The sequence below is a fragment of the Buchananella sp. 14KM1171 genome, from assembly GCF_041380365.1.
Taxonomy (GTDB): Bacteria; Actinomycetota; Actinomycetes; order Actinomycetales; family Actinomycetaceae; genus Buchananella; species Buchananella felis.
Genome location: NZ_CP159981.1, coordinates 115,343 through 173,013, shown reverse-complemented (window position 1 = coordinate 173,013; position 57,671 = coordinate 115,343). Strand labels below are relative to the sequence as shown.

General features: G+C 66.6%; 42 protein-coding genes, 1 tRNA gene, 5 pseudogenes and 1 riboswitch (2 of these 49 running past the window's edge). Of the genes and pseudogenes, 23 read left to right on the top strand and 25 right to left on the bottom strand.

The genetic code is table 11. The features are described from left to right. A pseudogene (locus ABYF38_RS00695) lies at nucleotides 1–34 on the top strand (ISL3 family transposase) (it extends 1,269 nt beyond the left edge of the window). Between the two features lie 52 nt (nucleotides 35–86). On the opposite strand, the gene ABYF38_RS00690 reads toward ABYF38_RS00695, so the two are convergent. Continuing rightward, nucleotides 87–932: an alpha/beta fold hydrolase gene (locus ABYF38_RS00690; RefSeq protein ID WP_371152214.1), complete on the bottom strand. Its 846-nt coding sequence runs from the start codon at nucleotides 930–932 to the stop codon at nucleotides 87–89. Between the two features lie 249 nt (nucleotides 933–1,181). Between ABYF38_RS00690 and ABYF38_RS00685 the strand changes: the two genes are divergently transcribed. From ABYF38_RS00685 to ABYF38_RS00675, 3 genes and pseudogenes are all read left to right on the top strand, one after another. Then, the gene (locus tag ABYF38_RS00685; RefSeq protein WP_371152213.1) at nucleotides 1,182–3,287 is read left to right on the top strand and encodes a primosomal protein N'; all 2,106 of its coding nucleotides are present in this window, start codon (nucleotides 1,182–1,184) and stop codon (nucleotides 3,285–3,287) included. 27 nt (nucleotides 3,288–3,314) lie between these two features. After that, nucleotides 3,315–3,478, top strand: a pseudogene (locus ABYF38_RS00680) (transposase); the annotation flags it as partial. A gap of 182 nt (nucleotides 3,479–3,660) precedes the next feature. Continuing rightward, nucleotides 3,661–5,104, top strand: a pseudogene (locus ABYF38_RS00675) (IS1634 family transposase). A 215-nt stretch (nucleotides 5,105–5,319) separates the two neighbouring features. Here ABYF38_RS00675 and ABYF38_RS00670 read toward each other — a convergent pair. From ABYF38_RS00670 to ABYF38_RS00660, 3 genes and pseudogenes are all read right to left on the bottom strand, one after another. Then, nucleotides 5,320–7,458, bottom strand: coding sequence for a P-loop NTPase fold protein (locus tag ABYF38_RS00670; protein WP_371152212.1), 2,139 nt, complete (start codon nucleotides 7,456–7,458; stop codon nucleotides 5,320–5,322). A gap of 392 nt (nucleotides 7,459–7,850) precedes the next feature. After that, nucleotides 7,851–8,273, bottom strand: a pseudogene (locus ABYF38_RS00665) (transposase); the annotation flags it as partial. A 422-nt stretch (nucleotides 8,274–8,695) separates the two neighbouring features. Beyond that, nucleotides 8,696–9,856 carry an ion transporter gene (locus ABYF38_RS00660; protein ID WP_371152211.1) on the bottom strand — a complete coding sequence of 387 codons (1,161 nt, stop codon included), beginning with the start codon at nucleotides 9,854–9,856 and terminating at the stop codon, nucleotides 8,696–8,698. A gap of 293 nt (nucleotides 9,857–10,149) precedes the next feature. Here ABYF38_RS00660 and fmt point away from each other — a divergent pair, with 293 nt between their 5' ends. The 13 genes from fmt to ABYF38_RS00595 all read left to right on the top strand — a co-directional run bounded on the left by fmt (nucleotide 10,150) and on the right by ABYF38_RS00595 (nucleotide 25,987). Further along, complete coding sequence (gene fmt / locus ABYF38_RS00655) at nucleotides 10,150–11,091, top strand: methionyl-tRNA formyltransferase (protein ID WP_371152210.1); 942 nt, start codon at nucleotides 10,150–10,152, stop codon at nucleotides 11,089–11,091. A gap of 11 nt (nucleotides 11,092–11,102) precedes the next feature. Further along, entirely contained in the window at nucleotides 11,103–12,812 is a 1,710-nt protein-coding gene (locus ABYF38_RS00650; RefSeq protein WP_371152209.1) for an RsmB/NOP family class I SAM-dependent RNA methyltransferase, read from the top strand. Next, nucleotides 12,809–13,471 (top strand): ribulose-phosphate 3-epimerase, encoded by a 663-nt coding sequence (rpe, locus tag ABYF38_RS00645; RefSeq protein WP_371152208.1) that lies wholly within the window; start codon nucleotides 12,809–12,811, stop codon nucleotides 13,469–13,471. Before ABYF38_RS00650 ends, rpe begins: the two co-directional genes overlap by 4 nt. A gap of 88 nt (nucleotides 13,472–13,559) precedes the next feature. After that, a riboswitch (FMN riboswitch) is annotated at nucleotides 13,560–13,682 on the top strand. A 98-nt stretch (nucleotides 13,683–13,780) separates the two neighbouring features. Beyond that, nucleotides 13,781–14,542: an ABC transporter permease gene (locus tag ABYF38_RS00640; protein WP_371152207.1), complete on the top strand. Its 762-nt coding sequence runs from the start codon at nucleotides 13,781–13,783 to the stop codon at nucleotides 14,540–14,542. Next, a complete protein-coding gene (locus ABYF38_RS00635) occupies nucleotides 14,539–15,588 on the top strand; it encodes an ABC transporter substrate-binding protein (protein ID WP_371152206.1) in 1,050 nt (349 codons plus the stop codon). Before ABYF38_RS00640 ends, ABYF38_RS00635 begins: the two co-directional genes overlap by 4 nt. Nucleotides 15,589–15,730: 142 nt before the next feature. After that, on the top strand, nucleotides 15,731–16,120 hold the full coding sequence (locus ABYF38_RS00630) for a YccF domain-containing protein (protein WP_371152205.1): 390 nt from the start codon (nucleotides 15,731–15,733) through the stop codon (nucleotides 16,118–16,120). A 90-nt stretch (nucleotides 16,121–16,210) separates the two neighbouring features. Continuing rightward, entirely contained in the window at nucleotides 16,211–16,888 is a 678-nt protein-coding gene (locus ABYF38_RS00625) for a DUF421 domain-containing protein (RefSeq protein ID WP_371152204.1), read from the top strand. A gap of 212 nt (nucleotides 16,889–17,100) precedes the next feature. Beyond that, nucleotides 17,101–17,361 carry a phosphoribosyl-ATP diphosphatase gene (locus tag ABYF38_RS00620; protein WP_371152203.1) on the top strand — a complete coding sequence of 87 codons (261 nt, stop codon included), beginning with the start codon at nucleotides 17,101–17,103 and terminating at the stop codon, nucleotides 17,359–17,361. 3 nt (nucleotides 17,362–17,364) lie between these two features. After that, on the top strand, nucleotides 17,365–18,213 hold the full coding sequence (gene hisG, locus ABYF38_RS00615) for an ATP phosphoribosyltransferase (RefSeq protein WP_371152202.1): 849 nt from the start codon (nucleotides 17,365–17,367) through the stop codon (nucleotides 18,211–18,213). 167 nt (nucleotides 18,214–18,380) lie between these two features. Further along, on the top strand, nucleotides 18,381–20,519 hold the full coding sequence (locus ABYF38_RS00610) for a helix-turn-helix transcriptional regulator (RefSeq protein WP_371152201.1): 2,139 nt from the start codon (nucleotides 18,381–18,383) through the stop codon (nucleotides 20,517–20,519). Further along, a complete protein-coding gene (locus tag ABYF38_RS00605) occupies nucleotides 20,519–23,350 on the top strand; it encodes a DEAD/DEAH box helicase (RefSeq protein WP_371152200.1) in 2,832 nt (943 codons plus the stop codon). Before ABYF38_RS00610 ends, ABYF38_RS00605 begins: the two co-directional genes overlap by 1 nt. Continuing rightward, a complete protein-coding gene (gene lnt, locus ABYF38_RS00600; RefSeq protein WP_371152199.1) occupies nucleotides 23,332–25,215 on the top strand; it encodes an apolipoprotein N-acyltransferase in 1,884 nt (627 codons plus the stop codon). The genes ABYF38_RS00605 and lnt overlap by 19 nt, the downstream gene beginning before the upstream one ends. Nucleotides 25,216–25,240: 25 nt before the next feature. Next, nucleotides 25,241–25,987: a polyprenol monophosphomannose synthase gene (locus ABYF38_RS00595; protein ID WP_371152198.1), complete on the top strand. Its 747-nt coding sequence runs from the start codon at nucleotides 25,241–25,243 to the stop codon at nucleotides 25,985–25,987. 119 nt (nucleotides 25,988–26,106) lie between these two features. On the opposite strand, the gene ABYF38_RS00590 is transcribed toward ABYF38_RS00595, so the two are convergent. After that, a complete protein-coding gene (locus ABYF38_RS00590; RefSeq protein WP_371152197.1) occupies nucleotides 26,107–26,451 on the bottom strand; it encodes an RNA polymerase-binding protein RbpA in 345 nt (114 codons plus the stop codon). Between the two features lie 202 nt (nucleotides 26,452–26,653). Here ABYF38_RS00590 and ABYF38_RS00585 point away from each other — a divergent pair, with 202 nt between their 5' ends. From ABYF38_RS00585 to ABYF38_RS00575, 3 genes are all read left to right on the top strand, one after another. Further along, nucleotides 26,654–27,241: a biotin transporter BioY gene (locus ABYF38_RS00585; RefSeq protein WP_371152196.1), complete on the top strand. Its 588-nt coding sequence runs from the start codon at nucleotides 26,654–26,656 to the stop codon at nucleotides 27,239–27,241. 135 nt (nucleotides 27,242–27,376) lie between these two features. Next, nucleotides 27,377–28,162 (top strand): alpha/beta hydrolase, encoded by a 786-nt coding sequence (locus tag ABYF38_RS00580; protein WP_371152195.1) that lies wholly within the window; start codon nucleotides 27,377–27,379, stop codon nucleotides 28,160–28,162. Between the two features lie 348 nt (nucleotides 28,163–28,510). Next, complete coding sequence (locus ABYF38_RS00575) at nucleotides 28,511–30,775, top strand: cell wall-binding repeat-containing protein (RefSeq protein WP_371152194.1); 2,265 nt, start codon at nucleotides 28,511–28,513, stop codon at nucleotides 30,773–30,775. Nucleotides 30,776–30,923: 148 nt separating this feature from the next. On the opposite strand, the gene ABYF38_RS00570 is transcribed toward ABYF38_RS00575, so the two are convergent. From ABYF38_RS00570 to pepN, 7 genes are all read right to left on the bottom strand, one after another. Beyond that, the gene (locus ABYF38_RS00570; RefSeq protein ID WP_371152193.1) at nucleotides 30,924–31,490 is read right to left on the bottom strand and encodes a MerR family transcriptional regulator; all 567 of its coding nucleotides are present in this window, start codon (nucleotides 31,488–31,490) and stop codon (nucleotides 30,924–30,926) included. 134 nt (nucleotides 31,491–31,624) lie between these two features. Next, nucleotides 31,625–32,383 (bottom strand): MerR family transcriptional regulator, encoded by a 759-nt coding sequence (locus ABYF38_RS00565; RefSeq protein ID WP_371152192.1) that lies wholly within the window; start codon nucleotides 32,381–32,383, stop codon nucleotides 31,625–31,627. Beyond that, nucleotides 32,380–32,829, bottom strand: a complete 450-nt coding sequence (locus tag ABYF38_RS00560) for an FHA domain-containing protein (protein ID WP_371152191.1) — start codon at nucleotides 32,827–32,829, stop codon at nucleotides 32,380–32,382. Before ABYF38_RS00560 ends, ABYF38_RS00565 begins: the two co-directional genes overlap by 4 nt. A gap of 229 nt (nucleotides 32,830–33,058) precedes the next feature. Continuing rightward, a complete protein-coding gene (locus tag ABYF38_RS00555; RefSeq protein ID WP_371152190.1) occupies nucleotides 33,059–33,763 on the bottom strand; it encodes a DUF881 domain-containing protein in 705 nt (234 codons plus the stop codon). 5 nt (nucleotides 33,764–33,768) lie between these two features. Further along, nucleotides 33,769–34,101, bottom strand: a complete 333-nt coding sequence (locus ABYF38_RS00550) for a small basic family protein (protein WP_371152189.1) — start codon at nucleotides 34,099–34,101, stop codon at nucleotides 33,769–33,771. Continuing rightward, nucleotides 34,102–34,896: a DUF881 domain-containing protein gene (locus ABYF38_RS00545; protein ID WP_371152188.1), complete on the bottom strand. Its 795-nt coding sequence runs from the start codon at nucleotides 34,894–34,896 to the stop codon at nucleotides 34,102–34,104. Nucleotides 34,897–35,072: 176 nt separating this feature from the next. Beyond that, complete coding sequence (pepN, locus tag ABYF38_RS00540) at nucleotides 35,073–37,721, bottom strand: aminopeptidase N (RefSeq protein ID WP_371152187.1); 2,649 nt, start codon at nucleotides 37,719–37,721, stop codon at nucleotides 35,073–35,075. Between the two features lie 228 nt (nucleotides 37,722–37,949). Here pepN and ABYF38_RS00535 point away from each other — a divergent pair. Continuing rightward, nucleotides 37,950–38,023 (top strand) — tRNA-Pro (locus ABYF38_RS00535). 880 nt (nucleotides 38,024–38,903) lie between these two features. Here ABYF38_RS00535 and ABYF38_RS00530 read toward each other — a convergent pair. From ABYF38_RS00530 to ABYF38_RS00505, 6 genes are all read right to left on the bottom strand, one after another. Next, nucleotides 38,904–41,624 (bottom strand): fibronectin type III domain-containing protein, encoded by a 2,721-nt coding sequence (locus tag ABYF38_RS00530; RefSeq protein ID WP_371152186.1) that lies wholly within the window; start codon nucleotides 41,622–41,624, stop codon nucleotides 38,904–38,906. Between the two features lie 437 nt (nucleotides 41,625–42,061). Further along, complete coding sequence (locus tag ABYF38_RS00525; RefSeq protein ID WP_371153033.1) at nucleotides 42,062–42,955, bottom strand: MFS transporter; 894 nt, start codon at nucleotides 42,953–42,955, stop codon at nucleotides 42,062–42,064. Between the two features lie 15 nt (nucleotides 42,956–42,970). Continuing rightward, nucleotides 42,971–43,819 (bottom strand): MFS transporter, encoded by an 849-nt coding sequence (locus tag ABYF38_RS00520; protein WP_371152185.1) that lies wholly within the window; start codon nucleotides 43,817–43,819, stop codon nucleotides 42,971–42,973. A gap of 2 nt (nucleotides 43,820–43,821) precedes the next feature. Then, complete coding sequence (locus tag ABYF38_RS00515; RefSeq protein ID WP_371152184.1) at nucleotides 43,822–44,277, bottom strand: DUF2871 domain-containing protein; 456 nt, start codon at nucleotides 44,275–44,277, stop codon at nucleotides 43,822–43,824. Nucleotides 44,278–44,387: 110 nt separating this feature from the next. After that, nucleotides 44,388–45,008, bottom strand: coding sequence for a response regulator (locus ABYF38_RS00510; RefSeq protein WP_371152183.1), 621 nt, complete (start codon nucleotides 45,006–45,008; stop codon nucleotides 44,388–44,390). Further along, complete coding sequence (locus ABYF38_RS00505; RefSeq protein WP_371152182.1) at nucleotides 45,005–46,381, bottom strand: sensor histidine kinase; 1,377 nt, start codon at nucleotides 46,379–46,381, stop codon at nucleotides 45,005–45,007. Before ABYF38_RS00505 ends, ABYF38_RS00510 begins: the two co-directional genes overlap by 4 nt. A 139-nt stretch (nucleotides 46,382–46,520) precedes the next feature. Between ABYF38_RS00505 and ABYF38_RS00500 the strand changes: the two genes are divergently transcribed. Continuing rightward, nucleotides 46,521–47,033, top strand: coding sequence for a fluoride efflux transporter FluC (locus ABYF38_RS00500; protein ID WP_371152181.1), 513 nt, complete (start codon nucleotides 46,521–46,523; stop codon nucleotides 47,031–47,033). Beyond that, entirely contained in the window at nucleotides 47,030–47,518 is a 489-nt protein-coding gene (locus ABYF38_RS00495) for a FluC/FEX family fluoride channel (RefSeq protein WP_371152180.1), read from the top strand. Before ABYF38_RS00500 ends, ABYF38_RS00495 begins: the two co-directional genes overlap by 4 nt. Nucleotides 47,519–47,538: 20 nt before the next feature. Here the strand turns inward: ABYF38_RS00495 and ABYF38_RS00490 are convergent, their stop codons facing one another. From ABYF38_RS00490 to ABYF38_RS00460, 7 genes and pseudogenes are all read right to left on the bottom strand, one after another. Beyond that, entirely contained in the window at nucleotides 47,539–50,133 is a 2,595-nt protein-coding gene (locus ABYF38_RS00490) for a DEAD/DEAH box helicase (RefSeq protein ID WP_371152179.1), read from the bottom strand. Beyond that, nucleotides 50,133–52,127: a site-specific DNA-methyltransferase gene (locus ABYF38_RS00485; protein WP_371152178.1), complete on the bottom strand. Its 1,995-nt coding sequence runs from the start codon at nucleotides 52,125–52,127 to the stop codon at nucleotides 50,133–50,135. Before ABYF38_RS00485 ends, ABYF38_RS00490 begins: the two co-directional genes overlap by 1 nt. A 120-nt stretch (nucleotides 52,128–52,247) precedes the next feature. Then, nucleotides 52,248–53,315: a pentapeptide repeat-containing protein gene (locus tag ABYF38_RS00480; protein ID WP_371152177.1), complete on the bottom strand. Its 1,068-nt coding sequence runs from the start codon at nucleotides 53,313–53,315 to the stop codon at nucleotides 52,248–52,250. A 195-nt stretch (nucleotides 53,316–53,510) separates the two neighbouring features. Then, nucleotides 53,511–54,074, bottom strand: coding sequence for a hypothetical protein (locus ABYF38_RS00475; protein WP_371152176.1), 564 nt, complete (start codon nucleotides 54,072–54,074; stop codon nucleotides 53,511–53,513). A 163-nt stretch (nucleotides 54,075–54,237) separates the two neighbouring features. Further along, nucleotides 54,238–55,098, bottom strand: a complete 861-nt coding sequence (locus ABYF38_RS00470; protein WP_371152175.1) for a pentapeptide repeat-containing protein — start codon at nucleotides 55,096–55,098, stop codon at nucleotides 54,238–54,240. Between the two features lie 217 nt (nucleotides 55,099–55,315). Continuing rightward, nucleotides 55,316–56,460 (bottom strand): IS3 family transposase gene (locus tag ABYF38_RS00465; RefSeq protein WP_371152174.1). Its coding sequence is split into 2 segments (ribosomal slippage): nucleotides 55,316–56,175 and nucleotides 56,175–56,460, totalling 1,146 coding nucleotides; the frame shifts between segments, so codons are not numbered across the junction. 51 nt (nucleotides 56,461–56,511) lie between these two features. After that, nucleotides 56,512–57,671 (bottom strand): annotated as a pseudogene (locus tag ABYF38_RS00460) (IS1634 family transposase); it runs 287 nt beyond the window's last position.

Here is a 57,671-nt window from a genome sequence, read left to right as displayed (position 1 = left end):
AGCAGGCGGATTCAAACCCCAACTACACCCTTAAATGGGAAGAGCCGGTTTGGGGAGGCGGCCGACGCCCCGCCCGGCCTGGCGGTTTAACCAGCGATCTCGCGGATGGCGCCCGCCACCAGCTCCGGGCTAGAGATCGGCATGTTGTGGGTGGCGCCGGCCGCAGTGCGCAGCTCCGCATTGGGGTGTTTGAGCGCGGCCTCTAGGTGGGCGACGTTGATGGCGTCGCGGGTGTGGGCGGACTCGCCCTGCATAGTGGCGCCGGCGGTGATGAGGAGCGTGCGCACGTTCGGCTGCTCGGCCTGGTGGCGGGCCAGTTGCTCCAGGCCGTTGCGCAGGCTTCGCAGCTCGGCGGCAAATTCCCGGGCGGCGGCGAAAGTGGTAGAGGCACGCAGCGCCACAAACTGGTCCGCCGGGTTCAGGGCTTTGAGCAGCGGGCCGACAAGTAGGGGAAGTAGCCCCAGGTATCCCAGCACGCGGATGGCGACGCGCTGGAGCTTCAGGGCGGCGGGGCGGAAGAATTCGATGAGGTGCTCGTCAGTGGTATCCAGCAGCACCATCCCGCGCACGCGCTCCAGATTAGGGGCGTTGGCCTGGCACCAGTTGCGCACGATCGCCCCGCCCCAGCTGTGGCCCACCAGGGTGAGTGAGTCGTAGTCTTGCGCGGCAATGACGGCGGAGAGGTCGGCGCTTTGGCGGTCCAGGCTGCGCTCGGCGCTATCGGGTGTGGAGGAGCCGATGCCGGCGCGGTCGTAGGCAAGCACGCGGTACGTGGGGGAGAGCAGGCGCATCACGGGAGCCCAGTAGCGGGCGCTCATGCCCAGGCCGGCTTCTAGGACGATCAGCTGCCTGCCCTGGCCCAACGCAAGCGTGCCCAAATCACGGCCATCTGGTGTCTGGACGAATCCGGCTTCGGGTTCGAAAATCAGCACTGTTCTCAGCATCTCGGCTCGGGGAACAATATGCTGCAAAGTCTATGGGCCCGGTCAGGGTGGAAGCACTCCGGGTACCCAGATTGGGGCGCGGGCAACGACAAAGAGGGGCAGAAGCAGGGGAGGCGCAGGGCACACGGTCAAAGAGGGCCGAGCGATTAGATGTGGGTGCCCTTCGGTAGGCTGCTGGCAAGCAATCCCGCACCGAACGGACCGCAAGGTGACCTAGGCAGGAGAGGAGGTGGAGTCTTGACGTCAGATTCCCTCTTCGAGCTGCCGGAAGAACCGCCTGGGCCCGTGGCTTCGCGTCTGGCCCAGCCGGTGGCGCGTGTGCTGCTGCAGGTGCCGCTGCCGCACCTCAACCAGAGCCTGGATTACCTGGTGCCGGAGAAATGGGATACGCAGGCCCAGCCGGGGGTGCGCGTGGTGGTCACGCTGGCCGGGCGCAAAGTGGACGGTTACGTGATCGAGCGCGCCACGGAGTCCAAACACCACCGGTTGGCCGAGCTGGTCAAGGTGGTCTCCCCAGTGCCAGTTTTGACCCCGGAGGTGCTGGCGTTGGCGCAGGCGGTGGCGCTGCGAAACTCTGGTGCAGTGGACGACGTTCTGCGCCACGCCATCCCGCCCCGCCACGCCCGCGCGGAAAAGGCGGCACTAAAGGAGCACGCCGAGGAGCCTGCGGGTGGCGCGGAAGCTGCGGCGGGTGAGCTAGCCAGGGCGGGCGAAGCCGGGGCTGTGGTCGGCGAAGTAGCGACTGTGGAAGGCACGGCGGTCGACGAAGCGCAGGCGGAAGATGCGGTTGCGGTGCTTGAGGGTGGGCTGAGCGAGTACCCGGGCGGGGCGGCGTTCCTGCGCCACCTGGCCGCCGGGGAAGCTCCCCGGGCGGTGCACTGCACCCTGCCGCGCCCGGACTTAGAGGCCGGGTGGGTGCGGCCGCTGCTGGAGGCGGCCGCAGCAGCGCGCCGGGCGGGACGGGGCGTGATCCTTTGCCTGCCCACCACGCGGCTGCTGCAGGAGGCGGCGAGCGCGTGGGCGCAGCTGTATCGGGGCCTGGAGGAACCGGAGCTGTGGCAGGAAGGACCCTCCGAGCAGCGCTACGGCATGTTCATGCGAATCCTGCTGGGCAAGTCCCGGCTGGTGTTCGGGCTGCGCGGCGCGGTGTTCGCGCCGGTGCAAAACCTGGGCCTGCTGGCGCAGTGGGACGACGGCGATGACCACTACCAGGACCCTTCCGCCCCCTACTGGAACACGCGCACGGTGCTGGCGCAGCGGGCGGGCCTGGCGGGTTGCGCGGTGCTGCTGAGCGGGTATTCGCGCAGCGTGGAGGCACAGTCCCTGGTGGAGCAGGGCTGGGCGGTGAACCTGGAGGCGGACCGGCAGGAGCGGCGCGCCCGCACGGCCCGGGTGCGGGCGCTCGATGAGGTGGATCAGGCGCGTGACGGCAAGGCGGGCCACTCCCGCGTCCCGCCGCCTGCCCACGCGGTGGTGGCGCACGGCCTGCAAACGGGCCCGGTTCTGGTGGTGGCCAATCGGGCCGGGTACGTGGAGGCGTTGCTTTGCGACTCGTGTGAGGCGCCGGCGCGGTGTGGTAGGTGCGAGGGACCGCTGCGCCTGCCCGCAGGCGTGCCAGAGCCGCGCTGTGCCTGGTGCGATCAGCCGCAGCGCTTTACGTGCGCCAAGTGCGGGCACGTGCGGCTGCGCGCGGGGCGGATCGGCGTGAACCGGCTGGGGGAGGAGCTGGGGCGTGCTTTTCCGAACGTGCCGGTGCTGATCTCTGGTTCGCGCAGTGACGGTGGCGTGGTGGAGGCGGTGGATGCCCGGCCCCGGTTGGTGGTGGCCACGCCGGGGGCGGAGCCGCGCGCGGAGGGCGGATACCGGGCCGTGGTGTTGCTGGACCCGACCATGATCGCGGCGCGTCCGGAGCTGTGGGCGCCGGGGGAGGCGCTGCGGCGTTGGCTGGCGGCGGCGAGCCTGGCGGCTCCGGACGGGCAGGTGTTGCTCACGGCCGGGGCGCCGCAGAACTTGAACCAGGCGTTGGTGCGGTGGGACCCGGTGGGGTTCGCGTCCGCTCAGCTGGCTGAGCGGGTGGAGTTGGCCTACCCGCCGGCGGTGCGGATGGCGTTGCTGAGCGCGGAGGCGCGCGAGCTGCGTGGCGCGTTGGCCCAGCTCAAGCTGCCCGAGGGGGCCGAGCTGCTGGGGCCTTTCGATCACGAGGACGGCTGGGCGCGCGCGATAGTCCGCGCGCCGTTGGCGCGCGGGGGCGCGCTATCGCGCGCCCTGCTGGACCTGGCGGGCCTGCGCTCGGCCAAGCGCCAACCGCTCCAAATCCGCCTAGACCCGGCCGAGCTCTGGTAGCGACACTCAACACCGGGGCAGTCACATCTGGCCTATTTCAACCATCCTAGGACCAGCAACGGCCCCATCGAAGCACTCAACGGACGCTGGAACACCTACGCGGCTCAGCACTCTGCTTTCGTAACCTGACCAACTACATCACCCACAGCCTGCTTGAGACAGACGGATTCAAACCCCAACTACACCGTTAATTGGGAAAAGCCACCTGACTTGGACCTCTGGTGGTGTTTTTGGGGTGTGGGTGGGGTGTTTTTGTTGTGTTTCCGGGCGTCTTGGTGGGAGTGCGGGTTACTAGCGGCTGGGTAGAATCGCTGTGGTGAGCCCGTATGTTCGAAAGGTGAGGACGTCCTCGGGGGCTGTGGCCGTGCAGATCATGGCCAAGGAGCATGGCCGTCAGGTCGTCTTGGCACACCTGGGCTCGGCTCACAACGAGGCTGAACTGGCCGTGCTGGTCCGCCTGGCACACGAACGCATGCACGCCGGCCAAGCAGAACTCGATCTGGATGGTGTTTGTACCCCTGAGCGTCAGGGCACCTGGCTGGCAGCGCCGGTAGTTAAAGGCCAGGCCTCACGTTTGTTGTGGGGTGTATTGGAACAGGCGTGGTACCGCCTGGGATTTTCGGTGGTGGGCGACGAAGCATTTCGCCAGCTCGTGTTGGCCCGGCTGGTCGAGCCGGCCTCAAAGGTAGAAACGATCCGGATCCTGGAGGAGTTGGGGATTGGTGCCCCGCATCGCTCCACGATCAAACGTGCACTCAAGCGCTGTCAGGAACGTGATTACCGCGGCAAGATCGCCAAGGCCTGCTACCAGCACGCGTTGGCGCGCGGCACTCTGGCTCTGTGTTTGTATCACGTGACGACCTTGTATTTCGAGGCCCCGAAGGAAGACGAGCTACGCAAGGTCGGCTACTTGCAAGGAACGCCGCGTGGACCCGCAAGTCGTGGTCGGCTTGCTCGTTGACTCCACTGGGTTCCCGTTGCAGATTGGCTGTTTCGAGGGCAACAGGGCAAAAACCCGCACGCTCTTACCGGTCTTGCAGGAAATGCGTGCTCTGCACGGGGTCAAAGACCTTGTCGTGGTTGCCGATGCAGGCATGCTCTGCGCAGCCAACCTGGATGCCTTGGAAGAGGCGGGTTACGGCTTCATTGTTGGTTCCCGTATCGCCAAGGCTCCCCATGACCTGGCCGGCCACTTCCACAGCCACGGCACGTTCATGACCGACGGGCAGATCGTGGAGACAACGACACGAATGGGGAGCAAAACCCGCAGGGTGGTCTACCAGTACTCGCGCAAACGGTTTGTGCGTGATAACACCACAATCACCGCCCAGGAGAACCGTGCCAGGGCGATTCTGGCTGGCCAGACCCGCCCGAAAACAGCCCGATTCCTGAAGAAGACGGGCACCCAGACACGCCTGGATGAGGCCGCTATTCAAAAAGCGCGAGACCTGGCCGGCCTCAAGGGCTACGTCACCAACATCCCAACCACCGTGCTGGACGGCGCGGGCGTGATCAACCAGTACCACCAGTTGTGGCACGTGGAACAGTCCTTCCGTATGGCCAAGACCGACCTATCTGCCCGGCCCATGTTCCACCACGTCCGCGAGTCAATCGAGGCCCACCTCACCATCGTCTACACCGCGTTAGCCATCGCCCGTCACCTCCAGGCAGTAACCGGCGTGTCAATCAAGAAGATCGTGCGCACACTACGCCCCCTGCGGGAGGTCACCATCGAAATCGCCGGACACGAAGTCACCGCACAACCCGACCCGGGCCCAGACGCCCACGCCATCCTCAACCACCTACCTGGTTACTAAAGAGGTCCAAGTCAGGACCTACGCGGCTCAGCACTCTGCTTTCGTAACCTGACCAACTACATCACCCACAGCCTGCTTGAGACAGACGGATTCAAACCCCAACTACACCGTTAATTGGGAAAAGCCACCAAAGTTACTGGTAGTTATCCCTTGCCTGGTTCTCCTTCAAGACCTACATGACGGGGCTGTCCCTACGTGTTATCTGCGACCAACCATTAAAGAAATTTGCGGCGGAGTTGCTCGTGGAGGACAAGAAACTTTACATTAGCGCGAAATTCTGCAGAGTCGACTTCCTTCAGCCACGCTGAATAGGTTTGAGACTTGCAGTAGGTCGTGAAAGTGGAGTGGAGGAATGCGGCATAAGCATTCAAGTCTAGTCCAAGCACTTCGTTAAACTCTGGATTGCTCTTAAGCTCGTCGAGAACGGTAAAAAGCTGTTGGTCGGAGGCGGTTGAATGTATCAACACATTCTTCAATGTCTGGTGGCAAGCTGGCCAACTGCCGGCTGCCCGGCTGAAACTGGAACGGAGGACAGATTGAAGTTCCTTGTATATTACGGTGCGAGCAATGGTTTTGATCGTGTCCAACTCCTTTTCGTCGGAGGAAAACAATTTTGGATTGTCGTCGGGCTTGTTTCGGGAGGCCTGCATTTCGCCAATTGCGCTCACGCAAGCCCTGGCGTTTCTCAGGAGGTCGCGAGAATTTCCGCAAGAGAGCATGTGACAGAGTGAAACTAGGGGCAATGGAAATCCTGAAGTTCTACCAAGGAGAACCAGCTCGGATTCGGCAAGAGTTAAAGGATGGAGCTCGAAAATTGTGTCGAGCGAACTATCGAAGACAGTCCTCGCGTCGATGCCGCGCAATGAGAACTCCGCTAAGGCGTCGTCTGAAACCGAGACTATGAAATGGCAGTTAGGTATATGCATCAAGTCTTTGAGGTCGCCTAATAGCAACTTGACACTTTCTGGGCCTTCCAGCTTATCGAGCTCGTCCAAGCAAATGAGCAAGCCCTCTGTGAGGCCTAGCTCTAGATAGCGGGTAATAGACTCTCGAAAAGAAACGAGTGCACTTAGGGTATCCCATGGTCGCTCTGTTAGACGTCGCTTGGTCGACCCCTCGAACTGAAGCATCTGAGCGAAAACAGGAGAAAATTTCAGTCCCGAGCCTGTCTCCCTTTCCGATGTGAACTGGAGCATCTCTTCAGCTCGTAACAGGGCAGAGCGGAAAGCTAGCGTTTGGTTTATATCCTTTCGCCTCTTGCTGCGTGATTGTCGCCTTTTCGCAAGTTGTGAAAAGAAGATCCATAAAAGTGTAGCTACGCCAAATGCTAGAGAGAAGAAGAAAGGTATTTGATTCTGTACCCCAAGTGCGTTTATTTGCACCTCGATCGCAGAAGGTGGGATGAAGCTAGTGAATCCAAAGAAGTATGTTGCCCACATCAGAAGTAGTAAGATTCTTGTTCTGGTTAATCCTTTGGAGTGATTCGAGGGAATGTGAGTCAAGGCGGACTTAATGAACTCTCTATAAGTAGTTGCGATAATCTGCAGCGGCTCATAGCGTACCGGAAGTGGAATGGTCAAAACCGTCCAGCCTTTTTGGGTGAAAGACTTGGTCAGGTATCGGATTGCCGTGGTCTTCCCGCTGCCTCTCCTGCCTGCAATTCCGACGCTTGCAGTTCTATGCGCTTCTACGAAGTGAGTAATGTTTTTTATGGTGTCCGTTTCTACGATTCCTTGCTCGACAAAATCTACTAAATGTAGCGATTTCGCCGAAACTGGGATTCTGCCGACATGCTTGCTGGCTTCGGCGATCTTCAAATTTGCTATGGCTTTGATCTCGGATGCTGCATCCTCTTGTACCTCCTTCCTCATTGTAACCAAGCGGTCTGCCAGCTCGCGCCTTTCGCTTTTGTAGTGCGAGATGGGGGCGGATATGAGAACGGGAATCGAGATGAGTTGTATAAATGTCGCAGCCTCGATTGCTTTAGTTGTCGGGCCTGCAAAACCGTCTAGCCAGTAAATGCCTATCACTCCTCCAACGATGTTTCCGAGTGTGAAGGATAGGTAGACGCGCAAACTTGCGAGGATTTTTCGCAATAGGCGTGTCTTGGAACTCGAAATGGCTGACTTCATGAGCTGTTCGAAATGCGCTACCTGTCTTTTGCACACTTCATCAAACGGTTCAGGGTTTGTTTCGTATAGGCTCTTTACAAAGTCGTCGTATGGAGCCTGCTCGCTATTATCGTCACCAAGTGTTGCGAGTGTTGTCTTGGTAAATTCTATGGCAGTCGCATAGTCGAATGTCCAGCGCTCGTCGATGGTAGGCAAAATGGCTTGAGTGAGCCTAGTCGTCACATTTGTGATGATTCTTTCCCAAAGCATGGCGGTATTCCTGGTCATTCTGAATGGGAGAGGCGTGAGCCGGTTCCAAAGAAACTGGGTGTAGTGGTGGTGTGACCTGAGGAGCGGGGTGCTGGTGTGCAGATGGGGGTCATAGGCTTCCGATGATGGGAGTTGTCGCCCCATCCATTCGAAGATCTCGATGTGTCTAACGCTACCTTGACCGCGCCTGATCTGACTATTCTTTCTGTGTTGGAGTTTCTTGAGCCTTTGGCCATCGGGCAATTCAACAAGCCTAAGTGTGCGGTCATGGGGTGTAAGGCGGTCGAGCCTGGCGGCCGGTGCGGCCGGTTTGGCAGTCTGGGCATTATGCGTGACACCGGGACGCCTTATGTGGCTCTTCCCAATCATCGGTGGAGTTGGGGTCTGAATCCTCCGGTGTCTAGGACTGCTCTGCGGATGTAGTTGGCGAGGTTTCGAAAGCCCAGCGCGGTGCCGCGTAGGTGTTCCAGGCGGCCGTTGAGTGCTTCGGTTGGGCGGTTGCTGGTCCTGGTGTGGTCGAAGAAGGCCAGGATGTCCAAGCGGCGCTTGTTCAACGTTCTTCCTAGTTTGGCCAGTTCTGGTAAGACGGCTGGAACACTGCGGGCTATGGAGCTGATGACCTTGACCATGAGTGCTTTGCCCAGGCCGGGCTTGCTGGTGCGGTAAGCAGCCCCTGTATGTTGATAGAGGCTCCAGGTGACTTCCACGGCAGCGTGGTCGTCGGAATCGAACAAGGTGTTGAGACCCTCCAGTTGCCTGGGGGCAAGCAGATCACACCCGGTGCGCAAGAGTCAGCACACTGAGTAGTGTCCCGCGTCAGACGTAGTGGCAGGGCCGTTATGTAGGTCTTGAAGGAGAGCCCGTCACGGGAAGACCACCAGTGATTCCGGTGAAGTATGCCAGGATTGTGTTGAGTGTCCTGGCCGGAGAGAAGACTATCGCCGAGGCAGCCAGGCATGAGAGGGTCAGCGAGCTGTGGCCTGGTCGGTGGAAGGGCTGACTGTCTCTCGGCCAGCTATGTCTTCCTTGCGGCGGGGAGGTTCAAGCCCTTGAAGCGCGCAGGAGTTCAGCCCCCGGGCCTTAGAGCTAAGCGATCTATTGTGATGGAGCGAACGCGATTGTGGCGAGCCTAGTGAGCAACTGGTAACCGCGCTCTACAGCCCGTGCGTGACGCATTTAAGAAGACAGGGAGAATGTGCTTCTCGAAACTCTAGGCCTCGGCGTCCTCGCCATCGCTGGCTGCGGCGGTGTTGAGCGCTGCGGCGGGCGGAGCGTCGTCCAACTCGGCGTTTGAGGCAGGGACACCACTCGCGCCGGCGGCACCCGCGCCACCACCGGCCGCGGCGGAGACCGCTATCGCCTGCTCCAGCAGGCCGCGCAGGGCGGCTACCTCGGCGCGCAGCTCGCGCACCTCGCTGCCGGTGGAGAAGAAGTCCTCGCGCATGGGCTCGGCGTCGGGCACGGGGGCGGGGGACTTGATGGTGCCCGGGTCGGTGGAGGAGAGCGAGGACATCGCATCCACGATCACCGCGACGAACAGGTTCAGCATCACGAACGCCGAGACCAGGATGTAGGTGACAAAGAAGATCCAGGCGTTGGGGTGGACCTCCATCACGGGCCGGACGATGCCGGCGCTCCAGGACTCCAGCGTCATGATCTGGAACAGCGAGTACAGGGAGGCACCCACGGTGCCGAACCACTCTGGGAAGTTGTCGCCGTACATCATGGTCGCCATCACGGCGGCCACGTAGAACACGATGCCCATCAAACCCGCGATGGCGCCGATGCCGGGGATGGCCTGCACCAACGCGGTGGCGATGCGGCGCAGCTGGGGCATGCGGTTGATCAGGCGCATCACGCGCATCACGCGCAGTGCACGCAGCACCGCGAACTGGCCGGTGGCCGGCGCCAGCGCGATCGCCACCACCACGAAGTCGAAGATGTTCCAGCCGTCGCGGAAGAAGCGCGGCCCCAGCGCGAACAGCTTGAGCGCCAACTCCACGATGAAGATCGTCATCGCCACCTGGTTGAGCAGGTGCAGGGTGCCGCCCCAGTTGGCCATGATCGAGTCGGAGGTCTCCAGGCCCATCGTGATCGCGTTCAGGATGATCACCACCAGCACGGCGGTCTGCGCGGCGGTGGAGAGCACCACGCGGCCCACCTTGCGGCGCAGTCGGTTCAACGCGGTGGTGGGGGCGGGCAGCTGCATGAGGTCGGCGGCCATGGGGTCGAAGCCTGCGGCGGGATCGGGACCAGGGGCGGTGGCGGCACCGTTGCGCGCCTCCCTTTCGTCGCGCGACTCCCGCTCGGATCGCTCGGGGCGGTCACCGGCACCGGCGGCCTGGGCGGAGGCAGTGATGTAAGGACGCATGGACGCGATGATAAGGGCACGCAGCGTGCACAATCGCTCAGCCACGACCCTAGTTTCCTCAACAGACGCGCCGCCGCCGCGTCAACGCCACGTTGAGCCCTGCGCCGTCAACTTCGCCGTCACCTACAGAAAGCCACCGCACCGGCACCGCCTGAGTCGCAACAAACCCGCCCGCTCCCTCAACAGCGCAAGCCCCCTCCCTCACCGAGACCCACCCGCTCCCGCGCCTACGCGCCGGCCCCGCCCGGGCCGCAACAAACCCCGCCCGCCTTTGACCGCCTAAACTTGGCTCCATGCGTCTTCTCTTTGCCGGCACCCCGGAGGTGGCGGTTCCTGCCCTGGCGGCCCTGCTGGATTCGGAGCACGAGGTCGTGGGTGTGCTCACCCGCGCCCCTGCCCGTTCGGGGCGTGGCCGCACGCTGCGCCCGTCTCCGGTGGAGGAGGCCGCGCGCGCCGCGAACCTGCCGGTGCTGACGCCGGCAACGCTGCGGGATGAGGACGTAGCAGCCCAGATCCGTGCCTTTGGTGCCGACGCGATCATCACGGTGGCCTACGGCCTGCTGGTGCCGCCCAGCCTGCTGGACGCCGCCAAGCACGGTTGGCTGAACGTGCACTTCTCCCTGCTGCCGGCCTGGCGCGGGGCGGCGCCGGTGCAGCGGGCGATCATGGCTGGCGACGAGCTGGGTGGCGTGAGCGTTTTCCGCATCGAGCAGGGCCTGGACACCGGGCCGGTCTTCGGTACGGCCACCTACGCCTTCGGCAGCGAGGAGACGGCGGGGCAGGCGCTGGAGGCGCTTTCTCACGTGGGCAGTGAGCTTTTGCTGCGAGTCCTGGCCGGGATCGAGGCCGGTCAGGTGGTGGCCCGCCCGCAGGAGGTGGAGGGTGTGAGCCTGGCCTCGCGCCTGGAGGTGGCTGACGCCTTCGTTTCCTTCACCACTCCTGCCTTTGCAATCGACCGCCTGATTCGCGGCGTCACCCCGGCGCCGGGGGCGTGGACGACGTTCCGTCAGGCCCGCCTGAAGCTGGGGCCGGTGAGTGTGGCGGCGGGGCCGGAGGCGGCCGGGCTCGCACCGGGGCAGGTTTTGGCCACTAAGAAGGACGTGTTCGTGGGCACCGGGAGCGGCGCGGTGCGGCTGGGGCAGGTGGCCCCGGCGGGTAAGGGCTGGATGGATGCGGCTAGCTGGGCGCGCGGGGCGCGCCCGGCGCCGGAAGAACTGTTGGGCGTAACGGAGTAGAGGGAACCGCAGTGAATTACGTGAAGAAGCGCCGCGTCTTTGACCCGGCGCGGCATGCGGCCTACACCGCGCTCATGCAGGTGGCCACGGATGATGCCTACGCCAACCTGGTGCTGCCTGCGATCTTGCGGGAGCGTGGCTTGCGCCCGCTGGACGCTGCCTTCGCCACGGAGCTGACCTACGGCACGCTGCGTATGCAGGGCAAGTACGACTCGATCATCGCCCGCAGCGCCACCCGCCCACTGGACCAGCTGGATCCGGCCGTGGCCGTGCTGCTGCGCCTGGGCGCCCACCAGCTGCTCACGCTGCGCATCGCCCCGTACGCGGCGGTGGGGGAGACCGTGGCGTTGGCGCGGCAGGTGACCAGTGATGGTCCGGCCAAGATGATCAACGCGGTGCTGCGCCGGCTCTCGGAGCGCTCCCCGCAGGAGTGGGACGAGCTGCTGGAGGCCACCGAGGGGGCCGACAAGCGCCGCGCCGCGGTGCACAGTCACCCGGAGTGGGTGGTGCGCGCGCTGACGCAGGCGCTGAAGGTGGCCGGGCGGGGCGATGAGATCGACGCCCTGCTGGAGGCCAACAATCTGCCCCCGCAGGTGTGCCTGGTGGCCCGCCCGGGCCTGGTGGAGCCGGTGGACCTGGCCCGCACCGCCGCCCGCGTGCTGCGCACCCGCGCCACCGCCGGGGTGATCTCCCCGTACGCGGTCAACATTGCGGGCGGTGACCCGGCCCGCTTGCACGAGGTGCGCGGCGCCGAGGCGGCGGTGCAGGACGAGGGCTCCCAGATGGTGGCGGCCGTGCTGGCCAGCGCCCCGCTGGACGGGCCCGACGAGCGTTGGCTGGACTTGTGCGCCGGCCCGGGCGGCAAGACCGCCCTGCTTGCCGGCCTGGCCGGCGCGCGTGGTGTGGAACTGCTGGCCAACGAGGTTACGGCGCACCGCGCGGACCTTGTGCGCCAGTCCGTGCGACCTTCCACCGACTGGGTGGAGGTGCGCACCGGGGACGGCCGCGAGCTGGGGGAGGAGAAGGAGGGCTACTTCGACCGCACCCTGGTGGACGTACCCTGCTCTGGCCTGGGCTCGCTGCGCCGCCGCCCGGAGGCCCGGTGGCGCCGCCAGCCGCGCGACATCGCGGACCTGGCCCCGCTGCAGCGCGAGCTGCTGGCCGCCGCGATCAAGGCCACCCGCCCCGGCGGGATCGTCGGCTACGCCACCTGCTCGCCGCACGTGGCGGAGACGCACGTGGTGGTCCAGGAGGCCATCGCCAAGGGTCTGGTAAAGCCGCTCGATGCCGTGGAGGTGGCCCGCATGGTCGCCTCCTGGCGGGAGGACTTCGCCTTCGGTCGCGTCAGCGACTCCCTGGCAGGCACCGGTAAGGCGGGCCGCGCCAACGAGGAGGTGGACTGCTGCTTCACGCCTGCAAACGAAACTGTCGTGGCGGCCGCCGCTGGCCGCGAGGGCGACGTCGTGCAACTGGACGGCGAAGAAAGCGGCCTCGCTGACGGATCGGCCCCCGCAGAGGAGGCCGGCCCGGACACCGACGGCCACGCCGGCGAGGCGGAGGGGGCGGCAGCGTCGGTCCAGCCGGCCCAGGAAAAGGCGGCAGGCGCGGAGGCGGGCGAGCCGCAGTTCACCGCCGAGTTCGGGCAGGGCCCGTTCCTGCAGCTGTGGCCGCACGTGAACGGCACTGACGCAATGTTCCTGGCTCTGCTGGAGGTGCAGTGATGACCACGATCAGCCCGTCGATCCTGAACTCTGACTTGCTGGATCTGCGCGGCCAGCTGGAGGCGGTGCGCAACGCCGACTACGCGCACGTGGACGTCATGGACAACCACTTCGTCCCCAACCTCACCTGGGGGCTGCCGGTGGTGGAGGCCACCGTGCGCGCCGGCATCCTGCCCATCGACGCCCACCTGATGATCCAGGACCCCGACCGGTGGGCGCCGGGGTATGCGGAGGTGGGGTGCGCGTCGGTCACCTTCCACGCTGAGGCCGCCACCGCGCCGATCCGCCTGGCCCGCGAGCTGCGCCGCCTGGGCACCAAGGCCGGGCTGGGGCTGCGGCCGGCCACCCCGGTGGAGCCCTTCATCGAGCTGCTGCCGGAGATCGACCTGCTGCTCATCATGACCGTGGAGCCGGGCTTTGGCGGGCAGGCGTTCTTGGACTGCATGCTGCCCAAGATCCAGCGCGCCCGCGCCGCCATCAACGCCTCCGGGCTGGAGATCGCCCTGCAGGTGGACGGCGGCATCTCGCGCCAGACCATCGAGCGGGCCGCGAGCGCCGGGGCGGACGTGTTTGTGGCCGGCTCGGCGGTCTACAAGGCCGAGGATGCCTACGCGGAGGTGGAGGAGTTGCGCCGCCTGGCCGCCTGCCACGCGCACTGACCTGGCTGGTCGGTGGTCGATCTGGGATGGTGGGGCGCTTTCCGGCGCGCCTGCGGGCCGGTCGGGGCGGGCTGCTAGACTCGCCTGCGTACGTGCTCCGGGGTCGGTGAAACTCCGAGCCGGCGGTGACAGCCCGCGACCCGCGCTATGTGGTTGACTCGGTGAAATTCCGAGGCCGACGGTTAAAGTCCGGATGGGAGGCAGCACGGCGTGACACGCTGCGTGGCGTGCGCGTCTATGTAGGCGCGCCTACCCGTAGGCGTGCGCGCTTGGTTACCTCCGCCCCGGGCCTGACCTGACGGGACGTGGATGAACCGGCTAACGAGGCTACTGGCCCCCATCGCGGTGGGTGCGCTGCTGCTTGCCGCCTGGGCGTGGGCCTCCGGTAGTGGGGCGGTGGCGCCGTTCCTGCTTCCCTCCCCGGCGCGCGTGCTAACCCACCTCTTGGCTTCGTTCACCGGCACCATCGCGCCGGCCGCCTGGGAGACCCTGCGCGCCGCCCTGATCGGGTGCGCGGCGGCCGTGGTGGTGGCCGCACCGCTGGCCTACGTGATCTGGCGGTGGCGCTGGGCGGACGCCGCCCTCTCGCCCTACCTGGCCGCCTCCCAGGCCGTTCCCGCCATCGCCCTGGCGCCGCTGCTGGCGGTGTGGCTGGGATACGGGCTGACCCCGACCGTGGTGCTGTGCGCCCTGATCGTGTTCTTCCCGATCTTCGTTGCCACCCTGAACGCGCTGCGCGGCATCGACCCCGACCTGCTGGACGCCGCCCGCCTGGACGGCACCACGCCCGCCCAGTTGCTGATCCACATCCAGGCCCCGCTGGCCCTGCCCGGCTTCATGTCCGGCCTGCGCGCAGGTTTCCCGCTGTCGATCACCGGCGCTGTGGTGGGCGAGTTCGTGCTGGGCGGCAAGGGCATGGGCATGCTGCTGACCGCCCAGCGCCAGGCCGCCAACACCGCAGGCATGTTCGCCACCATCCTGGTCCTGGCCGTGATGGCCAGCCTCTTCTACGTGGCGCTCCAAATCCTGGAGCACCTTTCACCCACCATCGCCGCACTAAGGAGCAAATGATGCGACGCAAGATCGCGCTGGTCGCCTCCGCACTGGTAGCCGCCCTCTTTACCGGGGCCTGTTCCGCCGACGCTCCGCCGGCCGCCCCCAGCGCTAAGCCCGATGGCGCTGGCGGCCAGGGCGCCGCCGTGACCGTGGGGCTCACCTACGTGCCCAACGTCCAGTTCACCCCTGCCTACTACGCCGAAAGCAAGGACTTCTTCCGGGAGCACGGCGTGGAGGCCAGCTTGCGCCACCACGGCGCCCAGGAGGACCTGTTCGGTGCCCTGGCGGCGGGGGAGGAGCAGCTCGTGGTGGCCGGCGCGACGGAGGCCGCAGTGGCGGCGGCGGCCGGGCAGGACGTCGTACTCCTTGCCCCCTACTACCGTGCCTACCCGGCGGTGCTGATCGTGCCGGCGGACTCGCCCATCCAGAGCGTGGCGGACCTGAAGGGGCACAGCGTGGGCATCCCGGGCGAGTACGGGGAGAACCTCTACGCCCTGGAGGGGGCGCTGGCGCAGGCCGGCCTGACCCGCAGCGAGGTTGATGTGCAGTCGATCGGCTACACGCAGGTGGCCGCCCTGGCCGCCGGGCACGTGGACGCGGTGATCGGATTCGTCAACAACGAGCCGGTGCAGGCCGCCGCGCAGGGCGTGCAGGTGCGCGTGGTGCCGATCGGGCACACCGACCTGCTGGGCGCCGCGATCGTCACCTCGCGCGCCGCGCTGGAGAAGAACCCGGAGGGCATCCGCGCCGCCGCCCTGGCGCTGCAGGACGGTATTGACGCCACCGTCGCCAGCCTCGAGGCCGGAGGAGAAGAAGCCCTGGCCGTGGCCAAGGAGTTCGTGCCGGACCTGAACGATGAGGCCGAGGCCGGTGCCTTGGCCACCCTGAGCGCCACCGTGCCGCTGTGGACCGGATTCGACCCGGCCAAGGACGACGGCCTGGGCGGTGTACGCGGCTCGGAGTACATCACCGTCACCAGCGTGGCGGCCATGCTGGAGGCGCTGGAGTCCGCCGGCGTACTCAAGGGGGAGGTCACGGCCGGGTCCCTCCTGGCCGACTAGCCCTGCCCCATAACACCCCTGCCCCTGTGGCACCCCGAGCCGAGCGCTCGGGATGCCACAGGGGCAAGTCATTGGGACAATTGTTGCCAAGAAGGCGGCCGTTGCTCGCGGCCGCGCCGCGCCGCGACAGAAGGGAGAACCGGTGCGTACCCTGCTCAACATCATCTGGCTGGTGCTCGGTGGCTTTTGGCTGTTCCTGAGCTACATCGTGGTGGGCGTGCTCGCCTGCATCCTGATCATCACCGCGCCGGCCGGCGTGGCCTGCTTCCGCATCGCCGGCTACGTGCTGTGGCCCTTCGGGCGAGACGTGGTGCGCAAGCCCGGTGCGGGCGTCGGCTCCACGTTGATGAACGTGGTCTGGTTCATCCTGTTCGGGCTGCCGTTGGCCGTCAGCCACGTGCTCACCGCCGCGGCCCAGGCCATCACCATCATCGGAATCCCGCTGGCGATCGCCAACATCAAGCTCATCCCAATCACCTGCTTCCCCTTCGGCAAGCAGGTGGTGGGCCGCGCCCAGCAGATTCGCTACTGAACCCTAAAAGACCCATGCGCCCGCCGGCCGCTCACGCTCCCGGCGGGCGCTGCCCGCTCCCACTCCAACTAGCGATAAGGCCCTCCTCGAATGCCGATCGACCTCTCGTTCTACCTGTTCTCCCTCCTGAAGTTCGGGGCGGGATTCTTGATCATCGCCGCCTACCTGAAGCTGACCAACAAGCTGCAGTCCTCCAACCTCACCCCGATCGACTACATCGGCAACTTCGTGCTGGGCGGCATCATCAGCGGCGTCATCTACAACGGAGACATCCCCTTTAGGCGCTTCGTGCTGGTGCTGGTGATCGCCCTGGGCATGATCTCCCTGCTCAACTTCGTCACCATGCGCTTCCTGGTGGTGCGCCAGGCGGTCACCTCAGACCCGCTGCCGATCATCGTCAACGGCGTCTTCCAGATCGACCCGGAGGAGGGCAAGTCCAGCAAGTTCGATGTCATCACCTTCATCTCCCAGCTGCGTTCGCGCGGCATCTACTCGCTCGAGGACATCGCCTTCGCCCAGATCGAGCCGGACGGCTCCCTCACCGTGATCAAGAAGGGAGACGGCGTGATCAACAGCCTCCTGGTGCGCAACGGGGAGCTGCTGGAGCGCCACCTGAAGGCCGTCGAACGCGACGAGGAGTGGATGATCGCCCAGCTGGAGGCGGAGAACCTGGCCCTGGAGGACGTCTACCTGGTGGAGCTCTCGCGCGAAAAGCACCTCTTCATCGTCAAGAAGGACGGCACCTGCATCGCCAAGGAGATCGAATAGCGGGCAGACGAGCGGCGCGGTCGCGTTTCGGGGCCGCGCCGCCGCTGGGCCGGGCTGCCGGGTGCGGGATGGGGCAGGTAGCCGGCGGGACACGCCGCCGCTGGGCCACGCCGCCGCGCTGGGCCCCGCTGCTGGGCCCCGCTGCTGTGCGGGTGGTGAGACGGACGGGATCACATTGGTGTGGTGGGGCGGGCGCGCACTAAGGTGGCGGCATGACGTTTGAAGAACTCTTTGCCGATCTCTCCGCCAAGGTCGCCGCCGGCACCCCGGGCTCCCGCACGGTCGAGGAGCATGCCAAGGGCATCCATTTCATCGGCAAGAAGATCGTGGAAGAGGCCGCAGAGGTGTGGATGGCCTGCGAGTACGAGTCGCAGGAGGACGCCGCCCTGGAGATCTCCCAGCTCTTCTACCACGCCCAGGTCATGATGATCGCTAAGGGCCTCACTCTCGAAGACGTCTACCGGAAGTTCTAAACAATGCTGCGTATCGCCGTACCCAACAAGGGCGCGCTTTCTGAGGCCGCCGTCCAGCTCCTGAAGGAGGCCGGCTACAAGACCCGCCGTTCCGGCCGCGAGCTGGTGCTGCTGGACCACGCCAACGAGGTCGAGCTGTTCTTCCTGCGCCCGCGCGACATCGCGGTCTACGTGGGGGAGGGTTCCATCCACGTGGGCATCACCGGCCGTGACCTGCTGGCCGACACCCCGGACTGCGCCGCCATCGAGCACCGCGCCCTGGGCTTTGGGGCCTCCCAGTTCCGCTTCGCCGGCCCGGCCGGCCAGTACACGGACATCTCCCAGCTGGAGGGCAAGCGCATCGCCACCTCCTACGACGTCCTGCTGCGCGAGTTCCTGGCCTCCCAGGGCCTGGACGCCAAGGTGGTGCACCTGGACGGCGCCGTGGAGTCCTCCGTGGCCCTGGGCGTTGCCGACCTGGTGGCCGACGTGGTGGAGACCGGCTCCACGTTGAAGGCCGCTGGCCTGGAGGTGTTTGGCCCCAGCGTCATGCGCAGCGAGGCCGTGCTGATCACGCGCCCCGACCACGTCAACGACCCGGGCCTGTACAAGCTGGACCGCCGCATCCAGGGCGTCCTGGTGGCGCGCGAGTACGTGCTGGTGGACTACGACATCCCGGCCACCCACCTGGATGAGGCCGTGGCGATCACCCCGGGCCTGGAGTCCCCGACCATCTCCGGGCTGCACGACCCGGCGTGGAAGGCCGTGCGCTCCATGGTGCGCCGTAAGGAGCTCAACGACGCCATGGACAACCTGGCAGACCTGGGTGCGCGCGGGATCATCGTCACCGACATCGTGGCCTGCCGCCTCTAGCGGCAGCCGCCAACCCGGGCCGTGGGGCCGGCCGGTTAAACCGGCCGGCCCCGCTTCCTCTGCGCAGCCCCCGCCTGGCCGGAGCAGGCCAGCTCTGGGCGGGCAGCGGGCCGCGCGCCCGGCGCGGTGCGCGCGGCCCGGCGGGTGGTTTTGGGGATACTTGGGCCGTGACCGAGTTCCCGCCCAGCGCTGATCGCGCCTCCGAGCGCGTCATGGATCTGCTCATCGCCCTGTTCCACGCCCGTCGCCCGCTCTCGCGCGCCCAGATCTACCAGCAGGTCAACGGCTACGAGTCGATGCTGGCGGGCGCGGAGGCCACCGCGCAGAACATGATGTTCGAGCGGGACAAGCAGGCGCTGAAGGACATTGGCGTGCCGCTGCGCGTAAGCCAGGACGCTACCCACGGGGACGACGTGCGCTACTGGGTGGACCCGGACAGCTACGTGCTGGACCTGCCGCCGCTCACCCCGGCCCAGCACGGCGTGCTGGCCGTGGCGGCGGGCATGTGGCAGGCCACGGACCTGGCCGGCCCGGCCGCGCGCGCCCTGACCAAGCTGCGCGCCCTGTCCGGTCAGAGCGAGGCGCCGTGGACCGTGCGCGCCAGCGGCAGCGCCCACCCCTACCTGGTGCAGATCTTCGCGGCGGTGGACGCCGGCGCGGCGCTGAGCTTTTCCTACCGCAAGGGCACGGACCTGAGCGGTCCGGTGTCGAGGCGGGAGGTGGAGCCGTGGGCCACCTGGCAGGTCAGCGGCGCCTGGTACCTGCGCGGCTACGACCGCGACCGCAAGGCGGCCCGCAACTTCCGGCTCTCGCGCATAGTGGGCGCCCCGAAGCTGGTCGCCGGCCCGCTGGAGGGGCCCGGGCCTGACCAGAGCGAGTCGGGTCGAGCCGGGGCGAGCCTGTTCGGCGAGGAGCGCCTGGAGGCCGTGGTGGAGCTGGCCGCGGGCGCGGGCAAGCACCTGCGCCGCAGCGCGCTCTGCCTGCGCGTGGAGCAGGCGGCCCTTGCCCAGCCCGCCCCCACCGCCGCGCCGGACGCCGCGCTCACTGCCGTGCCGGACGCCGAGCCCGCCCCCACCGCCGCGCCGGCCACCGCACCCGCGACCACGACCCCGACCACCACCGCCCCGGCGGGCCGCGAGCGCCTGCGCCTGGAGCTGGGCAACTCCGCGCGGGCGGTGGAGGACCTGTGCGCGCTCGGCAGCGACGCCCTGGTGGTCTGCCCGCCGCAGCTGGCGCGCACCGTCGCGGCCAGCCACGCCCACCTGGCCGGCTTGGAGGTGCAGCAGTTGCCCGCGCCGCCCGCCCCGAAGGCCAAGCGCAAGGGCCGCACGCCTGCGGTCACGCGGCTGACGCGGATGCTGGCACTGCTGACCTACCTGGAGTCCAACGGCCCCACCAGGGTCTCCGAGCTGGCCGCGCGCTTTGGCGCCGGGGAGGCGGAGATCGAGCGGGACGTGTCCACCCTCTTTGTCTCGGGCCGCCCGGGCTACTACCCGGACGACCTGATAGACGTGGCGCTCGACGACGAGGGCGGGCAGGCCACCCTCAGCCTGCTGGACGGGCAGGGCATGGCCAAGCCGCTGCGCCTGTCCGCCCTGGAGGCCACGAGTCTGGCGGCCGCGCTGCGGGTGCTGCTGGCGGTCAGCGGCGACGATCCGCTGGTGGCCCAGACCCTGGCGGCGGTTCAGGGCCAGCTGCCGGGCGGTGGCGCGGGGGAGGCGGCGGCCGCCCCGCTGATCGTGGGGGAGCGCTCGCCGCACCAGACCCTTACGGCTGTGCGACTGGCCCTGCAGGAGGGCCGCGTGCTGGCCTTTGACTACACCGACGCCCTGGAACGCACCTCGCAGCGCAGCGTCACCCCGCTGGAGTTGACGGCCGACGGCGAGCACCACCTGTTGCAGGCCTGGTGCCACGACGCCGGCGCGGAGCGCACCTTCCGCCTGGACCGCATGGGCGCCGTCTCGGTGGGACAGCAGGCGCCCGCCCCACTGGCGACCGCTGGGCAGGGGGACGACGCTGCCACCACACCGCCCGGGGAGATCGCGGTGAGCGTGCTGCCGGCGCCCTCCGGCTGGTGGATCGGCGAGCAGCCGATCGCCTCGCCGTGCGCGGCGGCGGCCGGCGCCGGCATGGGCGAGGCGTGGGTGGAGCTGCGGGCCTTCAACGCCAGGTGGCTAGAGCGCCAACTGCTGGGCTGGGGCGGGCACATCGCAGCCTGGGGCGCGCACAGCGAGGCCGGGGCGGAGCTGCTGGAGCGGGTGCGCCAGCGCGCGGCGGGCGCGGCGCGCGCCTACGATGAGCGCTGATGTCTTACGCCGACGCATACGCAGCAGCCAAGGAACGCGCCGCCTGGGAAAAGAGCCAGGCGGGGAAGTTTGCTGCCTTCTTGGACTTCGAGCTGGACGATTTTCAGCGCCAGGCCATCGCCGCAGCGGAGGCGGGGCGAGGCGTGCTGGTGGCGGCCCCGACCGGGGCGGGCAAGACGATCGTGGGCGAGTTCGCCTGCTACCTGGCCCTGGCCCAGGGCAAGCGGGCCTTCTACACCACCCCGATCAAGGCGCTGTCCAACCAGAAGTACAACGACCTGGTGGCCACCTACGGCGCCGACCGGGTGGGCCTGCTGACCGGTGACACCTCCATCAACGGGGAGGCGGACCTGGTGGTGATGACCACCGAGGTGCTGCGCAACATGCTCTACGCCCAGTCCGGGGCGATAGACAACCTGGGCTTCGTGGTGATGGACGAGGTCCACTACCTGGCAGACCGCTTCCGGGGCCCGGTGTGGGAGGAGGTGATCATCCACCTGCCGCTGCGCGTCCAGCTGGTCTCCCTGTCCGCCACCGTCTCTAACGCGGAGGAGTTCGGCGCCTGGCTGCAAGAGATGCGCGGGGACACGCAGGTGGTGGTCTCTGAGGTCCGCCCGGTCCCGCTGTTCCAGCACATGATGGTGGGCGCGCGCCTGTTCGACCTCTACTCCTACCGGGGGGAGGGGCAGGAGCGTCAGGACGCGGGTGGCCGCCCGGTGCTGAACTCGAAGCTGGTGCAGGCCGCCGCCCGGCTGGAACGCCCCAGCGGGGGCGGCCTGGCTGCGCGCGGGCGCGGGCGGGAACGTCGTCCCCGTGGGCCGCACCTGAACCGGCCGCAAATGATCGCGGCGCTGGAGGAAAAGGGCCTGCTGCCGGCGATCGTGTTCGTGTTCTCCCGGGCGGGCTGCGACCAAGCGGCGCGCGAGGTGCTGGCTGCGGGCATGCGCCTGACCTCCCGTGCCGAGCGCGAGCAGATCGACGACTACCTGGACCAGGTGGCCGCCGCGCTGCCGCCCAGCGACCTCTCGGCGGTGGGCTTCGATGCCTTTGCCCACCTGCTGCGAGAGGGGATCGCCTCCCACCACGCCGGCCTGCTGCCGCTTTTCAAGGAGACGGTGGAGCACCTGTTCACCGCCGGCCTGGTGAAGGTGGTTTTCGCTACCGAGACGCTGGCGCTGGGGATCAACATGCCCGCCCGCACGGTGGTTATCGAGTCGCTGCGCAAGTGGGACGGCTCCGGGCACGTCCAGCTCTCCCCGGGCGAGTACACGCAGCTGACCGGCCGGGCCGGGCGACGCGGCATCGACGTGGAGGGCCACGCGGTGGTGCTGGCGGGCGGCGCGGCCACCCCGGAGGTGGTCTCCACGCTGGCCTCGCGGCGCACCTACCCGCTCAAGTCCGCCTTCCAGCCCACGTTCAACATGGCGGTCAACCTGCTCTCGCAGCTCTCGATGGAGCGCGCCCAGGGCGTGCTGCGCCAGTCGTTTGGGCAGTTCCAGGCCGACCGCTCCGTGGTGGGAGTGGCGCGTCAGGTGCGCACCCACGAGGAGGCGATAAGCGCCGCCGCGCCGCAGATGGCCTGCCACCTGGGCGACTTTGGGCAGTACGCGCTTTGGCGCGACGAGCTGGCCACCCTGGAGAAGGAGGGCGCCAGGGAGCGGTCCTACAACGCCAGGCAGCGAGCCGAGCGGAGCATGTGGGCCGTCAGCCGGGGCGACGTGATCGCGCTGCGCGCGGGCCGGCGCACCACCTGGGCCGTGGTGCTGGAGCACGTGCCCACCAAGGACGCCACCCCCCTGCTCAGCGTGATCGGCGAGGACGCCCGCACCAAGCGGGTGGGAATGGTGGAGTGCCCGCAGGGCGTGGAAAAGCTGGGCCGCATCCGCCTGCCCAAGGGCGGGCTGCGCAGGCCGGCCGAGCGCGCCGATGCCGCCCGCGCGGTGCGGGAGGTGGGCAAGGCCGCCATCCGCGAGCGGGCGTTGATGGACGACGCTCCGCCCGCGCCCGCGAGCCAGCCGGCCGCACCCAGTGGCGGCCAGGACGCAACCGAGGGCGCGGCGGCGCCGGTGACGGCCGGGGTGAGCGGTCCCGCCGGGCGCGTGCAGGGCACCGAGGAGCGGATCGCAGAGCTGCGTGCCCAGCTGCGCGCCCACCCGTGCCACGGCTGCGCGGACCGGGAGGAGCACGCCAGGCAGGCGCGGCGCTGGCTGCGCGCCCGCAAGGACCGCGACCGCCTGCTGGCGCAGGTGGACCGGCGCACCGGCGGTCTGGTGGCGCAGTTCGACAAGGTTTGCGTGGTGCTCACCGAGCTGGGCTACCTGGCCGACGGCAAGGTGAGCGTGGCGGGCCGTTCGCTGGCGCGCATCTATTGCGAGAAGGACCTGCTGGTCTCCGAGTGCCTGCGGGAGGGGATCTGGGAAGATCTTTCTCCCGCCCAACTGGCCGGCGTGCTGGCCGCCTGCGTCTACCAGCCGCGCGGCGCGGTGGGCGGGGGAGCGCCGCGCGGGGCGCTGCAGCGCGCCCTGAACCAGACCGAGGAGGTGGCAAGGCGCGTCTCCCGCTGCGCGCAGCGCGCGGGCCTGGAGGCGCTGGAGACCACCGAACCGGGCATCTCGGCTGCGGTGACGGCCTGGGCGGCCGGCGCTAGGCTGTCCGACGCGCTGGCGGAGTGCGAGATCAGCCCGGGAGACTTTGTGCGCTGGGTCAAGCAGGTCATGGACCTGGCCGACCAGCTCACCACCGCCGCGCCCACGCCGCAGCTGGCGCTGGCGGCGCGCCAGGCGCACCAGGCATTGAATAGGGGAGTTGTTGCATGGAGTGGGCAAATCTAGGCCCCAAGGAGTCCGACCTCAGCCGGCGGCGCAGGCCCCTGTGGCAGGTCCACTCGATCTCGGCGCTTCTGGCGGGCCTCGTCATGGCCGCCGCGCCGCCGCCCTTCAACCTGTGGTGGGCCGCCCCGCTCGGGCTCGGCCTGCTGGGCTACCTCTCCCTGCAGACCAGCGCCGCGCGGGCCACGCTCTACGGCTTCCTGGCGGGACTGACCTACTTCCTGCCCACCCTCTACTTCATTCGCTTCTCGCTGGACGCGACGTGGGTGTGGGTGCTGCTTAGCGCCTTCGAGGCGCTGTTCGTGGCCGCCGCCACGGGCATCACCGCGCTGGCGGGCAACCGCCTCACCGGCCGGGGGCGCAGGCACCACGCCGCCTGGAGCGCCGCGCGTCGGGCAGGCGCGCTCATGCGCCGCCCGCCCACCCAGCAAGAAGCCCGCGAGGAGATCCTGGCCGGGCGCCCGCCCAGCCCCGGAGTGCTGCACTCGGCGCTGGCTGAGCGCCTGACCATCGCGGAGGTGCTCACGCTCTCGGCGTTCTGGGCGCTCGCCTTCGCCGGCACCGACGTGCTGCGCTCCTACTACCCGTGGGGCGGGTTGGCCTGGGCTAACCTGTCTTACACCCAGGTGGACGGGCCGCTGCTGGCGTACGTGCGCCTGCTCTCCTCCGCCGGGCTGGTGGCCTTCCTGGCCTTCTGGGGCCTGGCCCTGCTGCTGATGCTGTGGTCCTACGGGAAGAACGCCCTGATCCTGGCCGGCACGGCCTTGGCCCTCTCGATCGCCCCGGCCTTCGTGCCCGGGCTGCGCATGGCCCCCCTCGGCGTGGAGGGCGCGGGGGAGACCGTGAAGGTGGCCGCCGTGCAGGGCAACGTGGACAACCCCGGCATGGACGCCTTCCTGGTGGCGGCGGAGGTAACCCGCAACCACGCCGAGGAAACCAAGAAGGCCGCGCAGGTGGCCGCCAGTCGCGGCTGGAAGCTAGACATGGTGCTGTGGCCGGAGAATGCCGCAGACCGCGACCCGCGCGACCACCCCGAGATCCACGCCCTGGTCAGCGACGCCCAGGCGGCCGTAGCCGCCCCCATCGCGGTGGGCGCCGTGCGCTACGAGCAAGAGGGCGCCGCGCCTACCGGGCGGCCCGGCGCGCATGGCGGAGGCGTGGCGGCCCCCAACTCGCGGGCCGATGCCAAGAACCAGGCGGGCGGAGCGTCGTCCAGGCTGGTGCGGTACAACGACATCGTGCTGTTCGACGGCGCCAAATACGGGGCGCAGTACACCAAGCAGGTGCCCGTCCCGTTCGCCGAATTCCTGCCGATGCGCTCCTTCGTCACCCGCGTGAGCAGCCTGACCGACCTACTCAGCATCGACATGCTGCCCGGCACGGCCCCGGCCATCCTGCCCGTGCACGCCGCCCAGCTCGGACGCACGGTGAACGTGGGCGTGGGCATCTGCTTCGAGGTCGGAGTCGGCAGCGTCATGCGGCAGGCCGCGCGCGGCGAATTCCTCTACATCCCCACCAACAACGCCACCTTCGGCTACACCGCCGAAAGCGAACAGCAGCTGACCATGACCCGCCTGCGCGCCGCAGAGTTCAACCGGCCCGCCGTGCAGATCTCCACGGTCGGCGTCAGCGGCGTGGTGGGGCCCGACGGCACCCTGCTGGACAAGCGCGAACTGTTCACCGCCCGCAGCCTCCTGTTCGAATTCCCGGTGGGAGAGCAGCCCCTCACCATCGCGGCCCGCATAGGCGGCGCGGTGGAGAACGCGCTGGCCCTGGGCGCCGCGCTCCTGGCCGGGTGCGGACTGGTGGTCGCCGCGCGGAGTAGAATCACCTTGGCCTTGAGTGCCAAAGCGCAACGGCGCGCCTGATAGATAACTGATGAGGTGTTAAAGCATGAGCATCCTGGTGTGTATCCCCACCTACAACGAGATGGAGTCCCTACCTGGAGTGCTGGAGCGGATCCTGCGCGCCGCCCCCGAGGTCCACGTCCTGATCGCGGACGACGCCTCCCCGGACGGCACCGGCAAGTGGGCCGATGAGAAGGCGGCGCAGGACGAGCGCGTGCACGTGCTGCACCGCACCAAGAAGGAAGGCCTGGGCCCCGCCTACATCGCGGCCTTCCAGTGGGGCCTGGAGCGCGGGTACGACTTCCTGTGCGAGATGGACGCTGACGGCTCCCACCGCCCCGAGCAGCTGCCCGTGCTGCTGCACCGCGCCCAGGCGCCCGACCACCCCGACCTGGTGATCGGCTCGCGCTGGGTGCGCGGCGGCGGCACCGTGGGCTGGCCGCTGCGCCGCCGCCTGCTCTCGCGCGGTGGCTCCCTGTGGACCGAGATCTGGCTGGGCATGGGCGTGCGTGACGCCACCGCCGGCTTCCGCGTGTTCCGCGCCGACCTGCTGCGCCGCCTGGACCTGACCTCCATCGAGTCCGCCGGCTACTGCTTCCAGATCGACATGACCCGCCGCGTTGACGCGATCGGCGGCAAGATCGCCGAGGTGCCGATCAGCTTTGTCGAGCGCGAGCAGGGCGTTTCCAAGATGAGCGGCAACATCATCACCGAGGCGCTGGGCCGCACCGCCAAGTGGGGCTTCCAGAAGCGCTCGCGCCAGCTGCGCAACCTCTTCAAGCGCCGCAAGTGAATTAGCGCTTAGGCACAAAGGTGGCCCGCCCCGAGGAAATCGGGGCGGGCCACCTTTCACTTGCCGGGCGCCCGGCTATTGCCGCCGGGCGGGCCTGGGCGCGCGCGGCGCCGGCGGGGTCAGAAGCGGCGCAGCTGACCGGTGCGCAGCAGCTCCAGGCGCTCCTCCAGGAGCTCGTCCAGCTCCTCGATGGAACGACGCTCCAGCAGCATGTCCCAGTGGGTGCGCTGCGGCTTGACCGGCTTTTCCTCTTCCTGGTCGGCCTCGCCAACGCGCACGCCCTTGGCGCCGCACTTGCACTCCCAGGTGGCCGGGATCTCAGCGTCGTCGGCGAAGGGGATCGCGGTGACGTGGCCGTTGACGCAGATGTATTCAACGCGCACGCGCGGGGCGAACGCCACGCCCTCCTCGGACTCCAGGCTGTGAGCCCCGATCTTCATTCCACGCAAAGCGCGCTCGGCCATCAAGGTCCTTCCGTCGGGCGCACCACCAGGTGCGCATGCGAAGCATTAAGTATAGCGATTCTTGTGTGTGATCTGCAATGCATGCGCCGGGCGGTCGCGCGGTCGGCGTCGTCCACTTGGAGGGAACATACAAAATGTGGCCGCAAGTTCCATGGGCGGCGCAGGCATGTGCGGCGCGCAGGGGGATGGCATGCTGGGACCCATGGCAAACAAGACTGACACGCTGGTCCTAGCTGATTCGATGTGGGGCGCCAAGGCCGCCTCCCTGGCGCGCGACGCGGCGCTGGTGCTCTCCGGCACCCTGGTGGTGTTCCTGCTCAGCCAGGTGCGCATCCCGCTCGGCTTCACCCCGGTGCCCGTCTCTCTGGGCACGCTGGGCGTGCTGGCCGTCGGCGCGGCCCTGGGCATCAAGCGGGGCACCGCCGCCGTGGGGCTCTACGCCCTGCTCGGCATGGTCGGGGCGCCCGTCTTTGCCGGCTTCAAGTACGGCGTGACGCCCACCTTCGGCTACATCCTGGGCTACGTGCTGGCGGCCTACGCCGTGGGTTACGCCGCCGAGCGCGGCGTGGACCGTTCGGTGTGGAAGTTCGCGCTGGCCTGCGCGGGCGCCTCCGGCCTGGTCTACCTGCTGGGCGTGACCTGGATGGTCATTCACGTGGACATGCCGGTGATCGTGGCCATCCAGAAGGGCGTGGTCCCGTTCCTGGTGGGCGACGCGCTCAAGAGCGTCCTCGTGGCAGCGCTCGTGCCGGGCGCCTGGGCGCTGATCGGCGCCGGCAAGCGCCGCTGATAGCAGCGCCGGGCTGGGGCGGGCGGCACAACGGGGTGCCGCCCGCCCCTTCGTCTTTCGCGGCGGCGGGGGAGAGGGACGGACTGGTGGGCAATTGGGGCCGCGCGGCCGGGGCGGGTTCGTTAGGGTTGCCTTATGGCTATCGCGCGCTATGAATGGTATGCGCCCTCCCTGCAGATGGAGGTGCCGGTCACGGTCTTCGACCCGTCGGACAAGGAGGGCACGATTCTTGCCGCCGGCAGCGGGGGAGAGGGGCGGCAAAAGCCCAAGCGGTTGCTGTTCCTGCTGCACGGCATGAGCGGAAACTGCACCATCTGGACGCGCAATTCCCGCCTGACCCAGTACGTCAAGGGGCGCAACATCGTGGTGGTCATGCCCGAACTCGGGCGCTCGTATGGGGCCAACGAGGTGGGCGGCATGCGCTACTGGGACTACCTACGTTATGACATGCCGAAGTTCGTCTCCGAGCTGCTGCGCCTGGACGTGCCGGCCGAGCACTGCGGCGTGGCCGGCCTGTCCATGGGCGGGTATGCCGCGATGCACTGGGCGCTGGCCGCACCCGAGCGGTTCTCGGTGTGTGGCGCCTTCAGCGGCACCCTCAACGTGGCCGCCCGCTGGCAGGAGCTGGAGCGCGGCGAGCACCGGCGTGTCTTTGGGCCCGATGCGCCGCTGGAAGGAACCGAAGTCGACCTGCTGACCCAGGTGGGTCTGGTGGACCGCGCCAGCCTGCCGGCCCTGTACGTCAGCTGTGGCGAGCAGGACCCGCTGTTCCAGCACAACCTGGACTTCGTGGCGGCGGCGAAGGCCGCGCACGGCGAGTCCGCCATCCACACGTTCTACGGTCCGGGCGCGCACGACTGGGACTTCTGGGACGCCCAGCTGCTGGCGTTCCTGAACTGGTGGGACGAGCTGCGCGGCTAGAGCGGGCAGCGACTAGTCAAGGCTGACCGCCCGGCCCGGCCTGGCCGAGCTTGGCGCGCACCGCAGGATGGGACGCGGCCCGCTGGCGGCGCTGCTGTGCTTGGCCAGGCCGGGCGGATACCCCTCTCCGAAGTCACGCAAAGCGCCGATAATGTACATTATGTCAGATCGGGCGGGAGGGGGCTCCCCCCGATTCGGCACCCCGTCTGCGACACGGGCGCTTTTCTTCAAACGCGGGCGTGCGCGCATAAGCTAAGGCCGGGATTGAGCAAGGTCTGTCAATCCCGGCGCGGTCAGGCGGTACCTGCGAGCTGTGTGGTCGCGCATGGTTCCCGCCTAGGAGTTTGAATGCGTCGCCTTCGTGCATCGCTGCTCGCCGCCTGCGTTACGGCCACCCTGGTGGCGCCCGTCGCGGCGGCCGACGTGTCGATTTCGCCTTTCCCGCGCCCCACCGCAGACAGCGGCGATGCGGCCGCACCGATCACCGGCCTGTCCCTGCCGATCGTGCTGGACGACGCTGCCGCACCGCCGCTCGGCGTGCCCGAGGCCGCCCCCGGTGGCGCCGGTGACCCGACCTGGGCGCCGTTCGACCAGGGCCCGGCCGGCCCAAACCGAGACGAAGGTGGTGCGAAGTTAGCCAACACCGGCGGGGAGCCCACCGAGGAGGCGGAACAGCCTGAGCCGGGCGCGCAGGTAGGCGGCTCCGGCCGTGACGCGGACGGGGCCGTCACGGGCGCCGTCGGCAACGAGCAGGCCGCCTTCCCGCTCAGCGGCGGCCACCCCTGCCTGCAGCCCATCCGGTCCTCCTGCACCCTGTCCAACTCCCGCTACCTGGACCTGGGTCTAGAGCTGGGCGCGGGCATGCAGGTGCGCGTGCCGGTGCGCCTGCGCCAGGGCGAGGTGCGGCGCAGCGCCATGAACGACTTCAGGGCGATGCGCCGCCGCATGTGGAATGCCAATCCCCCTTTCGACGGCAAGCCGCTGCGCACCGCCCTGGCACAGGCCGGCATCCGCTCCGCCAACGAGTACGCCGAACGCGTGGTGTGGGATCACGACGCCGAGCGGGTGGCGATCCAGCGGGCCGCAGAGCAGATTCTGACCGGCATCGCACACGAGCGCCCCGGCACCGGGGAGGCGTTCGGGCTCACGCTCAAGACCGGTCAGTACGTCAGCTCCGAGAACCTGGCCTGCAGTCCCCACCGCATGAGCCCCTCATACGGTTTGAAGATGTGGGAGGAGGAGCTGCCCCAGCTCATCAAGCACAAGGGCGCGTTCAACGGGGAAACCGGGCACCTCTACCTGCTGCTGGACCCCAAGCTGCGCTTCCACGCCTTCGCCCAGTCAGAGGACACCCACTACGTGAACGTCTCCATCTCGGAGCAGGCCAGCAGCCCTGCCCTGGCGGTGGGCGACGGCTGCTACGCGGTGGACGTGCCGATCCCGGACTCCGGCGCAGTAACGCTGACGGATCCGGGCGTGCTCGCGCGCAACGACCGCGCGCAGCTAAGTGCCACCACAGTGTACAAGTCGATGACCTTCGCGGTCACGGGCACCTACTCCTCCTCCGCCCCTGACGTCCTCAGCGTGGACGCCAACACCGGCGTGCTGAGCCCGCGCACGCCGGGCACCGCCACGATCACCTTCACCCCCACCGGTTCGCGGCGCAGCTTCACCCGGCAGGTGCGGGTGGACGCGCAGATGATCACCCGCCTGTCCGGGGCCGACCGCGTGGCCACAGCCGTGAGCATCACCCAGGCGCAGGAGCCCTCCCCTACCGCCCTGCTCGCCACGGGCCGCAGCTACGCCGACGCCCTGAGCGCCGGCGGCCTGTCCCGGCTCCTGGACGCGCCGATCTACCTGACCAACACCAAGGGCGCGCTGGAGCCCCAGGTGCTCAACACGCTCAAGCGGCGCGGCGTGACCAAGGTGGTGATCCTGGGCGGGCACGGCGCCGTCCCGGCGGCCGTGGAGGCCAGCCTGAGCGGAGCCGGACTGGAGTCTGAGCGCATCGCGGGCCAGAACCGGGCGGAGACCTCGGTGCTGATCGCGCAGCGTGCACTGGCGGCGGACGCGGGCAGGGTGCGCCGCGTCCTGGTCACCGACGGCGCTAACTTCCCCGACGGCCTGGCCGCCGGCGCGATCTCTGAGAACGCAGAGTCCATCACGGTCGTCACCAATGGCGCCTCCCTCCCGGCGGGCACGGAGCAGTTCCTGCGCCAGCACGCCCAGGAGCTGGAGATCGTCTCCGTGGGCGGCGCCGGCAACCGGGCCCTGGACGGCGCCGGAATCGTCCCGACCAGGCGGGTGGTGGGGGCCTCCCGGGTCGACACCGCCGCGCAGCTGGCCCGCGCCTACCCCTCGGGGCCGGCCACGCTCGCCCAGCCCAGCCGCGTGGTGATCGCCAACGGCAACAACTTCCCCGACGCCCTGGCCGCCTCCGCGCTCACCGCCCGCCAGGGCGGGGTGCTGCTCCTGACCGCCTCGACCAAGCTGGAGCCGCTCACGGAGAGGCACCTGAAGTCCCTGCCGCGCCCGGTGTCCGCCTTCCTGGTGGGCGGCGAGAAGCTAGTGTCCAAGCGGGTGGAACAATCCGTCAGGCTCGCCACGCGCTGACCGAACCGCAAAACAAAGCCCGGGGGCGGGAAGGATTTTCATCCTTCCCGCCCCCGGCAGTGTTATCGCTCAGCCCCTCGCCCCTGGACGCGCGCGGCGGCGCGTTCGCGAGCGGCGGGTTGCGGCGAGGCGGCCAGTAAGGCCCGTTCTACGAGGCCTGGCGGCTGCGGCGCGCGCGCCGACGCTCGGCGAGCTCGTCCACCACGGTCGGCTGGGAGTCGTCGTCGCGGTCGGTGGGTAGCTGGGCCAGCGTGCCCTCCACCTCGTGCCAAACGCGCCCCACGGCGATGCCGAACACGCCCTGCCCGCCCTTGACCAGGTCGATCACTTCCTCATCGGAGGTGCACTCGTAGACGGAGGCGCCATCGGACATGAGCGTGATCCCGGCCAGGTCGTCTATGCCGCGCTTGGCCAGGTGCTCGATCGCCTTGCGGATCTGCTGCAGCGAGACCCCGGAGTCCAGCAGGCGCTTGACCACCTTGAGCACCAGGATGTCGCGGAAGGAGTACAGGCGCTGGGAGCCGGAGCCCTTGGCGGTGCGCACGGAGGGCTCCACCAGCCCGGTGCGGGCCCAGTAGTCCAGCTGCCGGTAGGTCACGCCGGCCGCGTGGCTGGCCACGGGGCCGCGATAGCCGGTCTGCTGGTCAAGGCTGGCGGTGGGGTCACCAAACAGCATGGGCTGCTGCCGCAGAGAGTCACCGTGTTGCGTGCTCATCTGTTGGCTCCATTCGAGTGCGGAGGGACATGCGTTACGCGAACGCCATGAGCCCAAAACTAGAAGCACTCCCCCGCCTCGTCAACGAACGACGCGGCGAGTCTAACCTTCAACTTAAAGTTGAGACTTAACCGTTACCTTGCGATCTCGTTGCGCAGCAGGGCGGTGAACAGCTTGGCGTAGCACTCCCCCAGCTCTGCGGCCCGCGCGTTGGCGCGCTCCTGGGCGACCCCGGAGTTCTGGGCGCGCCTGGAGCTGACCGCTGCCTCGATCACGCCGGCTGCGTTCTCCGCTGCGCGGCGCACCGGCATCAGGTTGCGCACGCTAATGCCGTGCTGCCCCAGCTCCTCCAGCGCGGAGACCACGTCCACGTTGCGGCCGGTGAGCTGCCCCTTGGAGTTCGTCTCCAGCAGGCCCGCCTGCAGGTACTCCTCGATCCGCTCGATGCTCACGCCCGTGAGGTCCTCCAGGGTCTGCATCGAGATCTGCTCGTTCGGGCCCGGGCGCACCAGCTGGCCGTCGGAGGCCACCACGCGGGCCACCCGGCCGGGCTCGGTCTGCAGGCCGGCATCCAGGGCGCGCAGGTGCACCTCGCGGATCTGGTCCAGGGGCACAAAGAAGTCGCGCTGCACCTGCAGCACGTAGCGCACGCGGGCGATGTCAGTCTCGGAGTACTTGCGGTAGCCGGCGCCGGTGCGGTGCGGGGAGACCAGCCCCTGCTCCTCCAGGTAACGCAGCTTGGAGACCTTCAGGGCGGGGAACTCGGTGCGCAGGCGATCGGCCGTGTCTCCGATGGTGAATTCCGGGGCGCGCGAGAGGTCGAAGGGCCAGTATCCGCGCTTTTCCTCCTGCCGCGCCGGCGTGGACGCGGCAGCTCCAACAGCAGGGCTCATGCCTGGGCACCCCGGTTCGGGCTGGCTACGAAGGTGAAGCGGTACTTGCCGATCTGGACCTCATCGCCGCTGCGCAGCGGGCAGGAGTCGATGATCTCGCGGTTGACGTAGGTGCCGTTCAGGCTGCCCATGTCCCGCACCTCGAAGCCGGTCTCGGTGGCGTGAAACTCCGCGTGACGGCGAGAGACGGTGGTGTCGTCCAAGAAGATGTCCGCAGTGGGCCGGCGTCCGGCGGTGGTCAGCTTCGCGTCGAGCAGGAAGCGGGCGCCCACGTTCGGGCCACGCTGAACGATGAGCAGGGCGGCGTGGGGAGGCAGGGCGGCCACGGCGGCGCGGTCGTCGGCACCCAGCGGTTGAGGGGTGACCAACTCGTCGCCGGGCGCGTTGAGGGTAATCGCGCTGAACTGAGCGGTGCTGGTGGGGTCAATTCCCTGCTCGAAGCTCATTGCCCTGTCCTTTCCTCGTGCAAAGGCGAGTTTAGCCGCAAGCCTGCGCGCGGTCCACGCGTTTCAGGGCAAGGTGCAAGGATCCTGTACACCTGCTCGGCCCGTGCAGGACCGGGCGTTAGAGCCGGGCGGCCGCCAGATAGCAGGCGCGCGCGGGCACGTCGTCCCTTGCCACGAACCCCGGCGCGTCCCCCTCACGCCGTGCGGGCGGCAGCCGCCAGCAAGGCGCTCAGGAGGCCGGCACCACGCGCGCGTACTGCGGCTCCTCGATCTGGCGCACCGCCTCCACGTTGACCGAATCGTGCTCCTCGACGCGGATGGAGGCGCCGGCCGCCTTGATCTGGGCCTGCGCGCCGCCCGGGATCGCCAGCGCCACCGCCAGCGTCTGCGGCTCGCCGATCGCGGTGATGACGAGGGGGGAGACAACGGGAACGTCGTCGATCACCAGGGTGTCACCGGTGCGCTTAACCCAACTGGTGGCCGTGATGCGCACGTTGTTCACGGAGATCGCCTCGGCGCCGGCGTTGCGCAGCTCCTCCAGCAGGTTGACCACCGTGGCGGCGGTGAGCTTGGCGTCCGGGTCGGTCACCCAGGCGATGATGCCGCTGCCGCGCGCGGGCAGGGTGCCGGCCAGGATGCCGTCCACCTGCGCCTGCTGCTCCGCAGCCGCGCGGGCCGCCGCCTCGGAGTCCGCGCCGCGCTGCAACTCCGCCAGCTGGGCGCGCAGGTCCAGCTCCTCGGCCTCCAACTGCTCGTTGCGGCGGGTGAGCTCGTCCAGGTAGCGAACCAGGTCGTCCTGACGCATGCTCGCCAACGGGTTTTCCACCTGCTGACGCCACTGCGTCACCACGCCAAAGCCCAGCAGGGTGGCGGCCAGGAAGACCGCGATGGAACCGCGCGTGACGCGCTTGGGACGGGGACGCTCGGAATCCATCGGCCTCACGCCTTGAAGATGTGGCGGCGGATCGCGGCCGCGTTGGCGAAGATGCGGATGCCGAGCACCACCACCACGGCGGTGGTCATCTGCGGGCCCACGCCCAGGCGGTCGCCCAGGAACACGATGAACGCCGCCACCAGCACGTTGAAGATGAACGAGGTGACGAACAGGCGGTCGCTGAACACGCCGTCGAAGAACGCGCGCAGGCCACCGAAGGCGGCGTCCAGGGCAGCCACGACCGCGATGGGAAGGTAGGGCGTGAGCGCGGGCGGGATGTCCGGGGTGATGAACACTCCCAGCGCGATACCCAGGGCCAGGCCGATGAGAGCAAGCACTTAGCTGTCCTTTCCGGTGCGGGTGTCGTCCAGGTTGGGGATGGGGGCGGCGGGCAGGCGCAGCTCGGGTTCGGGCACCACGTCCACCTGGATGCCGCGCCCACGCAAATCCAGCAGCAGCTTGCCGCTCTCTCCGTCCACCAGCGCGCCCTGGAGGGCGGTGGCGTCGCCGATCGCCTCCACCCGGTAGGGCGGTAGCAGCGGCTGCAGGTTGACCAGGATCGCGCCGCCGGCCGCGCGGATCGCGGCGGTGGTGCCCAGGCGGTGGCCGTTGATGGAGATCGCCTCCCCGCCCGCCGCGAACAGGTAGTTGACCAGTAGGGAGAGTTCGCGGTCGCGCATCTTGGCCTCGACCTGGCTGGTGGCGGTGAAGGTGACGGAGATGCCCGGGCCCTCCACCTGCGACGTCGCCGCAGCGATCTGCAGCGCCGGCGGCGGGGCCTCGTAGCCGGCGGCGGTCAGCACGCGTTCGCGCTCGCTCTCCAGCTCCTGCGCGGCCAGGTCACGGCCCCTGACCAGGTTCTCCTGGTGATCCTGGGCGGACTCAATCTCCATGAGCAGGTGGCCGTTGGTGGCCTGGCGGGCGTCGATCACCGGTATGAGGCCCTTGGCGGCCCAGATGGAAACGGCCGTGGCCAGGGCGCAGCCAATCACGATCAGGACGCGAACCGGCAGAGAGGCCGGCTTTTCGTAGACGCGCCGGGCCGCCAACGCGCCGTGCTCGGCCTCCGACGCGATCGGATTGTCCATGATCTCGCGCAGAACGGACAGTTCGCGTCCGCGCAAGTGCACCATGGGCCCTCCTTTCGTGGACGACGCTACCTCCCGCGCCTTTGCTTTGCTGCCGCGCCGCGCTGAGGCGCGGTGATATCTGAGCGTGCGTCCCACGGGGTGGGACGCACGAGCGGTGGGGTGGGCCCAGCATGGTGGGCCCACCCCACCGCCTACATCGGGTTGGGAAAGCCCGGGCCTTACCGGGCCGCCTGGCGTGCGCGCTCGTTGCGGGCCACCTCATCGAGGCGCTCGATCAGCAGGCGGCGCAGCCCGGCCGCCGGGTCCTTCGCCAGGGCCGCGTTTGTGGCGCGCTCGTTGTCCGCGTACTCCTCCCAGCGCGGGTAGAGCCCGTTGATGAGCCAGCGGGAGATGGCGATGGAGTGGTCCTGCCACACGGTGTCCAGCAGCTCGTAGTAGCGCGCCGTGAACGGGGCCAGCAGCCCCTTGTCTGCGGTGCGCACCAGGCCCATGACGGCGGCGGCCACGTGGTCGTTGGAGGCCTCTGCCCCGGTGGCCAGCGCCCACGCGGCGTCCTTGGCGGCCGCCGAGGGGCGGGCGGCCTCGATCTCCACCTGCGCGGTAACGCCGTCGCCCGACGGATCGACCAGGGCGTGCGCCTTTACCGCCTCCGCAGTGTCCTCACCCAGGCTGGTCAGGTTGATCAGCGCCTGCCACACCAGCTCCGGGCTGGCCGCCAGGCCCTCCACCTGGCCGCGCGCGACCTGCCACAGCCGCTCCACGTACTCCTCACGCACAGGGTTCTCGCCCGGTGCGTGGATCGCCGCCAGGGACTTGGCCACCAGCTCCTGCGAGTCGCTGCCCGGCACGGTCGCCGCCAGGGCGTCCAGGTGGCCGCGCACCAGTTCGCCGCGCGCGTTGTCCAGCTGCTCGGCCGGCACAAAACGCTCCACGGCCGCGCGCGCCTCGCGCAGCAGCGTGGAGAGCAGGGCGGCGTCGGCCTCCCCCGGGGCGTGGCGCAGCACCGCCTTCACGAAGTCGCGGGCCGGCAACAGAGCGTCGCGCAGGCTCGCCAGCAGCGCCGACCACACCACCGCGCGGTCCAGCGAATCGGCCAGCGTCCCCACGTACTCCAGGGCCACCTGCGCCGCCTCGGCGTCCAGGTGCACCAGCCCGTAGGTCAGGTCACCGGAGTTGACCAGCACCAGGTCCGCGCGCGGCACCGCGCCAACAGGCAGCTCGAAACGCGTAGCGGCCGCCTCGATGACGGCGTCGTGCTGGTACAGGGAAACCAGGGCAGCGTCGTCCACCGCAAAGAACTCCACCCGCAGGCGGTGCGGCCGCAAGACCGGGGCGCCGCCCGGCCCGTCCGTGCCACTCTGGTGCACCGTAAAGGCGGCCACGCCGGCAGCGTCGGACTCCAACTCCACCGACAGCGCCGACGGCGAAGACGTTGCCAGCCACGCCTGCGCCCACGTGCTCATGTCCCGCCCCGAGGCCGCACTCAGCGCATCCAGGAAGTCCTTCAACGTGGCCGTGCCGAATGCGCGCTCCGCAAAGAACGCGCGCGCCGCCGCGAAGAACGCCTCCTCCCCCACGTAGGCCACCAGCTGGCGCAGCACCGAGGCACCCTTGGCGTAAGTGATCCCGTCGAAGTTCTGGCTGGCGGCCTCCACATCCGGGATGTCAGCCAGGATCGGGTGCGTGGTCGGGTAGGAATCCTGCACGTACGCCCACGCCTTGCGACCAAAGCAGAACGACGTCCACTCATCCGTGAACTCCGTGGCCGTGGCGGTGGCGTAAGAACCCATGAAGTCAGCAAACGACTCCTTCAACCACAGATCGTCCCACCACTGCGGCGTCACCAGGTCGCCAAACCACATGTGCGTCATCTCGTGCATCACCACGTTCGTCAACTGCTGCGACAGGTTGCGCGTCGCCTTGGTCTTGGCCAGGAACGACTCGGTGAAAGTCACGCAGCCCGGGTTCTCCATCGCGCCCAGGTTGTACTCCGGCACAAAAATCTGGTCGTACTTACCCCACGGGTAGGGGAAGGCAAAACGCTCGTGCAACAGGGTGAGGCCCTGGCGGGTCACCGTCTCCATCAGCTCGGCGTCCACGTACGGGGCCATCGAGGCGCGCGCGTACACGCCCAAATCGATGTCCTTCTCGCCCCGCTCCGCGTTGCCCTCCCACCGCGACGTCACCACGCGGTGATACGGGCCGGCGCACAGCACCGTCAGGTACGTGGAGACGCGCGGGGTGGGGTGGAACGTGGTGCGCACGTTGCCCGCCAGCGCGCCCACCGTGGCCGGAGCCGGGGCGTGGGCGCCCTCCTCACCGGTGGGGATAACAGCGGCCGGCACCTCTGCGCCGGTCAGGGGGACGACGTCGGCCACCGGCTGGTTCGAAAGCACCGTCCACTCCGTGGGAGCGTCCACGCTCAAACGGAAGACCGCCTTCAGGTCAGGCTGGTCGAAGTTGGCGTACAGGCGGCGCGAGTCCGTCGGCTCGAACTGCGTGTAAAGGTAGACGGCGCTGTCGGCCGGGTCCACGTAGCGGTGCAGGCCCTCCCCCGTGCGGGAAAAGACCATCGTGGAGGTCACCGTGACGTCGTTCTCCCCCGCCGCCGCCGTGAAAAACACGCGCGAGCCGTCAAAATCCGGGTCGATCTGCGTGCCGTTCACCACCACGCGCTCCACGCTCTGCCCCACGCAGTCCAGGAAGGTGCGGGTGGCTTCCGGGGCGTCAAAGCGCACCCGCGAGGTGGTGGTGAAAGTGGTGGCGTTCTGGGCGGCAGCGCCCGTCAAGTCCACGTGCACGTCATAGGAGTGCACCGTGAAGGCGCTACGGGCGGCGGCATCAAGGCGAGAAAGGTTGTAAGTCACCCCGGCAGTTTATCGACGCCGCTCGGGGCGGGCACGACGGCAGGGCCCGGTGGGTGGGGCGTGCGGGGAGGCGGGGCGTGCGGTGAGGTGGGGGCTGGTAGGGCGTGCGGTGAGGTGAGGCGGGGCGTGCGGTGAACCACACAGACGTGGTTTTGGTGGAAAAGGCCTGAGTGGGTTAAGCTTCACCGGTCGCTAACGACGGGCCGCACACCGGCGCGAAGGAAGCAACGGGCTGTGGCGCAGCTTGGTAGCGCACTTGACTGGGGGTCAAGGGGTCGCAGGTTCAAATCCTGTCAGCCCGACGAAACACCCGGAATTGCAACGAAAAGCAGTTCCGGGTTTTGTCGTCTCTGGGGGCTGGGGCGCCGGGCTGGGGACGTGTGTTGGCGCAGGCCGTACATGCGTACGGTCGGGGTACATGTGACTGCTTGGTGCCGCGCCCCGGTGCGGTCGTATTGACCCGGGGCGTACATGCGTACGGTCGGGGTACATGTGACCGGTTGGTGCCGCGCCCCGGTGCGGTCGTATTGACCCGGGGCGTACATGCGTACGGTCGGGGTACATATGACTGCTTGGTGCCGCGCCCCGGTGCGGTCGTATTGACCCGGGGCGTACATGCGTACGGTCGGGGTACATGTGACTGCTTGGTGCCGCGCCCCGGTGCGGTCGTATTGACCCGGGGCGTACATGCGTACGGTCGGGGTACATGTGACCGATTGGTGCCGTGTCCCGGTTCGGTCGTATCGGCCCGGGGCGTACATGCGTGCGGTCGGGGTTCATGTGACTGCTTGGTGCCGTGCCCTGGTTCGGTCGTATTGACCCGGGGCGTTCATGCGTACGGTTGGGGTTCATGTGACCGGTTGGTGCCGCGCCCCGGTGCGGTCGTAATGACCCGGGGCGTACATGCGTGCGGTCGGGGTACATGTGACCGGTTGGTGCCGCGCCCCCGAGCGGTCGTATCGACCCGGATCGGTCGCACTGCCCCGGATCGGTCGTATTGGACGTGTGGGGTCAGCGCGATGCCAATGGTTTGCAGTCGGCAGCTTGCAGGGCTTACGAGGCGTTCACCTTGACCGAGAGGTCGGGTGTAGGCATATGTATGCGCCGCAGATAGGGCTCGGGGCTTGGGGAGAAAACTCCCCAAGCCCCGAGGCCTAGGTTGGGTTAGCCCGGTCTAGCCGGTCACTTGGACCTGCGCAAGGACCTAGCGGAGAGGAGCACTGCTCCCCCGATCGCCAAGATCAGTGCAAGTACGGCGGTACCCGAGAGGTCCGCGCCCGTGCGCGCCAGCTTCCCGGCGGGCTTAGGGCTCTGCGTTACCTTGGGCGTAGCCGGAGTCGCAACATGGGATTCGCTCGGCTTCGCAGACGCTGTTGGCGTCAAGCTCGGTTCGGGAGTCACAGTGGGCGTCTCACTCTGAGCGGCAGAGGGCGACTGCGAAGGCGTTGCCGAAGCAGACGGTTCCACGGACGCAGTAACTGACGGCGTGGTCGATGCGCTTTCAGAAACAGACGCTGACGGCGATGCGCTGACAGAGACCGACGCACTCTGGGAAGCAGAGGCCGAGGCGCTAGGCGACGTCGACGTGCTCTGGGACGGGCTAGCAGAAACTGACACTGACGCACTAACCGACGCCGACGCCGAAGCAGAGGCGGAAGCCGAAGTGCTAGAGGAAGCGCTCGCCGACGCACTCTGGGATGTGCTAGCAGAAACTGACGCAGAGGCGCTTGACGACGCACTCTGGGAAGTAGAGGCCGATGCGCTGACAGAGACCGACGCACTCTGGGAAGCAGAGGCCGAGGCGCTAGGCGACGCCGACGCACTCTGGGATGTGCTAGCAGAAACTGACGCAGAGGCGCTTGACGACGCACTCTGGGAAGCAGAGGCCGAGGCGCTAGGCGACGCCGACGCGCTCTGGGACGGGCTAGCAGAAACTGACACTGACGCGCTAACCGACGCCGACGCTGATACCGAAGCCGACGCGGATTGCGAAGCGGTAGTGCTGGCAGACGCGCTCGCAGACGGGGTTTGCTTGGGCTCGCCCGGTAGGGAGACCACTAGCCAGTCGCCGTTTCCGGCTTCGTTCCAGGCAGAAACTCGGAAGGTGTAAGTGACATGCGGGTCCAACCCGGTCAGGGTGCGCTCCTTGGCTACCGACGGAGCGTTCTCCACCACGGTCCAGGTCTCGCCTCCGTCAACAGACTGTTCCACCACGTAGTCGCGGACGGCGTCGCGCGATGGGCCCGCGCTGCCATCCTGCTCCCAGGTGAGCTTGACAGTGCCCGGGGCGGCACCCGCTCCCCCGCCATCAGCTCCGGCTCCTGCCCCGCCATCAGCCCCGGCGCCTGCCCCGGCGCCAGCACCCGGCGTAGCGCCGCGCTCGACGCGCAGTTCAGAGACGGGCAGCGGGGTCATCCCCAGGATGAGTACGCGGGCGCCTCGACCGCCCTCCCCAACAGTCACGTACTTGTGTCCAGCAGCGTCGAAGGAGATACCGCGCGGGGTGGAGTAGCCGGGGACGCGCACGTCACCCACCGCGCCCTGGACGGCAGCGTCAACCTTGGAGTGCGTTCCGACGCTTTGTCCGGCCGGTGCCGCCACCATGTTGGCCTTGGCGACGTGGTCGAACTGCTTGTTGGCGGCTGCGGTGGTGCCGTTGCCCCACTGGCGCTGGTAGTTACCGGCAGCGTCGAATTCGTAAACCCCGGATGACTGCGTCCACGCAAATAGGTGGCGGTAAGGCTGGGCGCCGGGTTCTAGTGCGACTGCGGGGCCGAACATGGTCCTGCCGGAGGGGAAGATTGTGGCCACATCCTGGTTGGGGGCGTAGCCGGCCCCGAGGCGCTGGATGACCTCGTTTTGTGCGTTGCGTACCTCAACGAACGGCTTTGCCCGGTAGGTGTCGTTGTTGGCGGCGTCGTCTCCGAAGTTGACCAGTGCGATGTAGCGTCGCCCGTCTACGGGGTCGACGGCAACACCGTAGGGGTTGCGCAGGAAGCGTGTTGCATCGGCGCGTAGTGGCTCTACGCCATTGTTGGTCGGCGCATCGAGTTTGAGGTTGTCTTCCTGGGGCAGCAGGCTGCCGTCTGCGCCGTAGCGAACTAGGCGGTCGGAGACTTCGGAGTTGATGAGGATGCTGCCGTCGATGTCGGTGGCGGCTGAAACGGAGTAGAAGGCAACGCCGGGCTTGTCTTTGTGTGCCCAGGGCCCCTGGAAACCTACCGCGCCCTGCTTGGTGCCAGCAGCGTCGAAGAAGGTGATGCGGCTGCCCTGCTCACCCTCGACGTAGGGGGCAGCGGCTTCGGAGTCCACAACAAAGATCTTGTCGCCGGACTTGGTGATGCCGCGCGGGCCGTGCTTGAGCGGGTTGGTGTCGTAGATGCCGTCGCGGATCACGGTGCGGTCGGCGGGCTCTTCCCAGGTTTTGCCGATGCCGTCGTTGCTTGCCCCGTGTGCCGAGAATGTGCCGTTGCCGGTGTAGTTCGTGGCTTCTGCGGCGGTGGTGTTGGATTGCCCGTAGACAAATACTCGTGGGGTGCCGGTTTGGCAGGAGGGGCCAGAGTGTCCGCTTAGGCGGCAACCGAAGCTGCTGTAGAGCACTTTGCCGGAGTCGGTCACCCAAAGCCGGTTGTTGGTGGTGTCAACCAGGATGCCGTAGTTGTAGGTGGCGTCGTTGACGCGTGTTTCGACGTCGCCTACCAGGCCCCATTTGTTGGAGCCCTGTGCCTTTCCGGCTGTGTAGGCCACGGAGGTGTCGGCGCCGGTGACGGCCCCGGTGTAGTTCGCGGCGGGAGTGGGCGTCGGGTCGATTGCCAGCGCGGCCCCGGGCGTGATGAGGGCAACGATGCCTAGAGAGACTGCTGCCAGTGTGCCGAGGGCTCTCCCGGAGGGAAGGTGAGTCACAGGGTTCCTTTCGACTTAACGAAACGCGCGTGAAGCTAACGCAGGAAAGTGAACAATCGGTTTCCGGCAGGTAGCACTGTGACGTTGCCGAGTGGTCAATTTAGGGGCGGTAAGCACGGCGGCGGGTTTCTCCCTGGCGGCTCGCTCTAGGCAAGCCGTTGGGTGCGGCTTTGTGCGCTTGCTTCGTTATCTGTGGCCTTGGGACGGCTTGATTCTGGCTAACTGGCGGGGTGAGACGCCCAGCGGTTTCTTGGTTGCCACCTCAATTGCGTGGCTCTGTTTCGTCGGCTGTCTTTTGGTGTCCGACGTTGCCGCCTGACGCTCCTTTTGACCGAATTCGTGTGCGATGAAACACAGGGAAAAGAGGGCGCGAGTTTCAATTATTGAGATGGGGCGGTGGCGAAATGTGAATGCGGCAGAACCGGGTGAGTCGCGCTTCATTTGTGGAGGTTGCGGAGGCGAAGAGCGCCCACGAGGCCCAGAAGAAGGAATAGGGCCGCAACGAGGATGGAGACGCGGGCAGCGTCGGCGAATCCGGTGGCAAGTGCGTCGGCCGCACCGACACTCTGCAGCCCCAGCGGACCTGCCTCGCCCTGGGCCCGCAACTGGGCGATGGTGGTGCCGGCGCTGAGGCGGGTGGATTCGGCTAGAGCGTCTGCGCCCGCGCCGGTGAACCCGCCCGCGCTAAGAGCGGGCGCCAGGCTGAGCTTCAGGGCCGCAGAGAGCACGGCGCCGGCGAACGCGGTACCGAGCGCCGCGCCGATCTGGCGCACCGTGGACTGCGCGGCCGAGCCCTGTCCGGACAGATGCACGGGCACGCCTCGCAGTACGGTGGCGGTCAGTTGCGCGGAGGCCAGCCCTAGCCCCAGACCGTAGGCGATCAGCGGGAGCGCGATTGCCCAGCCGGGCGTGTCCGCGCTGAGGAGCCCGGCCAACGCCAACACGCCGGCCACCTCTAGTCCTAGTCCGATCGCCACCGTGCCGGGTGCGCCGAACCGGGCGGCCAGGTGGCGGGCGGCGGCCCCGGAGAGGAAGGCGCCGAACGCCATCGCGGCCAGCACCAGGCCGGCGCCCATCACGGTGAGCCCCAGCACGTTTACCAGGTAGAGCGGCAGCACGAAGAGCAACGCGAACTCCCCCACCGCCACCGTGGCGGCGGTGATGTTGCCCCAGGAGAACGAGGCCAGCTTGAACAGTTGGAGGTCTAGCAGCGCGGAGCGCCCCACCTTGGCGCGGTGGCGCTCCCACACCACGAAAAGCGTTAGGGCCACAGCGGAGATCGCCAGTGCGACCGCCACGATCGAAACGGCGGCGGTGGCGGGCCATGTCAGTCCCAGCAGGCTGAATTACCTTTTGGGAACCCACCAGCCCAGCTCGGGGCCCTCGATGATCGCAAAGACCAGCGTGCCCAACCCGATGCCGGAAAGCAGGGAGCCGTCAACGTCCACTCCACGCCGCTTCATGCCGCTGCGGGTCTCCGGAACCACCAGCATTGCTGCGACGACCAGCAGGACGCCCAGTGGCAGGTTGACCAGGAAGATCCACCGCCAGGACATCCACTGGGTGAGTGCTCCGCCGGCTAGCGGGCCGATGGCGGCCGCCCCGGATATCACCGCACCCCACACCCCGAATGCGGCGGCCCGGTAGGGACCGCGAAAGACCGCGTTCACTGTGGAGAGGGTGGAGGGCATGATGAGCGCCGCTCCCAGCGCCTGCACGGCCCGCGAAGCGATGAGCAGATTGCCCGACGCTGCCGCAGCGGCCAGCACGCTTCCGCCCACGAACACTGCCAGGCCAGCGATGAACATGCGGTTGCGGCCGAGCCGGTCGGCCAGGTTGCCGGTGGGCAGCAGCAGGGCGGCGAGCAGCACGGCGTAGAGGCTGTTGACCCACTGCGCGTCGGTGAGGCTCAGGCCCAGTTCCCCGATCATCGTGGGCATGGCAACGCCCACGATCGTGCCGTCCAGGACGATCAGGCCCAGGCCGATCGCCAGGACGGCCAAGCCCAGCCAGTCGCGCCGCGTGGGTGGCGGCGCGCCCTCCCGGCCGGTGTGTGCGTGCCGCGAGTCCACCGGTCGGACGACCTTGCTTGCGTCGCCTCCCGAATGGGAGGCACGCCGGGGCGCGCCATTGGCGTGGGCGTGGACCTCTGCACCGGTAGGGGTGGACTGGCTGGGCTTATCTGGGGCAGTCATGATCAGGCGGCGTCCTGCTGCGTCTTGGCGGGACCGGCCAGGACGGCGCGGCGCAGCGCCGCGAAGAAGACCACCATGCCCGCGGCCAGCATGATGTGCCCCAGGCCCGCGATACCGGAGATCGCTGGGCCGGACTCCTTGCCCAGCACGGTCAGGCAGCCGTGGGTGGTGAGCATGGAGACGGTTACCACCAGGCCGGCGTTGTAGAGCCAGAAGAACCAGGTAAACAGCTTGCCGCTGCGGGAGAACGCAAAGACCTTCTCCAGCACCAGGGCCAGCAGGAGCACGATGAAGCCCAGGGTGAGCAGGTGGGTGTGGACCACCGACAGCTGGGTGTAGCCGCCCTCGGGGAAGTCGTTGAAGCGGGTGAACTCGCGGTAGAAGACGCCGCCGGCGGCGCCCAGGATCAGGTAGATGAAGGCCGCGTTGAGCAGCTTCTTCATGGCGGCGTTTTGCATGGGATTTCCTCTCAGGAAACTCACGGTTTGTTGGCAGGTCGGTAAGGCACTGGCGTGCGGTTGGGGAAGGCCGGTGCGGCGTCGTCGGCCCAAACGAAAAAGAAAGACCGTTAGATCAGGCCTGTCTCCTGGGCCACGTGGACGGCGCGGGAGCGGGAATCCACGTCAAGTTTGGCGAAAATATGCACCAGGTGGCTTTTGACGGTGGCCTCGGTGACGAACAGAGTGCGGGCGATCTCCCGGTTGGCCGCGCCGGTGGCTGCCAGGCGCAGCACCTCCACCTCCCGCGCCGTCAGCTTGGGCAGTGGGGCGCGCATTCCACGCAGCACGCGGGAGGCCAGGTCAGGAGTGAGCACAGTGTCTCCGTTGGCTGCACGGTGAACTCCGTCCACGATCACCTCCGGGGCCACTTCCTTGAGCAGATAACCGGCCGCGCCCGCCTCGATCGCGCCGAGTATTTCGGCGTCGCGGTCGAACGTGGTCAGGACCAGCACGGCTGGCGCCGGGGAGAGCTGGCGCAATTGAGCCGTGGTTTGAATACCATCCATGCCGCTGCCAAGGCGCAGGTCGCACAACACCACGCTCGGTTGCAGGTGACGGGCCAGGGTTAAAGCCTCCTCCCCCGTGGCCGCTTCACCTACCACCTGCAGGTGAGGGTCCGTCTCCAAGAGCGTGCGCAGTCCGCTGCGGACAATGGGGTGGTCGTCCACCAAGAGCACGGTGATGGTCACGGGGTCTCCTCTACGGTGGCGTCGGTCGCGTCGGTGGATTCGGTAGCGGCTTGGGGAGCCTCGGCAGCAAGCGGGAGGAAGATGGACAGCGCGGTGCCCTCACCGGGCGCAGTCTCGATCTCCAGCCCGCCGCCCAGCTCGCGCAGGCGCGTGCGCATGAACCGTAGGCCGTAGCTGGAAGAGGTAGCGGACTTGCGCTCCCAGGACGGCAGGTCAAAGCCGCACCCATCGTCGATGATGTCCAGGCGCACGGCGTCCCCGGCGTCGATCAGGCTCACCACCACGCGAGAGGCGCCAGAGTGCAGGCGCACGTTAGCCAGCGCCGACTGGGCGGTGCGCAGCAACGCCACCTCCACCTCGGTGGGCAGGATCGGCAGGGACTCATCCACGTGCAGCTGCGTCTCCAGGCTGGCCTCGTCGCGGGCACGGTCCAACATTCGTTGCAATGCGGCCGCCAGTGCGCCGTTTTCCAACTCTGCCGGAGCAAGAGCGGCCACGATCCGCCGCACGTCGGCCAGGCTGCGGCCGGAAAGCTCTTCGACCTGCGCTAGGGCGCGGCCGGCGGCAACGTCGTCCGTGCCGGACTGCGCGGTGTGGGCGATCAGGCGGATGGAGGAAAGGGACTGCGCCACGGTGTCGTGGATGTCGCGCGAAATGCGGGTGCGCTCCGCGATGGCGCCGGACTCGCGTTGAGTGCGGGCAAGCTCGTCGTGCAGCAGCGCCATCTCTTGTTGCGCCACCGTCAAGGAGTCCAGTAATCGCTCGCGTTCTGAGGCGTCGCGCAGCAGCTGCAGGTAGCCGCGCGAGATCGCGAAGGCGAAGACACCGCCGATCACCGGGCCCAGCGTGTGCGCGAAGCTGGCAGAGCCGTGGTGGAGGATGGGCGCGCAGACCGCGATGATCAGGATCGCCACAGAGAACGCCAGTCCCCAGGCCAGCGGCAGCAGGTGGCCGGCGAGGATCCACAACAGGAAGGCCAGCCACACGAACTCCGGCGACACCGCCACGGCCGCCAACCAGATGAAGGCGAAGCCGAGCAGCCACCAGGTGGCCACCTTGCGCGAGTACGGCTTGACCGGGAACACGGTGCCGGCGGTGTGCCAGGCCAGCAGTGCCAGCGCGCACAGGATCGCCACGGGCAGCGCCATCCCGGCGGCGTGGGCGCGCCCGGCCCCCACCAGGGTTAGCGCCGCAGCGATCACGTGCTGGCCAAGTTCCATCGCGCGCACGGTGCGGTGCGAACGCGTGGGCGTGGCCGTGGCGTGGGCGCCGGTGGGCGCTGCGGTGGCGTGAACACCGGCAGGTGCTGCGGTGGCGGCAAGCACCGCTGGCGCAGGGGCTGACGGAGTAGGGGTTGAGGGTGCAGAAGTCATGGCCACTCTCCCTTCACTCGCTTTGGCGCGAATCCACACCACTAGTTCACCAGGATGACGCGCGCCAGGCATCGCAACGATGGGCGAGGTTTCTTTCCAACTTTCGATTGATACCTGCCGCGCCGCAATAATGGGGGCCGTGCCCACCCCCGAACCTGGCAGCCCTGCCAAACCCGAGCTGCCCTACCCCGGCAACGCCGCCCCGCCGCACTCCCGGCGCGATTCCCTGCTGGACGCCGCGCTGGTGGCGGCAGGCGGCGGGACCGGTGCGCTGGCACGCCACCTAGTGATGGTCGGTGCGCCCGACGCCCCGCTCGCCCTGTGGAGCATCAACGTGGTCGGCTCCCTGCTGCTGGGTGTGGTCACCGGCGCGACGCTGCCTAGGCGGGCGCGCCTGACGCTGGGCACGGGCCTGCTTGGCTCCTTCACGTCGTATTCCGCCCTGGCCGCGTTCACGGCGGGCGGCGCGCTGGCCTCCGCCCTGACCTCGGTGGTGGTCGGCGTGCTGGTGGCGGCCGCCGGGCTGGCGGTGGGGGCGCGGGCACGCAGCGGCGGCGTTCCCTGCGTGCCGCAATACGGCGAGTCGCAATACGGCGAGTCGCAATACAGCGAGCCGCCAGACGGCCCTTCCCGAGACGGGGCGGCGCGATGATCGCCGTGGCCGTGTTCGTTGGTGGCGCGCTGGGTGCGCTGCTGCGCCACCTGGTTTTTGCTGCTCAGCCGAGCGCACGCGCGGCCTTCCTGGTGAACGTCGTTGGCTCCTTCGCCTTGGGCGCCCTGCTCTCGGCCGGGCCGGGCGAGCTGTGGCTGGCCGCGCTCGGCACCGGCGTGTTGGGCGGCCTGACCACCTTCTCCACGGTCAGCGTTATCGCTGCGCAGTTGGCCCTCTCCCCCGCGCCACCTGAGCGCCCGGCCGGGGTGGACGACGCTCCCGCCTACCCTGCGAAAAACGCGCCTGCCCCCGTCAGTGCATTGGTGGCCGACGCCGCCTCCCGCCGCCCCAACCACGCGGCCCCTACCTCCCCTGTGCTGTCAGAGGCAGGCATTGCCAGCTTCGCCCGGGCGGCGGCCTTCGCGTTGGCCATGCTGGCGGCGTGTGCACTGGCCGCATGGGCGGGCCGTGCGCTGCTGGGCTGACATGGCGGGCGCATCAACAGTCACAAGGCATTGCTGACGGGTTGGGCAAGGGCTTTGAGGTCTTCCCACGAATCGGCACGGGCGGTGTCCTGCTCGTAGGCGATCAAGTAGCCCCAATTCTGGCCCTCGTACGTGTCCTGAGCCACCAGACGACGAACTAGGGATTCCGCTGCCCCGCGTTTGGCCTGTACTTGGGCGTCATCGCGGCCGCGCTCGGATTTTCCTTCGATGATCCAGTACACTCCGTCTGTGTCTAGAGCAACGAAGTCTGGGAAATAACGGTCCTTAGCGTTGTAGTAGATGAATGCGTGATCCTGCGGATGCAGACGATGCCACCACACGATGCTGGGAGAGGTGTTGAGCAACCGTGCCAGAACGTACTCCCCGGTGTAGGAATCGAATGACTCCTCAGCAAACAACGACTTAAACCAGCCGCTGTATACCCGACCGCGCACAAACTCGTCGCGCGAGTCGACCTGATCATGGACCTCCTCACCTAGTGGCAGAGTGTAGCCCTCACACGGCATTGGTTTGGGGTGGATAGTGGGCACTTCGCGGGTGGCGCGCAGTGTCTCGGCTGTGTAGGCCCGGATGAGGTGGGTAAGCTCGTTTTGCGCCGAGGTCAAAGACTTCACTGTCCAGCTGGTGAAGGACACGTCCTTCATGAATCTTGGTACCAGGAATGCGGCAACGTAGCGTGCGGTCTGCTCGGTCTTGGGAACCAGTTGCATGTTCATGACCAGTTTTACCAGCGCATCCTTGGCGTCGGCGTCCTGGATGTGGACGGAGTCCACCTGGGCGCTTTCGCGGTCCTCGACACGTAGTTTCTTGCCGAGCGCGGCGATGACCTCCTTGCGCAGCAACACTTCTCCGGTAGACGTAACGCGGCGGGCCGCCTGCTCCACCTGCGCATCACCTATATCCGAGAGATCGATCTGTGGCTGCTGCACCTTCATCCTGGTCACTGGGAAGTGGTAGGTAATTTCCGCGAAGGCGGGGTTTCGTTGGATAGATACCGGCTCCCATTGTTGGGCAGGAGTCACGCCGCCCTCGGACACGGGAATAACACGCACCCCAATACCGGGTATCTGCTGGTTACCGTCCCCAGTGATCGGTGGAGTTCCCGGGGAAGTATCCAAGTCTGCAATGTCGTTACGCAAAGAACCTGGCCACGTTGTGGCTTGGCCTTCGCTTTGGTCCCTGCCACGAGTCGCGTCAGGGGCCGTGCTTTCGCGTTCAGAGGTTTGGACGGCGTGACGGATTGCGTTTTCGACGCGGTCCTTGTCACGCTCAGCAAGGGCTTCTTCTAGGCCGAACTGTTCAAGCACGTTCTCGGCATTTAGTAACTCGGTGAAGGACTGGTGGGCAATGATGTCTAGCTGGTCAATCTGGCCCACGCCCGTGTGTTTCCCAAACGGCAGGCGCAGACCACGCCCCATCGTTTGCTGGGTGAGCACCTCTGATGCCATGGCGCGCAGGGTGACCACCACGGCGATGTTCTTAACGTCCCAGCCCTCTTTGAGCTTGTTCACGCTGACCACGGCAAGTACCTCAGACCTAGGGCGGTCTAGTTCGTCCAGACGGCGCTGGGTCAGCTCGTCTTCATGCTTGGAATCGACCTGCAATACGGCCTCGTCCTTGCCCAGATACTCAGGGGTGCGCAGAAGGTCAGCTACCTGGGTGGCGTGCTCTACGTCGGAGCAGACAACGAACACCACCGCCTTCACCGATGGTCTGTTTTGGCTGGCCGCATAGGTGTCGTAGTGGGCCTGCTTGATGGAGCGTAACTGTAGGGCGTCGCGCAGTTGCTGTTCCTCAGATGCCTGATCAGTGCCGTAGCCAGCTTTGCGGAAGGCCAGGACTGGGGCCTTGACGTACCTGTCTTGAATTGCCCGGTAGAGGGGGTACTCGTAGATCACGTGGTCGGTTTTCTTGTCGACCGAAGCGGTCAACCCGATCGTCGCCGCCGGGTCAAGTTCCTTTAGCGCTGCGTTGAACGCGACTGCACTGGAACCGTAGAGGTGGGACTCGTCTGCGATGACCACTAGATCATCAAGGGCTTTCAAGTAGTCGAAGAGCACTCCGGCGTTTTCGTCAAAGCGGCGGGGTTTGCGGCGCAACGCATCCACCGAGGATCCATGCGTGTCGCCCTCAGCGTCCTTGGGGGCGATCAACTGCTGGATGTTGAATATAAACGCCAGCATTGGCACTTCCCCGCCAGAGGAGAGCAGAGCTTGGCCATTTTGCCGGGCAATCCACGCGGAGTAATCCTGCGGAGTAACCACTTCGGGAGGCACAGCAGAGCCGGTGATGTAACGGTGGGTGCCGGGAGTGAAGTTCTGCACGGTCTTTGCCTGCACCGTCTTACCCGGGGTGACGATCACAACGTTACTCACCCCCTGGCGGCGCAGGTATTCCACGAACGCTGCCATCAGGTAGGTTTTGCCCACGCCGGTAGCGAGGTTGAGCACCTGCATAACCGAAGGTTCATAGGCGCCATCCAGGGTAAAGATTAGTTGGCGCAGTGCCTCCTTATTTGGGGAGCGTAGGTCGAACTCGGAACTGACCGACTCAAGCAAGTCGGAGTCAAAACCGATGTTTAGGCGTTTTGCCATCACTCCCTACCACCTTCGCTGAAGCGGAACAGATCATCCGGTAAGGCCACTACCCGGGAGCCCTTGACTGTCTTGCGCAGGTGCTGGCGGACTCCATCCATAACCGCAGTGGCGGCGAGCACAATCGTCTCACCGGGTTCGACCTGGCAGGCGAGCCAGTCCACCACCTCAATCGTGGCTACACCCTCGATCACCTTCAATAATGCCTTGCCGCGCTGTGCGTCAAAGATGTAGTCATCATCCGGGTGAAGCAGCGTGAAACCAAGGTTAGCGGCCACAGACTCAATAAGTGTTTGACCAGTTGCATCCCGTGTGAGCATTACTCGATCCAAGGCGGGGTCGTAATCGAAACAGGCTGGGGACAGGTGAGCTACCTGGAAACCGCCACCACCACGCCAGTTCACCACGTCCTTGGTGCGCATGGTCTTTGCGGCAGTCTTCAACGCTTTTATCCGAGCATCTTTCTTCGCTTCGGGATCATCCGCGATCAGCTTGTTCAACACACTGGTGAACTTGGCGGCGTCCTCCGGGCTGACCCCTTCAGGTAGTTCAATGCCATCAGCAGCAACCCGCTCGCCCTTCGTGCGCGTGATCCCACCGGGATCTTGGTTGTTCACAACCTTTTCCAGACGCGGGCGAGTGAAGGTGGTGAACGTGGACTCCAGTAGCTCGCAGGTCACCCAACGCCGGCCCATCTTCTGAGCCACTGCCGCAGTAGTGCCAGAACCAGCGAACACATCCAAAACAATGTCACCAGGGTTGGAACCAATATGGATGATACGTTCCAGTAGGCGCTCAGGTTTGGGGGTCGCAAATGGGACAGTCTCGGAAAATAAAGCTTTAATCTCAGATTTGGCTGCGCGATTGTGGCCAACAGCTCCGTTTTCCCACCATGTCCGTGGATTGTGGCCCTCTGTGGGAATATAGGCTTTCCTCCCGATGCCGCCGGTGGAGCGAATGAGGATTTCTGGAAGGGGGGTACCAGACAATCTCCTAGCGTTAACGAGCTCTCTCGCTTTTTCCAACGAAACATCGAGTACCAAAGCGCACACATCGTCGGAGGCTTTCGCCCTAGAGACTCCTTCGTTATCTGCACGCCAGTCGGCGTCGTGCAGATTTAGTAAGCGGTATGGAGCCCAATCGTTAAGTGCGGCAAGAATGCGGGGTTGGGAGTAGCGCCAGCTTGCCCCCTTGGGTGGGCGCATCATTTCACCTGTGAGCGGATTCTGGATCGCATAACACATTCCGCCAGAACCGTCGCCATGATTCCCTGAGGGGTCTCCATCCCACCAGGGACCGCGGGGGTCGTCATCGGGATTGGAGAAACGTGCATTATCCGCTTCCGTGCGAAGCATCTTGTTGGGGAGGAAGTTCACACTCTTTCCGTAAACAAGGATAAAATCCTGGTCTACGGAAAAGCCGCTTCCCCTTCGTGGGGAATCTGCTTTTTGCCAAACAACCTCAGCCTGAAAGTTAGTGGAGCCGAATACTTCATCTAAGAGTAACCGCATTCGGTGTACTTCGACGTCGTCTAGGTGCACCCAGATGGAGCCGTCGTCAGCAAGCAACTTCTTCATGTGGATAAGCCGGTCGCGCATCATCGTGAGCCAGATGGAGTGCTCAAGGTTGTCCTCGTAGGACGCAAACGTCTGCGCGGTGTTGAAAGGTGGGTCGATGTATATCAGCTTGACCTTGCCGACGTACTTCTCAGCCAGCTCGGGTACGCGGGTCAGAGCTTCTAGGACGTCGCCAGACTCACCCAGAATGAGCAGGTTGTCTTCCTGCGGGGCCAGGTCAGCCCGCTCAGAGTACTCAAACTGATCCGACTTCGGTGTCTGGACACCTTGCACGTAGTCGTCGTAGATCAGGGTGTGCGTTTCGCAGTAGCGCGGATCTAATGGATCAACCCAGGTGTAGCCGTATTTGCCGACCTCAGTGGGGATGAGGGCCTTGTCCTTGTTGTACCAGGTGAGCTGAAGGCGCTGTGCTGTCATCTACTGAGGTTCTCTTTCGGAGGATGGCTGACATCGACGTTCATTATCGACGCTGCGGGGCTTGCTGGCCAGTGGCCAGGAACCCGAGAACGCGGTCGCAGCCGGGGTAGGGACGGCGGGTCAGGTGGAGGGGGCGGGAGGAACGTCGTCCACGGGGAAAGCACCGTACGGCATGCCGTTGCTCTCCACCGGGATCGGGCCGAAATCCGTGCCACGCGGGAAGGCGGCCGTGAGGAAGTAGGTGGGTCCGGTGAAGGTGGCGCCAAAGAAACTGGCCGGGCCGTGGCAGGTGGCCCCCTGCAAATCCAGGGCTCCGTGGCAGGTGGCGGCCTCCATACTCAGGCCACGCCAGAACACCGCGCCGGGCAGAAGCAGGTCTTGGCGGAAGGTGGCGGAATGGAGGTTGACGTCCCCGTGGAAGACGCACCTGGTGAAGTTCACCCGGTTGTTAAAGACGCAGTAGTCGAAGCTGACGGCGCGCGTGAAGGCGGTGTTGTGGAAGCGGAACTCGCAGTCGCTCCACGAATGCTTGGCCGGCACGGTGGACAGACCAAGGCCGGCGCCCTCGGGGCTGCGCGTGTGGGCGGCCATGATTTTGAGGATCTGCTCCTCGATTTGCACGAAAAGGGAGGAGGGGGCGAACGAGGGGCGGGTCAGCATCGGAACGGCGCGGTCGGCGAAGGCCCGCTCGGGGTGCTTTCGGTAGTAACGCAGGTAGGAGCACAGAAGCGTGACGATGCGCTGCTTGTAGGGCCCGCCCATGGTGTGTGCGACGTTGACGAGGGCGTGAACGGCGGCCTCGCGCTCGCGGAGGGAGAGTGAGACTAGGTTCTTAAGCTCCCGCTCGATCGTGGCCTCAGCCTGGTGGTGGCGCAGCCAGCCGATCAGGATCAAAGCGCCGATGATGATTACGCCGATTAGGAACAAAGGGAAGGTCGGGTTGTTGTTGCGGGTCGCCGCGTTCCAGAAGTCGGTCAGCCAGCTGGAGGCGCCGTGGCGCTCGACGTAGCGGTAGCCGCCGAACACCAACAGCAGCGGCACGCTCACCACCAGCGCCCAGGTGATGGCGCTGCGGCTCCCCTTACGGCGGGATTTGGCAGGCTGACGCGGCGCGGGGGCGGAGGTGGCGGTGGGGCCGGGCGCTGGGTTGGGGGTGTGGCCGGGTGTGGAGTTGGGGCGGGCGGTCATGTAAATGGTTCTACCAGAAACGCGTTCGGTACGGCGGCGCGGGGTGGCCATGGCGGGGTTCGGTGCCGTGGGCGGGGTGGGCAGTGTTTGGGCGGTGCTGTTTTCGGTTGGCACCGATGACCGCAGCAGTACAGCCTCGGTCGGGAGGAGTGACTGCCTGCCAGGCGGGTAGATTTTGAATCGCGAAGGGGGTCTTTATTCTTGGGGACGTTTGTAGATGAAATCCGAGAATAGGGGTGCGCCATCTGGGGCCATGTAGGCCTCAAAAAGGTCCTTTATCGGAACGGTAACGATATGGGACAAGTAGGTCGGTTCCAATGGCATATTTGATCCCTCAAATACGCGCATCGGGTAAAGTTGCCCCGTTTTGGTGTCGCGAAGTGTGTAGTAGTATTCGTCTAGCTTATGCGGCGCAAAGCCTTCCTTGATGCTCCGCGCCATTCGATATACGTCGAATCGTGGGAGGTGTGCGATTTGTCTATAATCTGCACACATGGCGGCGATAACGCGCCTTTCAATTAGTTTCAAATCGGTTGCAAAAAAGTTGAACGCTGGAGGGTTGGTGCGCTCGAAACGCCCTAGCCGGTACTCCTCGCCATCCTTCTCGATTAAGTAGGTTAGGCTCGCAGGGTGCCATATCGTGTAACCGTCCCGGTGGGCCTCAATGGTCCAATTCAATTGCCCCGACTCTGCGAGCCTGACGAACTCCTTTGAAAATGAAAAATCTACCATGGTGATGCTTCTAACTCTGTCGATCACTTAATTGAAACGTGTTCAGCTGTGTGCGCGGGATTCGAGCGATGGTTGATATCAATCGCTGCGAGGGTGGCAGCGAAATTGGGGCGGGCGGTCATGTAAATGGTTCTACCAGAAGCGCGTTGCGTACGGCGGCGCGGGGTGGCCATGGCGGGGTTCGGTGCCGTTACGGCTCCAGGGGTGCCCCGCCCGGGCCAGTCGCGCCCACGAAGCTCGGTGGCTGGGCGAAGTGGACGCCAGTGAAGTCGACGCCGCCCTCAAACCGCACACCGTCAAAGCGCACGGGCCCGTCAAAACGGGCGCCGGCAAAACGCACGGGCTCGCGGAACGTCGTGCGCGTGAAATCCGCGCCGGCGGCAAAGATCGAGTTCTTGAAATCGGCCTTGCCGTTGACTTCGCAGTGGTCAAAGTTGAAGGGAACCAAGAAATGCGAGGGTACGCCGAAGGAGTGAAATGACAGGTTGCAATCGCGCCAGTCGCGCATAGAAGGGTCTGCCGCTGCGGTGCTACCGGCGGAGGAGGCGGCGGCAGGTTGGGCAGGAGATTGCGGCCGAAAGCGGGCCCTCAGGGCCTCGATTACGTGGCTTTGCTCCTGCGCCAGGCCGCGCTGTTTGGCCAGCTGTGCCTGGTCAAAGTCTCCACCCTCGGGATGCTCAAAGAAGGCATCCACCGTGATCTTGCTGGGCGCCGCGCACAAGATGCCGACCACCTGCGCCCTGTACTTGCCGCCAAATGTGTCGGCAATGGAGATCAGTTGGTTGATTCCCGCCATGCGGGTGGCTGGGTCGTCGGAGATGCTCTTGGACACGGCCTTACTGATGCCGGTGGATGCGCTGTTCCACCTCCACAGGCACGGGCCCCACTTGAACGCAGCCGCAAGCAGTACCACCCCGGCGACGGCGAGCACGTACCCAAGGGTGTGGGGGCTAAAGGCTTGCTTCTGGGTGAGGAACAAGACGAGGGAAACCAACGCCAACCCGCCGAAGGAGGAAGAAAAGACGACGATGGCTTCCTTGTGCTCTTTCAAGTCAGGGGTTTCTCCTGAGTGCGGCGCTGCGCGCAGAAGTGTGCACGGCTAAGTTACGGGTCACTGGCCGTGGTAACCGTAGCGAGAGCGAAACAGAGAGCAGGGGTGGTGGTAGAAGCGGCGGGTTCGTGCTTCTCCAGGGCCATAAGGGCTATTCGTGAATCAACCTGACTTGGACCTCTTTAGTAACCAGGTGGGTCTGGTGCAAGTTTTGGTGTCAGTTTGTGTAGATTGTTTCGTATTCGATTGGTGTGAGTTTGCCTAGGCGGGCTTGGCGGCGTCGGCGGTGGTAGGTGGATTCGATCCAGTGGCGGATGGCGGTGGCTAGTTCCTGACGGGTTTCCCACTTGCGGGTATTGAGCACGTTCTTCTGTAAAAGCGCGAAGAAGGACTCCATGGCAGCGTTGTCCGCACACGTACCGGCCTGTCCCATGGACTGGACCAGCCCGTAGGCGCGGGCAGCTTGCCGGTAGGCCGTGGAAGTGAACTGCGCACCACGATCTGAATGGATTACACACCCGGCTGGTGGGTGGCGGTCTGCTACCGCCTGGGCCAAAGCGTTAACCGCGAGAGAAGCGCTCATGGACGTAGCACTGCTAAGAGCCACGATCCGGTTAGACCACACGTCCTTGATCGCACACACATACAACTTGCCCTGAGTGGTGGGATGTTCGGTGATGTCAGTAAGCCAGAGACGGTTAGGCCCATCGGCATGAAAGACCCGCCCAACCAGATCAACCCCAACGCTTCTAGCGCTCTTGGTGGTCTTGGTCTTGCCTTTGGGTGCAGTAATAGACCTAATGCCCAACTCGTGACAGATCGACCACACCGTGCGGCTAGCCACCTTGACTCCCTGGCGGGCCAGCTCATCGGTAATCAGCCGGTAGCCAAAAGCAGGATCAGCACTATGGATGGCCCTCACCCGTTCCTTTAAGTAGCTACGGCGTTGTTCTAGCCGGCTTTGCCTACACCCGCGCCACCGGTAGAAAGGCTGGCGGGCGATACCAAGCACCCGGCAGATCCGACTAACCGCTATGCCCAAACCAGCTAGTTCTTCTACCAGGGGGTAGATCATTTTGGGTTCACATCACGGGCCAGGTAAGCCGCCGCCCTTCTAAGGATGAAGCACTCTTCTTCCTTCAACCGCAACTGGCGCTCTAACTGCGCGATACGAGCCTTGTCCTCACCCGCACTAGCCTTGAGCACACCCTTAGAAACCTGCTCGCGTCTGATCCAAGCATCCAGAGTCGAACCCCCAATCCCAAAATCAGCTGCTACCTGCGCCAACGTCATCCCAGCAGGACGATTCAACGCAAAACGCACCACATCCTGACGGAATTCCGGCGCATACTTCCTGGGCATCACAGCCCCCTCCCGCGAGACCAACAGCCCCGCAACCAGTGACACCAACCATTACACCATTCCCGGTAGGTGGTTGAGGATGGCGTGGGCGTCTGGGCCCGGGTCGGGTTTTGCGGTGACTTCGTGTCCGGCGATTTCGGTGGTGACTTCCCGCAGGGGGCGTAGTGTGCGCACGATCTTCTTGATTGACACGCCGGTTACTGCCTGGAGGTGACGGGCGATGGCTAACGCGGTGTAGACGATGGTGAGGTGGGCCTCGATTGACTCGCGGACGTGGTGGAACATGGGCCGGGCAGATAGGTCGGTCTTGGCCATACGGAAGGACTGTTCCACGTGCCATAACTGGTGGTACTGGTTGATCACGCCCGCGCCGTCCAACACGGTGGTTGGGATGTTGGTGACGTAGCCCTTGAGGCCGGCCAGGTCTCGCGCTTTTTGAATAGCGGCCTCATCCAGGCGTGTCTGGGTGCCCGTCTTCTTCAGGAATCGGGCTGTTTTCGGGCGGGTCTGGCCAGCCAGAATCGCCCTGGCACGGTTCTCCTGGGCGGTGATTGTGGTGTTATCACGCACAAACCGTTTGCGCGAGTACTGGTAGACCACCCTGCGGGTTTTGCTCCCCATTCGTGTCGTTGTCTCCACGATCTGCCCGTCGGTCATGAACGTGCCGTGGCTGTGGAAGTGGTCGGCCAGGTCATGGGGAGCCTTGGCGATACGGGAACCAACAATGAAGCCGTAACCCGCCTCTTCCAAGGCATCCAGGTTGGCTGCGCAGAGCATGCCTGCATCGGCAACCACGACAAGGTCTTTGACCCCGTGCAGAGCACGCATTTCCTGCAAGACCGGTAAGAGTGTGCGGGTTTCGGCCCTGTTGCCCTCGAAACAGCCAATCTGCAACGGGAACCCGGTGGAGTCAACGAGCAAGCCGACCACGACTTGCGGGTCCACGCGGCGTTCCTTGCAAGTAGCCGACCTTGCGTAGCTCGTCTTCCTTCGGGGCCTGGAAATACAAGGTCGTCACGTCGTACAAACACAGAGCCAGAGTGCCGCGCGCCAACGCGTGCTTGTAGCAGGCCTTGGCGATCTTGCCGCGGTAATTACGTTCCTGACAGCGCTTGAGTGCACGTTTGATCGTGGAGCGATGCGGGGCAGCAATCCCCAACTCCTCCAGGATCCGGATCGTTTCTACCTTTGAGGCCGGCTCGACCAGCCGG

Coding starts and splice junctions, on each gene's coding strand:
- ABYF38_RS00640 (WP_371152207.1), top strand. CDS start 13,781: ATGAACCGGCTAACGAGGCTACTGGCCCCCATCGCGGTGGGTGCGCTG.
- ABYF38_RS00560 (WP_371152191.1), bottom strand. CDS start 32,829: ATGAGCTTCGAGCAGGGAATTGACCCCACCAGCACCGCTCAGTTCAGC.
- ABYF38_RS00495 (WP_371152180.1), top strand. CDS start 47,030: ATGATCGCCGTGGCCGTGTTCGTTGGTGGCGCGCTGGGTGCGCTGCTG.
- ABYF38_RS00625 (WP_371152204.1), top strand. CDS start 16,211: ATGCCGATCGACCTCTCGTTCTACCTGTTCTCCCTCCTGAAGTTCGGG.
- ABYF38_RS00660 (WP_371152211.1), bottom strand. CDS start 9,856: ATGCGTCCTTACATCACTGCCTCCGCCCAGGCCGCCGGTGCCGGTGAC.
- ABYF38_RS00480 (WP_371152177.1), bottom strand. CDS start 53,315: ATGACCGCCCGCCCCAACTCCACACCCGGCCACACCCCCAACCCAGCG.
- ABYF38_RS00505 (WP_371152182.1), bottom strand. CDS start 46,381: ATGACTTCTGCACCCTCAACCCCTACTCCGTCAGCCCCTGCGCCAGCG.
- lnt (WP_371152199.1), top strand. CDS start 23,332: ATGGAGTGGGCAAATCTAGGCCCCAAGGAGTCCGACCTCAGCCGGCGG.
- ABYF38_RS00595 (WP_371152198.1), top strand. CDS start 25,241: ATGAGCATCCTGGTGTGTATCCCCACCTACAACGAGATGGAGTCCCTA.
- ABYF38_RS00565 (WP_371152192.1), bottom strand. CDS start 32,383: ATGAGCCCTGCTGTTGGAGCTGCCGCGTCCACGCCGGCGCGGCAGGAG.
- ABYF38_RS00485 (WP_371152178.1), bottom strand. CDS start 52,127: ATGACAGCACAGCGCCTTCAGCTCACCTGGTACAACAAGGACAAGGCC.
- ABYF38_RS00490 (WP_371152179.1), bottom strand. CDS start 50,133: ATGGCAAAACGCCTAAACATCGGTTTTGACTCCGACTTGCTTGAGTCG.
- ABYF38_RS00545 (WP_371152188.1), bottom strand. CDS start 34,896: ATGGTGCACTTGCGCGGACGCGAACTGTCCGTTCTGCGCGAGATCATG.
- ABYF38_RS00635 (WP_371152206.1), top strand. CDS start 14,539: ATGATGCGACGCAAGATCGCGCTGGTCGCCTCCGCACTGGTAGCCGCC.
- ABYF38_RS00585 (WP_371152196.1), top strand. CDS start 26,654: ATGGCAAACAAGACTGACACGCTGGTCCTAGCTGATTCGATGTGGGGC.
- ABYF38_RS00605 (WP_371152200.1), top strand. CDS start 20,519: ATGTCTTACGCCGACGCATACGCAGCAGCCAAGGAACGCGCCGCCTGG.
- ABYF38_RS00515 (WP_371152184.1), bottom strand. CDS start 44,277: ATGCAAAACGCCGCCATGAAGAAGCTGCTCAACGCGGCCTTCATCTAC.
- ABYF38_RS00580 (WP_371152195.1), top strand. CDS start 27,377: ATGGCTATCGCGCGCTATGAATGGTATGCGCCCTCCCTGCAGATGGAG.
- ABYF38_RS00570 (WP_371152193.1), bottom strand. CDS start 31,490: ATGAGCACGCAACACGGTGACTCTCTGCGGCAGCAGCCCATGCTGTTT.
- ABYF38_RS00590 (WP_371152197.1), bottom strand. CDS start 26,451: ATGGCCGAGCGCGCTTTGCGTGGAATGAAGATCGGGGCTCACAGCCTG.
- ABYF38_RS00555 (WP_371152190.1), bottom strand. CDS start 33,763: ATGGATTCCGAGCGTCCCCGTCCCAAGCGCGTCACGCGCGGTTCCATC.
- ABYF38_RS00520 (WP_371152185.1), bottom strand. CDS start 43,819: ATGACTGCCCCAGATAAGCCCAGCCAGTCCACCCCTACCGGTGCAGAG.
- fmt (WP_371152210.1), top strand. CDS start 10,150: ATGCGTCTTCTCTTTGCCGGCACCCCGGAGGTGGCGGTTCCTGCCCTG.
- ABYF38_RS00575 (WP_371152194.1), top strand. CDS start 28,511: ATGCGTCGCCTTCGTGCATCGCTGCTCGCCGCCTGCGTTACGGCCACC.
- ABYF38_RS00620 (WP_371152203.1), top strand. CDS start 17,101: ATGACGTTTGAAGAACTCTTTGCCGATCTCTCCGCCAAGGTCGCCGCC.
- hisG (WP_371152202.1), top strand. CDS start 17,365: ATGCTGCGTATCGCCGTACCCAACAAGGGCGCGCTTTCTGAGGCCGCC.